The organism is Streptomyces sp. NPDC001709 (assembly GCF_053596375.1).
The window spans coordinates 114,687-172,357 of record NZ_JBSFGB010000012.1 but is presented as its reverse complement, the minus strand read 5'-3'; the positions used below and the strand labels follow the sequence as shown (position 1 = coordinate 172,357).

The following is a 57,671-nucleotide window of genomic DNA, read 5'->3' as shown; positions in this document are numbered from 1 at the left end:
CACATACACTCCGGGGTCATCCACGGGTGCCGTTTCGCCGTCGGCCAGGGCGCCCCCCTCGCCCTCCCACCCCTCCGTGCTCCCTGGGTCCGACACCCCGGCGGGAGCAGGTGCCGACCATTCCGGCGTGCGCACCCCGAGTGTCCCCGGCTCCGCTTTGTGCTGCACCGTGGAAAGGAGCGACGGTTCCTGATGAGTACCCGAGCGCCCGACCTTGACCGGCGCCGACCACAGCAACGCCCGCTTGGCCGTCACCCGGCGCCCGGACACCCACGCTGCCGAGTGGTCCTCACTCCACACGCCGTCAACCCACACTGCGAGCAGCTCGTACGGCAGCGGCTTACCCTTCTTGACCGCCGCCCCCGCCACCCGGACCGCGACCGTGTCCCCGTCGCGCTGCATTGCCACGGTCCACCCGTTGGCCATGGACACTTCCGCGAGGCTTACGGCAGCCATGGGCAGCCACACCCCGGGGGCCGCCTCGGTCTCCGCCACGACGTCCCCCACCGTGTCCCACGTTGCCAGGGTCTCGGCATCCAACGGCGTTCCGGTCTCAGGGACTTTCGGAGCCTTCCAGGGTTTGGCGTCCAACCCCTTGGACGCGTTCACGATGGCGCGCCGCAGGTCCGTATCCGGGCCGTGGCCACCCATGCGGTTACGGCCGGGAACGTCTTTTGCCGTCAGGGCGCGCCGCTCATCCCGCGCGGCCACAGCGTCCCCGAGCACATCGACGAATGCCGCATACCCCGTGATTTGATCCGCCGGCACTCCCCCCGGAATCCGCGCTACGTCCTGCGACGCGTCCCACGGCAGGGTGAACACCATCGCCGCCTCGCCGTCCTCGGACAGCCACGCGCCACGACCGGCCTGGACCTCCCCCGCATGCAACCGCGCCAGATGCGCACCTGCTGCCGCTACGCGTTCCCCCGCCAGCCCCTGCTCCGTCACGATCGCGGACTCTTCCTGCTCCAGAGCACGCACCGCATCCCGCGCGTTCCGCGCCGCACGGTCGGCAGCAAGCGCCACGTCGTACGCGTGCGTACGCCAGTCACCCGCGTGCTCTGCGCTGAGCCACACATGATCCCCGAGCACACCCGCGCTACGGCGGGCCTCCCGCTCCAGCTCCCGCATGTCCGCGGACCAGGCGGCACGCTCCTGTGCGATGAACTCCGCCGACTCGACACGCTCCCGCGCCGCCGCAAGCTCCCCCCGCACCGTGTGCAACCGCACGTCACGCGACAGGCGCACCGTTCCCTCATACGGGCCACGGAACGCAACGGGGAACACGCCGCCCCCCTTACCGTGGCAGATCAGCAGCGGCCGGCCCGCGCCCTCCAGCACGCCGCCCTCGGACTCCCACGCATCCACCCCGCCCGGATCCGACACAACGTCAGCCGCGTACGCGACTGGCGCGCCTTGCTCCACCCGAACCGCGCCGAGCATCCCCGACTCGCCCAAGTGGCTGTGGGAGTCCTCACCCGCCCGCGGAACGACCTCCCGAGCTATCGTTTCCCCGCGCGCCGCAGCCCGCGCCGCCTGGGGAGCGTCGCCCTGGTCTGCCTCGGGGGCCGCCGTCACGAGTTCCGCCGTACGCACCACCTTGCGGAACTCCGGCCACATCAAGGGCCGGTCCATGCGTGTGCTACCGACCCGCTTGACCGCCCGGTGAAACTTCGGCCTGCCCGTCCACATGCCTGTGTAGACCACCGTCACCGGTCCACCTGCTGGCACCGCCACCTCGCCCGACAGCGACAGGGCCCACCCAAGCCCTTCACGGCCCGTCATGGAACGGCCGACCTTGACCGACCAGCCACGCCCGGCGGCCTCACGAGCGAGCGTGACCAGGTCGACCGGAGCGGACGACTCCGGGGCGTCCCGGTGCCACTCGATCTCCGACAGAGTCCTGTTCACCAGCGCCGTACCGCGTGCCACGGCGTCCGCGTCGATGTCAGACGCTGCCGTGGACGCGGCTGGAGCAACCGGCGCCGCTGCGTCCGCTGCAGCGTCACGCTGTGGCACCGCAACGGCCGGCCGCACCTGGTCAGCGTCCGCCGACGCCCTCAGGGTGTGCTCGCGTGTCTCCTCCGACCGGTGCGCGTCGTACGCCTCGAGCGCTTCACGCGCCGACACGAGCGCGGGCAGCACCTCACGACGGATCATGTCCGCGGCGCCCGGGGTGCCTTCCGCCTTGGCTGCGCGGGCCATGAGTGTCTTCACTTCACGCGTCGCCGACTCGGCCACCTCGTGCGCGAGCGCGGCACCGTGAGGCACGTGCTCACGCTCCATGCGGTCCACCGACCAGAGCCGAGAGATCTCCTCACGGTGGGCCCGGCACTCGGCCATTACGGCCGCGTATGCCTCAGCTGCCGCCGATTCGGTCGCGGACCAGGTCCGCCACGCTGCCGCATAGTCCCCCAGCCACAGCACGCCACTGTCCGCCGCCCAGGCGCCGAACCGTTCAGCCTGCTGATCCGTTGCGCGCTCCCACTGGCGTGCGTATTCGGCAGCATCCGCCGCGTACTCTGCTCGTTGGGCTGCGTCCGCCGCTTCAAGTTCCGCTCGTTCCGCGGCTTCTCGGGCGGCAGTCTCCGCTGCCTCTGCCACGGGGTCCACTTGCCGGACCCGAGCTTGAGACAGGGTGCGCCGGTAGTCCTCCAGCGTCACGTAGCCGGTCAGGACCCGGCCGCCGAACTCCGCCCCGGAACGCTCGGTATCGAACGTCCAGCGCTTACGCCCGTCCTCCTGCGTCCACATCAGGGAAAGAACGGCAAGCGACTCCCCGCCTTGTCGGCTGTCGTGCGCCGTGCCAGATGCCTCGCACTCCCACACGCCGAGCGACGATTCACCGTCCGCAGCGTCGACGGTTCCGGCTCTCAGCGCAACGGCCCATCCCGCCGCCTCCGCCTCACGCGCGAACTTGACCATGGCGGGAGGAACACCCTTGCGCCCCACATTGGACGTGTCCCACTGACCGTAGGCACCCGCCCACCAGGACCGGTCAATTGCCGTGCACGCCGGAGGGGTTACCCGGGTGACGAAACCAGGTTCGGGCCGTTCCTCTGGTGTGCCGGCTGGTGGCACGAGGTGGCCCGCGCTCGTGTTCCTTTCTTCGGGGTCGGACTGCGTTGGGGATCTCACGTTGCACCGCCGCGCCTCTGTCCGGAGTTGATCAGCTCACGCGCACTGGAGGAACAAGTTGACCGGGACGAAAGTGTGAGCAGCGGCATGTCAGCTCCGGATTTCAGCGGCCGGGTGTTCGGCGTCCCGGGCCGGGCGTGCCTGGAGCCGGGGGTTCATGGCGCGGTGCCTGGGCAGTTGGGCGCCGCATGTCGGTGGCTGCGGCCTGCTCAGTGATCTGGTGGCTCCTTTCTCGCGACAGAAGCACCGCCGCGCTTCCCAGGAGTGCGTTGCGCAGTGCCTCCGCGGCACGGTCTTGTTCTCGAAGCAGACGGGGGTGCGCGCTGCTGCCATGAGCTCGTATGGCGGCTGCGGTCGTCTCGGCAAGGCGGTCGAGCACCGCGCTGGCGGAGTTCTGGCCAGGTGCCGCGGCGGGATTCAAGGCAGGCACGACCGCTTCGAGCACTGCGGAGCTGGCCGTCCCTCTCGACGGTCGGGTCGGGTCGACAGCGCGGCGCAGGACCTCTGCAGCCTCAGCGGCTCCTGTACTGGGGTTCGCCAGTGCGCATATCGTCAAGGCCGTGATGAGACGAGGGTTGGTCTCGGTGCTTCTCAGTGATTCCGTCGGATCGGCAACTGCGGCCGGAAAGAGCTGTTCGGTCAGTTCTCGCAGGAGGGCTGCCGCCTGGGCTGCAGCTTCGGTGTCGTGAGGGGCCGCGGCCTGCACGACTGCCCAGTCCGCGAGGAGATGCTCGTGGCCTCGGGCTACCGAGATGGCTGTGGGGACTGCCTTGGTCGCGGCAAGTGCCTGAAGCTCGCTTCTGAATGCCTGCGAGGCTTGCCAGTTGCCTGCGTGTGCCCGGGCCCTTCCGATGCTGGGAAGTAGGGCAGGTTGCGCAAGGCGCGTCCAGGCTCGGGCAGCTCGCTGCCAGTGTCCTTCATCGGGGAGTTCGCTGCCAGGAAGCCTGGCCAGGATCCAGTCCGCCTCGGCGATGAAGAGTGGATGGTCTGCTGGTGCCGGGCCGGTGTAGCCCCGGCCGGCGCACCCGGCGCAGTGTTCCGCGGACTGGTTGGTGGCGCCGTTCCCTGCCGATATGTTGCCATTACGTGCGGCTTGTCCACTGCCTTCGCAATCCGTACAGGGGACAATGCCGGCTTCTGTACGCGCCATGGCCAGTAGGCTGCGCGGATCCGCGAGCATTGTGAGGCTGGCCTCCGGCCCTGCAGATCTGATCTCGACCATGAGCGTTGGCGCAGGTAGGGACGGGCGGTCGGCAGCAAGCCACCACTGGGCGGCCTTGAGTGGTGACTGGGTCTCTTCGTTGTCGGGCAGGACGTAGACAATCGCGCCGTTGCCACTCATGCTCGATCCTCCATGGCCGCCTCGCCCTGCGGGGCTAGAGCCGCAGTCACACGCTGTCGCGTCCGGCCCGCGCACCAGGCCGTGCGGGAACCCGCATCGCTGGCATGCTGGTGCCATAGCCGTTCGAGGCGCGAGTAGTGCTCTTCGATCAGCGCGGTACGCATTTGCTCTCTGCTGATGGTCATCTCAGTGCTGGTCGGCGGGTGGTGCGCTTCCCTGTTCGTGGCGGCGGCCCACGTAGCGCGTTCCAGTTCTGTCAGCCGTCGGCGTGCCAGCACCTTCAGTCGGTCTTCAGCCTTCGGGTCTTGTGCGCAGCGCGCTCTGCTCACGCGGCTGGCCGCTGCCGCCAACTCCAGAGCCCGGGCGTTGAGGATGTCCAGGGTGCAGTCAGCGCTATCCCGTTCGAAGCTCGTCAGGACATTCTCAAGCTCGGTGAGCGTGCCCCTCAGGCGGGAGGTGTCAAGCCCAGCATGCTGGGCGAGGGCGGTAGCTGGCGCGGCCCACACCGGCTTGCCAGTCGTGCTGTCTTCGACGGGCGTGAAGCCTGGGCTGCTGACCGCAGCTGGTTTCGCAGCAAGCTGGCCCAGGTAGGCGGACGCAGCGCGGCGCAGGCCTGGGAGTGCACTGTGATGCATTGCGGCGAGGGTGACTGTGGCCAGGTCGATGAGGTCCTGTCCAGTCCACGGATGTCCCGCGTGATGGACCGCCTCGGCGAGGTCGTCCAGCTCCCTGGTCGCACTCAGGGACGCCGGTCCGTACCGTTCATACAGAAGGTCCTGCACGGCGGGGTGAATCGGCAGACCGGTCATGTGATGCCATCGGCGTGCCGATTCCTGCCAATCTCCCGCGTCGAAGTCTCGCCAGTCCGGTCCACAGGATTCCAACCACGAAGCGGCCACGACCACGTACTGCCGTGCGTCCCCATCGGCAGTGCCAGCGTCCGGGTCGCCGAGGTCGAGGTCTTCCTCGGGAAAAGCATGCAATCCGTACGACGTCTCCGGCCGCGCGTCCGGGGTGCCTGGGAGTGGTTCGTCCCACCCTGGCAAGAGCCCTGGCGCCAGGGCTCCATCCAGAAGGAGTCGGGTTGCGGCCTCAAGCGCCCATTCCCGGCAGCGCCTGGCGCCTCGGAGGCGGGAGGCTGAAGTACCACGGCGCAGTGATGTTGGTGCCACGCGCCTTCCCCCCTTCGGCGCCCGCAGGGGCGCAGGACTCATCCCAGGTACGGGTGCTGCGAAGTGGCAGCCCCCTCTCTGACTGTCCCGGGGTCTTCGAGGAGGGGACGCTTGCGTCCCGTTGGGCGGGCGGCTCTCTTTCGCGCTCCCGTCTGACGGAGTCATGTCGAGCAGCAATCCCGCAGGGCGGGCTGAACCAACGCCCCGACCAGGAGCTGATCTCCTGCTCCCACTGCACCCCGCCGGATCGCTCCTACGCCACATCAACGCCTATGGGAGCTGGGCCGGGAGGCTCGTGATCAGCCCACTGCTGCACACATTGCTACTGTCAGGTCCTAATAAGAGGGATTGATCAGCGGAAACAGCGCGGATCATGGCTTACGCGCGATGCCTCCGTAGACGTCCGTCGGCTCGGGGGAAGCGCCGAACTCGGGGCGCCACAGCGGACAAGAGACGATACCGGGTTCCAGGATTTCGAGTCCTTCGTAGTAGGCAGCGATCTGAGTGGGGCTGCGCAGGACGTATGGGGTGGCACCGGTGTTGTCGTAACCCTGCTGGGCTTCCTTGAGCCTGGTGCTGCTGTCGATGCCGTCGTAGTGCACGAAGTAGCTGCCGGGGCACAGCGCCGTCTGCAGGTGGTGGACGGTCGCCTTCGCTTCCTTGTAGTCCTCGATGTGGCCGAGTACGCCCATGAGCAGCAGTGCGACCGGCTTGGTGAAGTCGAGGATCTGGCCGGCGGCTTCGAGGATCTTCTCCGGTTCGCGCAGGTCCGCGTCAACGTAGTCGACGACGCCTTCGCTCGTGCCGTACAGCAGGGCCCTGGCGTGTACGAGGACGAGCGGGTCGTTGTCGACGTACACGATCCTGGCGTCGGGGGCGATGCGCTGGGCGACTTCGTGGGTGTTCTCGTACGTCGGCAGTCCGGTGCCGATGTCGAGGAACTGTCGGACGCCCAGCTCGCGCGAGGCGTAGGTCACCGCGCGGATCAGAAACTCGCGGGATTCGCGGGCCATCGTCGCGGCCTGCGGGGCGATCTTGAGATATTCCTCGCCGGCCAACCGGTCAGGTTCGTAATGGTCCTTGCCTCCCATCAAGTAGTTCCATACACGTGCCGAATTGGGGACCGAGGTGTCGATCTGGCTGCGCAAAGGTGTGCCTCCTGAAGGTCGTATCATCGGCGGCCTGCCGATTGACGTCGTGAGCGGTCGGGGGCGGGGCCTACTAACGGAGGCCCCGCGTCTGTCGGCGTGCTGAGTGCGGCACACAGGGATACGGGGTCGGTGAGGAGTCGTCCGGCCGGCTTGCGGGTGATCCACCGCAGCTGGCGGTCGTTGGTGCGTGCGCTGCGCGGCGGTACCCAAACGGCGGGGCCGCTGACGTAGGCGACATACGACGGCCACGGACCGTTGGAGCCCGGCGGGACGAAGAACATCCACCAGTCACCATTGGCAGCCACCGCACCACGACGCACGCCGAATTCGCACAGCTGGTCCAGGGCCACAGAAGCGTACGGCTGGGGTGCCCGTACGGCGTCGAAGCCGCCCCCGGTGTCGACGAGCTGGGCTGTAGAGCTACGCCAGGCCGAGCCCAGCAGCAAGTACGCCTCCCGGTCAGGATCATCGCCCGGCAGAGTAGGGATGACCCAGGCCGGGGTCGCTGGCCGACCGGAGGAGCCGGACGCCCATCTCACGGGGTGCTCAGAATGTCGTCGACCATGTCGAGGTCGGACCATGCAAAGAGCAGGGCGTGGTCGGTCCGGCGCCGGACATCGGCGGTGTCGATGACCTCGACCTTGACGAGCGCCGAGGCCACGTCGGGAGTGCCGAGGAGCCAGTCGATGCGCTGTGGGGGCCCCTGGTCGGTGCGGTGGAGACTGGCGGTGGGCTTCAGGGCCTGGGGCTGTGGCGGGGTAAGGGTGGTCGCCGCATGGTCGGCGAGGTCGATGAAGACCGGCTGGCGGCCGTGGGTGAGGATCTCCATGGGGCGGGTGTCGCTCACTCGCTGACCATCACGTTCACTGGTGCGTTGCTGGACGTGGACGGGGTCGTCGCCCGTGTCCCAGTCCAAGCTGGCTACATCGCCGGGCACGTAGCTGTTGCCGTCGAACCAGAGCAGGACTCTGTTGCCGCCATCGGCGGGGCTGGTGGCCCGGCGGGCTTCGGTGGCGCGCATATCGAAGTCGAAGTGGCAGAGATGCTGCGACCCGGGGTGCAGGGTCCTGGGCTTGCTCGGGCGGCGGACCTGCACGTGGCAAAGCTGCTTCAAAGGCAGGTCGTGGTTGGTATGGCCGGCGATCTCGAAACGGCGCGGGTTGACCATCACTCCCGTGGGATTGCGGCTGCGCCCCTTGTGCTCGTCCGCCATGCAGGGGAAGAGACGGCCCACGGCGGTCGCCTCGGCGAACACGACGCGGTGTCCATCGGCTGCCGCGCCGGTCAGCTCCTGGCGGAAGACGAGATCGGGCGTGTACGCCTGGAGGATCTGTGACGGGCTGGGCGGCCGGTCATCACCGCCTACGAGCCGGCGGCCGTTCTTCTGGATGTTCCGGGAAGCGGCACAGAGCGTTTTCCGCATCACGCGCCCTCCTGCTCCGCAGCATCCCCTAGCAGGGTGCGGGCCGAGGAATGGACAATGGTCCCGCCCTGTCGGATACCAGTGAGGATGCCCCGCGCCCTCAGGGGCCTGAGCGCGGACTTCAACGTGCCCTCGGTGATGCCGAACTCCTCGGTGAGCGCCTTCGCGCCGGGGAACTTGCTGCCTTCCGGATAGATGCCGTCCTTGATCCGGGACGTGATCACATCGCGGATGCGCGGGGACTGAGATCCGGGCAGGGTCCAGGTCTGTATCCGCCCCGATCGCGTGCGCACCCGCAGAGTGGGCCCAGTCGGCGGGGCTTGAGGATCCGTGACCACACTGCCAAGCGCGGAGACGCCGAGGGTGAGTCCTGCCTGCGTCAGCCGGGCCAGAGCACGCTGCACGGAGTCATCCCGGACACGGAATTGAACGCACAGCTGTTTTCGTGAGGGCAGCACGTCGCCGACTCGGTAGGTGCCATCGGCGATACTATTTCGCAGGGCCTTTTCTACCCGGTGTGCCTCGCTTGTCTCGTCCAGGCCTTCTGCGAGGTCCAGAAGGCGTTGCACGAGCGCCTGGGAGCAGCCCAGAAAGAAGGCGATGCCCCGTTTGGAACCGCCGGCGCGGTGGGCACCGGCTACCGCGGTTGCGTACCGCGCACGGTCAGCGGGTGTCAGCCGTACGCCCGGTGTGTAGACCGGCAACTCCTGCAGGTGCTGTCGCCAGGACAAACCGTTGCTCGCGTGCGTGCCTTGGCACGCTGCGCCACGGGAAGCGGGCCTCGTCAGATCGGCGGGCTCGGTTCCGCTGCTGGTCACGTTCTTCTCCATCGTCGGTTGTTGCTGTGGTCCGGGGCAACGCGGCCAAGCTCGGCTTTCACGCAGGCATGCCGCCATTCCGCTGTGTCCTTGCGGCGCCACACGTGTTGGGCTGGCGAAGTCGCGTTGCCGTACGAGGGTGCGCAGAAGCGGAGTCACGGAAAGCGCGGCTCAGTAGAGGACGTCAGGCGGGCAGGCGCTTGATCCAGCGGGCGGGATGACGCATCTCGTCGAAGGTGGGAAGCAAACCGGCCACGCTCCATACGTGGTTGAAGCGGTCCGGGCCGACAGCGGCCATGGCCTGGTCGACGAGAGCGGTGGCGCGGGCCTGATGCCTGGTCAGTCCGACCTCAGCCAGGCCGATCACCATCTCCAGGCAGTTTCCTTGCCTGCGGCGCCGGTTGCGGTCGACAGCCTTGCTGAGTATGAGCGGCGTCGCCTGGCGGCTCGTCCATTCCGCGTGGCCGTGGCTGAGGAGGGTGGCGACATCCCGGCTGGCCCGGACCAGCGGCCAGACCGGGGCCGGCACGATGGATCCTTCGCAGGCCGCGACCTGCGCCTGCTGGGCGAGTGCGCGGACCAGTAGTTCACACAGCTGATCGCTGCCGTCCAGGCGAAGGCGGTCCAGAGCCTCGGGAACGATCAGTGTTGACGGCCTGCCAGCGCTGTTCGCGATGAGGGTGTATTCCTCACTCATCCCGACTTTGATCGCCGCGTAACGCGCAGACACCGGCAGCGAGGCCACCATCCTCCGCTGCCACGCGGTGAGGTCCAGCCCCGCGGTGTCACGCTCAGCCTGGCGGCGTGTGAACGCGCTCCAAGCTATTGCGAGCCCTTCCACGTCCACGAGCTCGACGGTGACGCGGTCCGGCATGGCCAGGCCGGTGACCTTCTCCACCGCCGGCATCGCCTGTGTGAGGAGGTTGTGGATTCGCTCGCCCAGTTCCTCGCTGCGCGCGGTTTCGTGCTGAACGTACACGTTGATCACGACGGGTCTTTCGGCTGGGGGTTGGATGAGGGACAGGACGTAGGAATCAGGCGGCTAGTGAGCGAGCCACGTGTTTGGCCGCCGGGTTCGGTGATCCGGGCGTGGCGGCAGCCCCGCCCCGCGGCCGTCTACACGGCGGCCGCCAGGAGTTCGTTCAAGTCGACGCTGGTGACGCCTCGAAGTTCCACGACCTCTCGGGCGGCGAGGATCCACCGGAGGCGCTGGTCGTCGGTGTAAGGCACCTTGACGAGCTTCTGGTGACACTTCTTCGACATGGGCAGAGGCTTGATCGTGTTGGGGTCGTAGGCGATTCCCGCGACGCCCCAGGGCGATGCGTACTTCACCAGCGCGGCTGAGTAACCCCTGCGCAGAGGCGGGCAGTACTGGATCGCTTCCTTAGCGCAAAACGCGTGAATTGGCGGTGACGTGGTCGTCTCCCCTTCACGGACGGGGTTGCCCGGGCCACCGCGGACCACGAACAGGTGTCGTTCGTCGACCGGGTTGTATGTCGGGCCGCCGCAGACCTGACAGAGCATGCGGATCACCGCCTGTAGCTGGCGACGTGCATGGACCCTCTCGAAGACCGGCTCGCCCTTCCCACGCGCGAGGGACACCCGCAGCCGCAGAACGCCCATGTGACGGTCGACGTCCGGGTCCTCGTCGGCGTAGCGCAAACCCTCGCCGCCCCGCCCGCAGCCCCGCACGAGAGGTTCCAACTGCGCCTTCTCGTACGACCAGGAGGTGATGAACGGGACCGGGATGCCTTCCCACTCGTACTGCCGGGTCATGGCGCCCCCGTGCGCTCGCGGAGGTACGCTTCGATGGCTGAGTTGCTGTACCCGTAGAACCGGCCGAGGGCAGCGTCGTCGCCAGCGTGCGGGGGCTCGTCGCCCCATCGCAGGACGTGGCAGGTGTCCACCCTAGGCGAAAGGATCATCCGCAGATCCCAGAAGCCGGGTCGTCCGAGCAACAGGCGCCGGATGGACTCGCCGATCTCGGCGTGCTGGACGGATAAGTAGCCGCCCCGGCGAGGGCCGCCCACGGCGACGGCCAGGAGCGGAGCCCGGTGGACGCAGACCGCGACGCTGTAGGCAAGCACCGCTGTATCGGCGAGCAGGTTCCGGACGTACTCGTAATCGTAGGCCTCGGTCGGCGGCCGGAGCTCGACCGTCAACGGTTTGGCGGCTGGAGCGGCCGCGTCGGTTGCGTCCCGGGCTGCGCTGGCCGGGGTGATCACGCAGCCACCTCGGTGGGAGTGGGCCGATGAGGGGCAACGACGCGCCCGTCCGGCAGGAGTTCGCCGCCGTCGTCGAAGCGAACGATGCCGTTGCACAGAAGCACCCAGCCCTGCGCGTCGACGCGCTCGGTTACCGCAGCAGCGTCACCGTCGGGTGCGGACGCGGGGGGACAGGGTGGGTTGTGCGGACACATGGGGGCTTCCTCTCGGCGGTGCTCGTGTCGGTGGGTTTGCGTTTGATGGGCCCTGCCGCCGGGAGGGGGGAGTCAGGAATTGCTCCCGGCAGCAGGGGGCGGGACCCGCGCGCGGCAGCGGGAGGAGGACTGCGCCGCCGCGCGCGGGAGTCATGCATGGGTGGGGTCGGGGCGCAAGCGGGCGGGGTCCGCCCGTCGGAGGAGTTGGGACCACTGGGGGGTGCTCTCCCCGAGGGCTCTCTGGCCGAGGCGTATCCGCTGGAACTCGCCGGTGCCAGCGGGAGGGTAGGTGTGCTGGATGTCCCTCCACAGGCGTTGCAGCGGGTAGTCCGAGTCCAGCCCCCGGGCGCCGTGCAGTTCCATGGCGTCCTGGCCTGAGCGGGCCGCCAACTCGTGACCCATGTACTTGGCGTTCACGAGGTCTGGATCGCAGGGCAGGCCTTGATCGAGATGGCTCACCGCCTGGTAGGCGATGCTGTGGGCGGTCCTGAACCGGGCTTCCATCTCTCCGAGGCGGTCCCGCAGGACCGGCAGGTCGAACAGGGCGCCGCCGTAGCGCGGGCGTTCCTTCAGGTAGTGGGTGGTGAGCTGTAGCACCGCTTCGTGAAGGCCAAGGCTGACGGCGGTCAGGTTGGGCAGCCCGCACAAGATGCTGCTGCTCTTGGCCACGGCCATGCCCTGTCCGACCTCGCCGAGCCGATGAGTGTCGGGGACCCGGACACGGGCCAGGTCGAGACAGCCGTGGGTGAAGCCGTGCAAGCCGAGGCCGGGCCGGTGGGGCTTGACGGTCAGTCCCTTGCGGTCGTGCTCGACGAGGAACGCTGTCAGGGATTCCGTCGGCCTTTCAGTGCCCTCGACTGCGGTGCGGGCGATGACAACATGCAGGTGAGCGAGGTGGCTGTTACCGATGTGCACCTTCCTTCCGGTGATCACCCATTCGTCGCCGTCGCGCTCGGCGACGGTTTCCATGCCGCCGATGTGGCCGCCCGTCTCCGGCTCGGTCACTGCGATCGACAGCAGCGCCGAGCCCGCTGCGGCCTGCGGCAGCCAGTACGCCTTTTGCTCGTCGTTGGCCCAGTTCTCAAGAGCGGCCACCGGTATCAGGCCAGCCTGCAGGATTGCGCCTACGGCTCCGGACACCTTCGACATGCGGTGGATCAGGATCGTCTTGGCGACGTGGCCGGCCGCCAGCCCACCGAAGGACTCCGGGATGGTCACGCCGAACCAGCCGCGCGCGGCAAGCAGTTGCGGGATGTCGCGCTCAACCTGGTGAGGCTTGTTCTCCATGCGCGCCGCGAGGGGGGCGATCTCCTCGGCGGCGAAGGCGTCGGCTTCTCGCCACAGCAGATCCTGCCCGGGGGTGAGATTCGGGGTGAGCGTGGTAGGCATGGTCGGTCCCTCTCCTGGTCGCAAGTTGGGTGCGGCCGGATCCGCGTATGGGTGACCCGGGCGAAGGCGGCGGATGATCAGGGCTGCGGTGCGGCGGCGGTGATGGCTTTCATGACCGTGCCGCCCGTGCCCTTGACGATGTCCCTGAGGCGGCGGGCATCACTGAGGAGCCGCGGCTCGGGGTCGATGATGCACACAGTGCCCAGCACGATTCCGGTCTCTTCGTGGATCAAGGGGGCGCCGAAGTATGCGTGAATGCCGACGGCATCGACAACGGGGTTGCCGTAGAAGCGGGGGGACGCGCGGACGTCGTGGAGCGGCAGCGACTTCTTGCGCCGAACCACATCGGGGCACCAGCCGTCGCGTCGACTCATGGTGCGGCCGATGATGGGGTGGCCGCTGTCCTCCGCCGGGTTGTGAAGACCGATGAAGGTCTGCTCCTCCAGGAAGAGGTTGACCATCCCGTAGAGGAAGCCAGAGGCCTCCGCCATCTGGGTGGCGAAGTTGTCGTAGAACGCATGCGCGTGAGTGGGAACGCCCAGGCGCCGGATCAGGGCCTGGCGGGCCTCTTCCTCCGCTTGGACTTCGCTGCCCGTCCGGGTCGCGCTGGGGGGCGGGACGATCAGGCCGCGCTCACTCCGCGTGGGGAGGCCGGCGTTGGGGCCGGTGAACGGAGGCACGTGGATGTGGGAACTCTGCGTCATCAGGCGTCCTGTAGAGCGGTGTCGGTGGGGTGGGCGGGGCCGGTCGCGGCACTGGTCAGGGCATGCCGGACAAGGGTGAGTAGTGCCTTGGCGACGGAGGAGGTCACCCGCGCGTCGCAGGCCACCAACGGGATGTCGTTCGCCACGCCGAGGGCCTGGCGCACGTCGTCTTCGGGGTAGCGGTAGGCACCCTCGAATTCGTTGACGGCGACGATGAACGGCAGGCCTATCTGCTCGAAGAACTCGACTGCGGCGAAGCTGCTGTCCAAACGGCGGGTGTCGGCCAGGACGACGGCGCCGACCGCCCCGCGGGACAGGTCGTGCCAGAGATCCACGAACCGGTCCTGGCCTGGAGTGCCGAACAGGAACAGCTCCAGCGGTAGGGGCACGTCGGGTGGATCGAAGCTCTTACGGCCGAAATCGAAGGCCACCGTGGTCGTGTCCTTCGCTTCCACCCCCGCCCGGTTGTCGGTGCGGGCACTCGCTTCGGTCAGGTACTCCTCGGTGTTCAGCGGCTCGATCTCGCTGATAGCGCCGATGCACGTGGTTTTGCCGACCCCGAACCCTCCCGCGACCAGGATCTTCAGGGCTACAGGCCCGCCGACTTCGTTCAGCCGGGCGCCCGCGCCAGCGGGCACCATCGGCTCAGCCGGCCTTGGGGTAGGGGGGTTCATCGGACAACTTGGCGAGGCCAACACTCAGTGCCTCCAGCAATTGTCGGGTCGGGCGCGGCCCGAGCGGGGACTTATCAGCGGGCTCGGTGTAGCCAGTCGTCACGGGCACTACCAGGGCGCCCGTGTCCAGCAGGTCCGAGAGCAGGACTCTCACGGTGGCCACAGGCCGCCGGATCGTGCCGGCCAGCTCGGTGACCGAGCGCCGTCGTTGCTGACACAGGGCCAGGATCTGCCGGCACTCCTCGGGCAGTCCTGGGCCGGGTCTGCCGGAGCCGGGCTCCAGCTCCGTCTCCAGGCTCAGCGGGTAGCGGGGACGGGTGCGCCCTCCGGTCAGCGTGTAGTTCCGCACGAACGTGGAAGTGTCCGTGTCGGTCCTGGCTGCTAACGCGGTGTGCCGCCTGTCCGGGCTCATCAGACGTCCTGGCGGACCGGGGTGACCATGAACGGCGCGAACTTGTTCACGAGGTTCTGCATCTCGTACCCCACGGTGCTGACTTCGGCGTCCGGCTCGGTGATCACGCCGAGCACGGTCTCCACCGTGCCACCGACGCTGCCGGGATGGTTCTTGAAGACCGCGCTCGTGCCCGCGAACTGCAGGAAGAAAAAGCAGTCCGCTCGGTCGATGATCATCTGCGACGGCGGCAGTTTTTCGCCGCGCGGCCCCTTGATGTTCTGCGCCAGCGAGGCCAGGCCGCAGAAGGCGGCGGCCCACGGGTCCGCCCAGTCCGGGTGGATGTCGCTGTCCAGCAGCTTGATGCCGTCTCGCGATACCAGCAGGGCGTGCGTCACACCCGGGATCTGGGAAACGAACTGCTTCAGCAGCCAAGCCATCTTCTTCTGGTGGTCGTTCATGTCGACCGGAGTAGCTGCCGCACTGTCGTCGCCGTTGTGGGGGCTCAGGTCTGGAGTGGTCACGGTGAATTCGCTCCATGCGGAATGAGTGGCCTCCCTGCGAGGGCAGGCCGCGGGGGTTGGGGTTACGGGTGCCCTGCCGGGGGTTCGCCCGTACCGGATGGCTGCGGCGGCGCTTCGGCTGGGGCGTCTTCCTGGGGCTGCGCAGCCTTCTGGCCGTCGAAGAACGCGGCGGCGAGGTTCGCTCTGGCTGCTCTCGTGGGCGGCCCCGGCCGGTGCGCGGGGTCGGTGATGCGCAGTTGTCCGGGTACGCGTTGCGGCAGCGGCGGTGGAAGTGCGGGATGCCCGGGACTGGCCGGGGCGGGTGCCTCGCGTGCCTCGATGGGTGCGGGCTGTGTTCGCTCTCCCGCCTCCCAAGACGTCGGAGGAGAGGACGGAGCGGCGGGCGACGACCGGCCTGGAGCCGCGGTTGTCGTTGACCTGCGGGCGTGGCGGACCTCTTCAGCCTCGACCGGGACGAGGTGCTTGGCCGGTACGACCACGAGGGCCGTGGTGCCGCCCGTCGCGTTTTCCGACAGCTTGATCGACATGCCGTGACGGCGGGCGATCTTCGCGGCCACGAGGAGGCCAATCTTCGCCTCGCGCAGCTGGGTGCTGACGTCGACCTTTTCCGGCGCCGCCAGGAGCTGGTTCAGCTTCTCCCGGTCCTGCCAGTCCAACGGCATCGCGCGGTCTTCGACCTCGATCGCCAAGCCTGTCGACACCGGCTGTGCCCGTACGTGCACCTTTGTGTTCGGGTCGGAGAATGTGCAGGAGTTCTCGATCAGCTCGGCCACCAGGTGGGACAGATCGGGCCCCACATGTCCGGGGAGAGCAAGCGCGGCTCCGACTGTGCTCGCCGCCACGGCGACCCGCGAGTAGTGCTCGACCTCTGAGACGGCGCCGCGCAGTACTGTCACCACGGGCACTGGGCGGCGTTCGCTGCGCAGTGAGTCGCCGCCCAGCACCGCCTTGCTCTCCACCAAGCGGCGCATCCGTGTCACGAGATGGTCGATTTCATAGGCCTTGGCCAGCAGCTCCGGGTCGTCGGTCAGGCTCTCGAGCTCGTCCAGTGCCTCCAAAGCCCGCTTGATGAAGGCGTGTTCACGCCGCGACAGATGGTGGAGAAGCCCCACCAGTACAGCCAGCTGCGATTCGTCGTGCACGCGGAGGAGCGCCTGTACGGCCTGGACTTGCACCTCTGTCAGCAGTCCTTCGAGTACCGCCACCGGTCCTTGGCCGTCGACCGGAGGGAGACTGTCGGGAACCGGTGGCCTTCCGCCTCGGCACAGCTCGTCGGCCGTCCACAGCAGGGCCTTCTCCACGGCATTCGCTGCGTCCGTGATCCGTTGCAGTCCCGCCACCTCTGCTTGCTGTATGGCGGCGAGCTCCGCTTCCCGTGCTTTCCGCAGAGAGGCGGCAGTCGCCTGGGCACGGAGGGCAGCGAGGAGTGCTGCCGCACCGATTCCGAACGCCAGACCGAGCAGGAGGTGAGCCACCGACAGGTCCGCCACCTGCCAGGTAAGGACGGCAACGCACAGCATGGCTGCCAGGAAGATCAGGGGCACTGCTATGGCTGCCCGCACCTGTTCGAGGAAGTAGCGCTCCGCTTGCGTGCGGCGTCGACGGCCGCGGCGGTGCGAAACCGACGGGGAGGTCATGCGGCCTCCCCCGGCGTCGCCGGGAGCAGCACCTGCACGGTCTTGCCCACCGTTTCGCCCTGCTCGTCCAGCAGGGGGTAGTGGGTCATCCGGCCTTGGTAGTGGCTTACCCACCAAAGGCCACGCCCGATGGGAGCGCCCTCCACGGCCTTGTCGAAGCCAGGGAAGTCCGGGGCTCCGTCGTCGACCTCGATGAGGAGTTGGCTATTGGGGAGGATGATGAGCCTCAGCGGGGTCCCGTCGCAGTCCAGGGGCGCCGCGTGTGCCGCGGCGTTGGTCGTGAGGACGTCCGCTACGCGGCCGGCCGCGTCCTCGTCGCCGACCCAGCCGATTTTGCGGAGCCGGCCGAGTACGAGATTCCGCGCGGTCTCTCCCGATAACGGCCAGGTCAAAGCGGCGCTCAGCTTGAACGGCGCATCGTCCGGTACGGGGACAGGGGCACCGGGGACAGCCACTTGTGCGCCGCCACGATGTTGGGCTCCGGTTTCCGAAGGCTGTTGCCTCAATGCTGAGTCGGTCGGGCGCACGACGGTGACGGTGCGCTGCGTCGGCGGCTTCACTGGGGAACTCCCGGGTTCGAGGTGTACGCGGCGTCGGCTGGCGATATTGGTGTCCGGCCGCTGAAGTTCACAGTCGTGCGCTGCTGGGCTGGGCTGGCACCCGCAGGGCCTCCGTCAGGGGAAGTAGCAGGTCCTTGCCGTGGATCAGGGGCAGCGGCTGATGCGTCTGCTCGTGCCACGGCGGTTGGTCCCATCGGATGCCATGGGAAGGCGGCAAGGCAACCCACTGCTCGGGGCCGGACCGGACGTCAACGGTTGAGGAGTTTGCGTCCTCGGGCAGTGCGTACCGGCCGGTGGCCGGCAAAACGAGTAGCACGGCGTTGTCCTCGCCTTGCAGAAGGCATGGCACGGCCTTGCCGTAGCGGTCGAGCCACATGACCACGGAGAGACCGCTCCACTTGGGTAGCACAATGGCGTCGAAGGCGACGGTGGGGGCGATCAGCGCGGCTCCGGGCGACGCATTGAGCTCGGCGGTCAGCCCGTCCTCGGGGCTGGGCGTCAGCGGTCCGGGCAGCGGGTGCGCCCCGGAACCGGGACAGGCGTCGGGCTCACCGCAAGTACAGCCGCCCCTGGGCCGGTGCCTGTGCCCAGGGGCAATCGGCCACCCGAGAATGTTGGTGTATGCAGCACTGCAGGCGGCGGCATCTTGAGTGCTGATGGGCTGCGGCGACATGGCGATCCCCTTGCGGATGTGTCGTCAGCGACGACACATCACGATGGACCAGGAAACCGCCCACGACCCGGAAGAATTTTCCGGGTACTTTTTCAACTCCCCGTTCCGAAGCGGAGTTTGGGGCTAGTGCACCAGTTCCATGCTGCGGACCAGGGACGATAGAACACCTGCCTGCGACGGAACGCCAACGCCAGCCAGGTCCTTCACCAGGGCCCGAGCCATTGGATCGGAGTGAACGTAGTAGGGAGCCTCTACCGCCGCTTGCTTCAGCGTCGTCACAGCGGAGGGCAGCCGGTTCATGCGCCGCAGCGCGCGCGCCTTGTCGATCTGATAGTGGATCTTTCGTTCCTTGCTGGGGACGTCGTCCACGGAGACGTCGCGTACCTTGGACAGTCCCGTGTCAGGCTGGTTTATCTCGACGCCGACCTCGGCGGCATGCACCGCGACAGTGCCCCTGCCGAATACGGTGTGAGCGTCGAGGTCGTACCACTCCGGACCAAGGCGGTCGGCATCTTCCAGGGCCGTATCAACCCGTGCCCAGGCATCTTCGGCTCTGGAACCGCGGGCGTGAGCGATCGCGCAGCGCAGGTGCAGTGCGCCCCGCAGCGAAAGAACTTCGTTCGCCGGCCGGCGAGCCGAGGCGAGCGGTTCCAGGTCGCGTAGCGCAGCCTCTGCGACGGCCACTGTCTCGGGGAGCGACGCCTGATGCAGCAGAGCGCCGCAGCGGTCCCAAGCGACCTGCGCCTTCACCAGCGGATCATCGAGTTGGGTCGCGGCGTTGGCGGCTACCTCGGCGGACGACCATGCGAAGTCGGGGTAGCCGAGCTGGTTCAACACCATCCGCGCCGTGCGGGCGGCATCGACCAGGAGCCGCAGGGCTTCCTCCCGGTTGCTGCCCTCGCAGACGAGCAGGGCGGTGTTCAGGTCCTCGATCAGGCCGGGGAGCAGCATGGCGACCTTCGGTAGGTCCGCATTCTGCCTGGCCGCGTTGGCCTGGCGGGACCTCGTCCGCATCTCCGCCAGCGAGACGGGAATCCCCTGCGGGCGCAGCCCTGGATGACCGGACAGGATGAGGCCGGATCGGCGCATGCTGGTCCGCATGGCCGGAATGTAGGAGTGAGCCAGGTTTCCACCGTTCTGCTGCAGCCGGTACGGCTGACCGAGCAGCCACACCACGTCGACGTCGCAGTTCTCTGCGATGTCGGTGATCAGCGAATAGCGGTCGAGCGGGATCCGCCCGGTTTCCACCCGCCCCAGCCAGTCCCCAGTGCGGCCGAGAAGCCCGGCTAGCTCCTCTAGGGTGAGGCCCTTCGCGTTGCGGGCGACCCTTACGCGAGCACCGATGTGAGTGTCCATGTCTTGGGGCATACTGAAGCTCCGTTCTGCGTCGACAACAGAACGGTACCCGGGGCGCCGCCCTGGTGAATGCGCTCAGCGGCCTTCGTCTTTGGCGAAGGCCGCTGTCGTGTTCCGCGAGGTTGCTTTACCCAGGCTGTCCAGCCGTGACGGTTGATGCAGTGTGGGGAGCGTTGTTGTTCTCGGGGTGCGCCACGACTATCGAGACACGACTCGGTCTACCACGGGCAAACCTACATCGCGAAGGATGAACGCATGTGCGGCGGCTCCGCCTCAACGGGGCTGAGACGGGGCCGCCGCGCTTGCTGTGGTTGAGTGCGGGTCAGATGTCGTTGGCTCCAGCGCGGACGTCGTTGACGAACGCGGCGTAGTGGGCAGGGGAGAAGAGGAGAACGGGACCCTCGGCGTTCTTCGAATCCCGTAGGGCGATCCGGCCGGTCCTTGCCCGGTCGTCTGCGACCTCGACACATGTGGACTGGTCGGAGCCGCTGTAAGACGACTTGAACCAGGCGGCTCCTGGCAGGTCGGCAGCGCGGACCACGGCCTTAGTCATGGGGGGGTTCCCTTCAGGTACTTCTTGATCACATCGCGTGATTCGTCGGCGGGCAAGGCCGCTTCGCAGACTGCGTCGAACACCTCTGTGAAGGCGGCCACATCCTCCGGCACCTCCATGAAGACCCCGCCCCGAGTGTGGTCGACCATAGCCACTGAGGGCCAGGGATGCCGGAAGTCCATGATCGTCACATTGCTGGTCAGGCCTGAGTGCAAGGGAGCATCCAGCGGCATGATGCGAAGGGTGATGTTCGGGCGCTCCGACATGTCCAGGAGGCTGAGGAGCTGGTCCCGCATCAGATCGGAGGCGGAGCCCGCGCGGGGGTACAGGGCGGACTCGTCGATCACCGTGCGCAGCTCGGTGGGGCCCGCCGGCCTGGTCAGGATCTCCTTGCGGGCCTGACGTACCTGCACGAGCGCGGTTGCGGTCCTCTGCGTTGCGGCGCGCGGGGAACTGGAAATGAGCGCGTGCGCGTAGGCAGGGGTCTGGAGCAGCGCCGGGATCAGCTGCGGGAAGTATGCGCGGAGCAGTACGGCCTGGGCCTCCAGAGCGATGATGTCCGCGTATGTCTGCGGCAGGACATCGGCGTAGGCCGTCCACCATGCATGGTGCCCGGAGCCCGGCGCGACGCGGGTTAGCTCAGCGATGATCGGCTCATCGTTGACGCCGTACTTCCGAAGGAGGATTGAGACCTCGTCAGGCTTGATCTTGTATTGGCCGGTCTCCACGCGGCTGAGTCGAGTGTTCTCCCAGTTGAGGAACTTCGCAGCCGTGACCAGGTTGTGTCCTGCCTGCTGCCGGTACTGGCGGAGCAAGCCCCCAAGTCGCCGTCTGAGAATCGGCGGTGGCGTCTGTGCTGTGGCCATGTGCGAAGTCTGTCACAACGTTGCGGATTCGTAGAGGGGGTAGCGCCGTGAACTCGTGTTCCCTTACTGCGGATTCGGTCCGCAATGTTGCGGAGAGCCCGCAGATTGGAGCATGGTAGGCGCAAGGCCGCTGAGTGCTCATCAAGTTACGGTCTGTTGATCACGTGCGGTCGCGTGCTGGTGCGTCTCTCTCCCCCGTGGGAGATGCGCCAGCACGCCACACTCACTGTCCGCGAGCAGAGGCGCCGCGATGACCCCACACTCCCCCCAGGAGCAGCACAGCACGACGAGCAACACCAGGAGCATCAGCACGCGGGGATGCGCCCGTAGGCGTCCGATAGGGCCGCCAGCCCATGCTGTCGCCACGCGGACCTGCGAGCCGTCCGACGGGCCGGCCGGGAGGCTGCAGTTGTACCCCGAGCCCGGAGGTGTGGCGTGACGATGCCTGCCGTACAACCGGCCGCCACCGGCCACCCCGGCTACGACGTCACGATGAGCGCTGTCCCGGAGTCCGCGGAGGAGGCGCGGCGGCTCACCCGTCAAGCGATGACCCTCTGGCGTCTGGCGGGGCAGGCGGAGACGGCGGCGCTGCTGATCTCCGAACTCGTCACCAACGCCATCACGCACACCTCCAGCGACAGCGTCCGCATCATAGTGGCGCGGCCTGCTCCCACCCGGGTACGTCTGGAGGTCGTCGATAAAGCACCTTCCCGACTGCCCGTACGGCGTGTTGTTGACGCGGAGGCTGTGTCCGGCCGCGGGTTACATCTGCTGGAGGCTCTCGCTGACCGCTGGGGGTACGACCTGCTCAGCTCGAATGCGAGACGCGGCCCGTCAGAGAAGAGCTGCTGGGCTGAGTTGTGTGTAGACGAGGCGCGGTGAGCGCTTGCTGGGTGGCCCCGGCACGCGAGGCCAGCAGAGGCACGGAGTTGGTCCGGGGACGGCTGATGCTGGCGGCGGTGCCCACCTTGGCGCTGCCCGCCGCCACTGGGCTGGACGGCCAGACCGCCGTCGAAGAGCCGGACCAACCGCCGACAAATGGTCTCGACAGGGCAACTTCGCTTACGGATAGGGTCGGCCCGCGTCCGGCTCCGTGAATGCCTCGTTCTCAGCCCTTTGCTCTGTGGCGGCGAGTCAGCGAGCTGTCCCCATAGGCAGCCCGTCGCCATATCACCGCCCGGCGGTGCCTGGCTCGCCGGGGGGATACCCCGATCCCCAGGGCACACGCTCGCGCCGGCCACCTCCTCGCGATGCCCGTCCACCTCGTGGCAGCAGTCCATTACAGCTACTGGCACTGGCGGAATGCGTCGTGCTCGTCCGCCTCCACAGCCCTGCGCAGCACGGCGCAGAACCGCCGGTCGCCACCTTCTGTGACGACGGAAGCGTCCAGATAGCCGAGCAGCCATGACCTTCTCTACCCGAAAGGAACATCCGATGATGCCGGTCGACGATGACGTGCTCCGGGGTGCCCACAGCAGCGCAGCGGCCATGGCGACGGCGTCCACTCGCTCCCAGATCCGGTCGGCCCTCTTTCGTGCCCACCACATGCCACAGCGCCGTCATCCCACCGAGGCGCAGCTCGAAGGAGGCCGTAAGCGCCTCCGGGGCATCGTGGAGCCCTTGCTCCCACTGGCCAAGGGCCACCTCGACCGGGCCGAAGGGTCGCGGTCGGACTGCGCGCGCTGGAAAGCCCTCATAGCCGGCGTACAGCCCCTTGTTACCGCGACCGGGACGTCACTGAATCTCACGGCCTTGAGTAGCAACGCTGTCGATCTCCTACAGGCCCTCCTTGCCGCCGAGGTGGAAGGACCGGATGTCAAGGAGATCGCCGACCATGTACGGACGATGATCCGGGAGGGCGTATACCTGCCCGGCACGAAGCTGGGAGTAGGCAGGATCGCCGCAGACCTCGGTTGTTCCCGCTCCGCAGAAGATAGGGCCGAACTCGCGTTCCAGGATCTTCAGGCCGAAGGGCTGCTCACTCGCCGCGGCAGCATGTGGTGGGTCACGGAGCCCACCGATCAGCCCACCCAGATCGCCGGGATGATCCGCACCTTCATCCGGACCGGCGTCTACCCGCCAGGCAGTCCCCTTCCCATAACCGGGGTTTTGGCGCGGGAGTTCACTACCTCCACGGCGTACCTGGTTAAGGCGTGGCGCATCCTGCGCAACGAGGGAACGGTGATCAGCCGGAACGGATTCCGCCCCGTGGTCTCCCCGGTGCCGCCATTCCCTTTCGACACACCGGACGATCTCGGCACTCTGGCAACCCGATTGCGCTCATTGGCCGTGGACGACGCGGATCACAGTCCCCATGTCATCGAGGAAACTTGCGCTCGGGCACGGACCTGGTGGAGGACCCGGACCTCTCCTCCCCTGGCGACCCTGGAGCATACCCACGCCTACCTGATCTCCGCCGTCCTGCACCTGTTTCGGACCAACCCGGATATGCCGGAGGCGCACACCCGGCTGCGACGTACAGCAGCCCTGGCTTTTGACCCGCACCGCATCACGTCCAGCCCGCTGTGGCGCACTGCCTGCATCGCAGTGGTCGTCGGCGAATTCCTGGGCCGGGCTCCGGCGTGAACGCGCGACCGACGGCGACCGTGCCCGGCAGGACCAACAAGGGCCAGGTGCTTGAGCCGGGGCAGACTCAACCGAAAGGCACCCCAGCGATGAGCGAAAGTTCCCGCCTGTTCCTCCCCGCTGTTCTCGGGATGCCCAAGATCGCTGGGGAGGTCGTTGCGATGTCTGATCCGCGGGTCGTGGCCATGCGGGTCGCCGATTGTGCAGAGCCGCTAGTGTCCCTGCGGGACGATGACCGATTTTTGATCGACGAGCGTAAGGCCACCGCCACGGAGACATTTGCGATGATCCGCTCAGGCTTGGTGGACCAGCTGTGGATCGCTGAGGAGTACCTGCGCGAGCGCGGCCGCAGACTGCGGATCGTCGAGTGCTACCGGCCACCGGCCCAGCAGAGCCGGTCCTTTGAGGAGGAGCTGAGGCGGCTGGCTGCTGAACATCCGGACTTGTCCTCGGAGCAACTCATCGACTTGGCCGGCCGGTACGTGTCTCCGCCGTGGGTCGCCCCGCACAGCTGCGGCGGCGCGGTCGACGTCACCCTCGCCTCCTTCAGCGGAACCGAGCTGGACATCGGCTACCGGATTAGTGCCACCTCCAAGGAACCCTTCAACATGTCATTCCTGCATGCGCATGACCTTCCCGAGCATGCTCGCGCTAACAGAAGGCTGCTGCTTGCGGCGATGACCCACGCAGGTTGGGTGCCCCACTGGTACGAGAGCTGGCACTTCGAGATCGGCACGAGGTTCGCTGCTCTGATGACCGACCTGGACGAGGCCGTCTACGGGGTGATATCCGATCCTTATGCGGAATATCTCTGATTTCTCCGACTGAACATGATGCGCGATCTTTAGGAATACCGGGGATGTCGACGAGGAGCTCCTGGAACTGGTCACGATGGTGATCGTGGCCTGCGATGCTGGCCGGCAGTTCAGACTGCGTCCGTACGACCGGGCCCGATGCACCCTGGTTTACCTGCGCAAGCACGACACCGTCGAACAGATCGCCGCGGGCTTCGGGATCAGCACAGCCACCGTCTGGCGCTACGTGAACCACACGATCGGGCAACTCGCGGTTCACACAGTTTTTGGCAGAGGCGCTCACCAGACACCACGCGGACGGTTACGTGCTACCGGACGGCACTGTCGCCGAGACCGACCGGGTGCGGGCACCGGGCCATACCTCCGGCAAGGCTAGCCACGAGGGCGTAAACCGCAGGTCATCACAGCGGAAGACGGGAAACGATCTCGCCGCTCCCCCGGCGGCACCCCACGATCTGACGGCCGCCCGCGAGCACGCCATTGTCAACACCTGCGCGCCCCTGGGCCTCAAGCTCCTCGCCGACAAGGGCTACGTCCGGGCTGGCGGCACCGTGATCACCCCGGTCAAGCGCCGCCCGAAGGCGGAACTCCCTGACAAGCACAAGGCATCGAACAAGGTCCACGCTGCACTGCGCGCTCCAGTCGAGCGGACCATCTCCCGGATCAAGCACTGGCGGATCTTCCGTCATGCAGGTACCAGTCCGAACATACTCACGTCAGCTGCTGCCGCGGTCTTCACCTCATGGTCTACACGTGAAAAAGGCTCCGTGGTGTAAGACCCGCTTACTCATGGTTGCCAAGTCTGTCATCGGCGACCGCATCTCCCTACAGGAACAATCAAAGTGCGCCTCGCATCCACTGATCATGCTCCGCCGTGAGAAGCTGCTCATCAACGTGCCCTTGGCGCAGCGACTCGACCCACGCCGCGACGAGTCCGCCGAAAGCATCGACGTTCTCGAGACTCATCTTTTCGTCTACGGTGAATAGTGAAATCAGCTCGGCAGCGGCTGCATCTCGGCGAGAGCACTGCGGACATAACAGGGCCTCGCGAACGCCTGGGACATCAACACCGATCTGGTTTTTCCAGGAGTGCTTGTAGCGGACGAGAAGAAGTCCAGGAGTACCGCATGCCAGGCAATGTGACACATCCGCGATCTTGACGAGTAGTTCGTCATCACTGGTGAAGGTCGGAGCCATAGCAGTCCGGTGTGCGTCGGTCATGCCACACCTTGCCAAGCATCCGGTCCGAATGCGCCCTTGATGTCGGATGCCAGCGAGGAAGCGTCGACTTGTGCTGCCAAGGCGTAGACGGTCGTCTTCTGCGGTCCACGCACACTCAGGTGGACGGGGCTGTCACCAGGGTGGGCATGCAGGATGCGCTTCAGGTCCGCGACCGCCTGGTCGGAAACACGATGAAGGGGCAGCGCTAGGCGTACGGGGGGCTTGCCGCCGTGTTCGGCACTAGATACGTCCAAGACCGAGAGCTCCCTACCGAAGATGTTCAGGGTGCCGTCGCGGTCCTCGATCTTTCCCTTGACTGAAATGACGTTGTCTTCAGTCAAGGCGTGAGCCACGAGTTGGTAGACGGCGGGGAAGAAGAGAACTTCGATGGACCCCGTGGGGTCTGCGAGGTTGGCGATGGCCCAGTTGTTGCCCGACTTGGTCATCTTCCGCTGAACTCCGGTGATCAGACCGGCAAGCTGAACGTCTCCTTGGGTCCGTCCGGACGCCAAGAGTTCAGCGATCGTGGTGTCCCTGGCGCCAGAGAGGATGTGTTCGGCGCCATCTAGGGGATGCGCCGACACATACAGGCCCAGCATGTCCCGCTCCGTAGCGAGGAGCTGCCGGCGCGGCCATTCCTGTTCGTCGACAGGGAAGTCGAGTCCGAACCCGGCCCCGGCGTCTTCGGCTTCACCGTCTCCCAGCCCGGCGAACAAATCGTCCTGCCCGTAGGAGGCCGCCTTCTTGACGGGCACGACGGCGTCGATAGCGTCCTCGTGAATCGCGCACAGGCCGCGCCGGGAGTGGCCGAGGGAGTCGAAGGCGCCGGCCTTGATCAGCGACTCGATGGCGCGCTTGTTCAGGGCGGGGAGGTCACACTTGTCGAGCATGTCAGCGAAGGAGGTGAACTTACCTTTCGAACGGCGGGCCGCGACGATCGCCTCGATCACCGCGTCGCCGACGTTGCGAACGGCCCGCATGCCGAACCGCACGTCGTCTCCGATGGCGGTGAACTCGGCGGTCGACTCGTTGACGTCCGGCTGCAGAACCCGGACGCCGTTCGCACGTGCGTCGGCCAAGTAGACGGCTGCCTTGTCCTTGTCGTCTCCGACGGAAGTCAGGAGTGCGGCCATGTACTCGGCGGGATAGTTGGCCTTGAGGTACGCCGTCCAGTAGGAGACCAGACCGTAGCCTGCAGTGTGGGACTTGTTGAAGGCGTACCCGGAGAACGGCAGCATGACGTCCCAGATGGCTTTGATCGCCTCTTCTGAGTAGCCATTGCTCTTCATGCCGCCCGCGAACTTGTCCCACTCGGCGGCCAGGACCTCAGGCTTCTTCTTACCCATGGCCCGGCGCAGCATGTCGGCGCCGCCAAGGGTGTACCCGGCGAGTTGCCGGGCGATGGCCATGATTTGCTCTTGGTAGACGAGCAGGTGGTGGGTAGAGCCCAGGATCGGGTCGAGGGCATCCTTCAGTTCCGGGTGGATTGGAGCCGGTTCCTGCTTGCCACTCTGCCGTAGTGCGTAGTTGGTGTGGGCGTTGGCGGCCATCGGGCCAGGCCGGTAGAGCGCGAGCGCTACGGCGATGTCCTCGAATCGGGTGGGCTGCATCAGCTTCAGCAGGGCGCGCATGCCGCCACCGTCGAGCTGGAACACGCCGAACGTGTTGCCGTCGGACAAGAGCTGGTAGGTCTTGGTGTCGTCCAAGGGGATGACGACTGTCTCTGGGTCGCCGTCCATCGGATCCACTGTCGCCAGCTTGATTCCGCGGTTTTCCCGGATGTTCTGGATCGCCTGATCGATGACACCGAGGTTCCGCAGCCCCAGGAAGTCCATCTTGACCAGCCCCATGGCTTCGCAACTGGGGTAGTCGAACCCTGTGATCTTCACGCCGTCCGAGGCGCGCATATGTAGGGGGATGCGATCCGTCAGGCGGGTCTTGGAGAGGATCACCGCGGCGGCGTGCACGCCAGTGCCGCGCATCAGGCCTTCGACACCCTTGGCGGTGTCCATGACCTTCTTCACATCGGGTTCGTTCTCGTACAGCGCCCGGATCTCACCGGCCTCGCCGTACCGGGGGTGCTCGGGGTCCCAGATGCCCGACAGGGGGATGGTCTTGCCCTGCTGGTCCGGGGGCAGAGCCTTCACAATCCGCTCGCCATGGGAGAACGGGTAGCCGAGGATGCGCGAGGAATCCTTGATCGCGTTCTTCGCCTTGATCCGACCGAAGGTGTTGACCATGGCGGTGTACTCGTCACCGTACTTCTCGGTGACGTACCGGACCATCCGGTCGCGTTGGCGGTCGTCGAAGTCGAGGTCGACGTCCGGCGGGTTGATTCGCTCAGGGTTGAGGAACCGCTCGAACAGAAGGCCGTGTTCAAGCGGACACAGTTCAGTGATCCGAGTGGCGTAGGCGACGATGGATCCGGTTGCCGAGCCACGGCCCGGTCCAACCGGAATTCCATTGTCGCGCGCGTACCGGCAGATGTCCGCGACGACGAGGAAGTACGAGGAGAATCCCATCGGACCGATGATCTTCATCTCGGTCTCGAAGCGTTCCATCACATGGTCCGGGATTGGGTCTCCGTAGCGCATGGCAAGCCCTTTGAGGACGTCCTTGCGCAGGTACTCCTCCTGCGTCATCCCTTCCGGGACATCAGGAAACTGCGGCATCTCATCGACGTTGTCGAATACTTCGTCGTATGAGCCGATTCGCTCGGCGATCAGCAAGGTGTTATCGCAGGCTTCCGGCAGTTCCGAGAACAGCTCACGCATCTCGGCCGCAGTCTTGAGGTAGTAGCCGGTTCCTTGGAATTTGAATCGGTTGGGGTCGTCCTTGTTTTTGCCCACTCCAATGCACAGGAGGTTGTCGTGAGCCTCTGCGTCGGACGGATGGACGTAATGTGCGTCATTGGTTGCCAGCAAGGGAAGGTTCAGTTCCTTTGCAAGGCGAAGCAGTCCGTCTCGCACCTCGCGTTCGATGGCCAGCCCATGGTCCATCAACTCGAGGAAGTAGTTGTCCTTGCCGAAGATTTCCTGGTACGCACCGGCGGTCTCGCGCGCTTCCTCGTACTGCCCCAGGCGTAGACGAGTCTGGATGGCGCCTGAGGGGCATCCAGTGGTAGCGATGATCCCTTGGGGGTGCTCGCTGATCAACTCCATGTCCATACGCGGCTTGCCGGCCGGGAACTGGCCCGTGTAGGAGGCCTCCGTGGAGAGATAGAAAAGGTTTCGAAGGCCCTGGACGTTTTCCGCCCACATGGTCATGTGAGTGAATCGGCCACCGCCCGAGACATCCTTCGAACCCTCGCCGTCATCACTCATCGCACGCCGGCCGCCAGGTCCCCAGAATTCCTGCTTCTTATGCCTGCGAGACGAAGGGGCAACGTATGCCTCGATGCCAATAATGGGCTTTACGTCGCCAAATCCTTTAGCCACTGACTGGAACTCGTAAGCCCCGAACATGTTGCCGTGATCGCTCATGGCGATTGCTGGCATCCCTTGGCGCGCCACTTCCTCGAACATGGGCTTCATTCGCTGCGCTCCGTCGAGCATCGAGTACTCGGTGTGATTGTGCAGGTGAACGAAGCTGCTACTCACGGTGCGGTGGCTCCCTTGCGCATTGACTGGTCCGAGCAAGGGTCCCAAGCCTAGCGGGATTTGGCGATCCGTCAGGATGCGACGCACACATCCACAGGCTCCGAAGCCGCCACATCTGTTGATGTGGTGATCATGCAAATTCCGGCAGAGCCGCTCCGGCCTGGGAGGATGCTGGCGTCGCCATTCCATCGGTGACCCGACGGCCGCTTGGATGCCGAGTCACTACCTCTCACATTGCGCCTTAATTCCGATTTGCTAGACAATGTGACGATCTACATGTTCCGTCACAGTCCCACGTCTAGGAAGGCAGCCGTGCCCCGTTCCACCGTCGGCTTGTCCGCGCCACCGACGCCACGATGGGACCTGCCGCACCATGCAGGCGCAGTTCGTCGTTTGCGGCTGGCAGTGGCGCAGAGCATCGTCCCGGAGGACCCAGCCGACCCTGCGCTTCTTCGGGCGAGCGGGGCTCGGATCCGCGCGCAGATGCGGGAGGCCGCCGCTGCCGGGGCCAGGCTGGTCCAATTCCCCGAGGGGGCGATCGTCTACCCCGACCCAGACGCCATGCCGGCGGGGGTAGGGGGGACGGTGAGCTGGACGGAGACGGCCTGGGATGTCATCGGCGAAGAGGAGGAGGCGATCCGGCTGCTGTCCAGAGAGCTCGGTGTATGGGTCGTCTTCGGCACCATCCGTTCTCTGGCTCCAGCGGTGCTCCCGCGAAACTCTCTGTTGGTCGTATCCGATCAGGGAGAGATCACGGCCAGGTACGACAAGCGGATCCTCTCGCACACCGAAGCCACCCGCCTGTACTCCCCCGGTAGCGAGCCGGTGGTATTCGAGCTCGACGGGCTGAGGGTCGGCTGCGCGCTGTGCATCGAGGCGAACTTTCCCGAGCTGTTCGCCCAGTACGAGGCCCTCGATGTGGACGTGGTCCTGCTGTCTGTGATGGTGGACGACGCAGCGCGCGCCGTCGTCGCTCAGGCATACGGAACGCTCTTCAATTACTGGGTCGGCTACTCGGTTCCCGCTCAGTTCGGCTCCACGGCCCCTGCTGGGATCATTGGCCCGGGTGGCCGGTGGCTCGTTCGCTGCCCGGCAGAGGACCGTCCGGCGCTGGCCGTCATGGATCTGGACCTGGACGCTGCAGACCGGGACATTGCCATTGGTCTACGGCTGGCCCGGCCTTGGCGGCGGCTGGCCCGAGCTCAGAGCCGCAGGGCCGGGCTGATCGACTGACGGCCGTGGGACCGCCCCATCGCTGATTTGCGTGAGGCTGTGCGCAGCCGCCTGCGGCTACAGGCAGGGGCTGCGGACGGGCTCGGGTGTCCCGGTCGTGTACTGCCGCAGGCTCTCCTCTGCGCGCTGAAGCAGCGGGGCAGCGGATGCGCCGTCGAGGGTGCACAGCATCAGGTCTACCTGGTCGTCGTCGCGAAGGACCGCGGTGATCTGCCGGGGCCAGTGAAACCGGTCGCGGGACTGCAGGACTGTCACCCTGCTTCCGCTGCCTGCGGTACGCGGGGCGGTGGTGAAGTTGAAAGAGACCGCCGAGCCGTGGTCCCACTGCCGCCAGGTCGAGGCGGCTGCGTGAATGTCAGCGAGCGGGGCCGCCTCGCTGGCGTAGACCCGCTGCTCGAGGCGGGCCGGACCGTCGTCGAGCAGGACCGGCACGGCGGTGAAGTACCAGAGCATGCCCCAGGCGTCCTCGGCGTGGGCGATGTGGGGGTCTCGCCCGTTAGCGACGAGGTAGAGCGTCGTGTCCTCCTCGGCAGCGACGGCCTGTCCGGTCAGCGCGGCCAGACAGGCCCGCAGGTTGGTGCCCTGCGCGGCGGCGCGGGCGCGGCACGCACGTACGGTCGGCGCGGGCACCACGAGGCGGTGTTCGTCAGGCAGTTTCGGAGTCCAGGCGAGCTGCTGAAGTCGGTGCCCGGCCGCGCCGGCGGCTGTCGCGCGGCCCAGATGCCGGAGGAGAGGGGCGGAAGTCGGGTCGGGCGGGACGGGGCTGCCGTCTGCCAGCAGTGCGAGCTGGTGGAGGAAGCGCCGGTTGCTATGCCCGTCCATCAGCGCGTGATGAGTCTCCATGCCCAGGAACAGGCCATCGACACCGGTGAAGGCGGTCAGCGCAGCGAGCTGAGCTCCGTGGGCGGCTTGCTGAACATCGAGGTGAGCGGGCGCCGCCATCCACGCGCGGGCATCCTTCTCATCGCCAGGTTCTATCCGCAGATGCGGCCCTGCACCCGCTATCCATCGCTGGGTAAGCGTGCCGGTGCTCGTCTCGGTGCGGAACCGGCGGTGGAAGACGTCCAGACCATCCAGCCAGTGTTCGAGCCGCTGGAGGAATCGCTCCCGCTCGCTGGCAGGTACAGCGAGGTGGAGCAGCTGTCGCGGTAGGTAGATCCCCGCCTTCTGACCGCAGGCGCCGAAGTGAAGCATCATCTGCTGCATGGCGCCCGTGGGAGCTCGCAGCAATCGCTGCTGCCGCGCGGTCGGGCGCGTGGGCCTCAGGGCATCTGGCGTGCTGAGTGCCGCGCTGACGGCCGCGAGGATGCTGGCGGCCTGCTGAGGGGAAGTGGTGTCCTCGTATCTCAGCGTTGCGGCGGTTCCCTCCGTGCCAGCACGGAAGGTCAGTGCGAGGGGGTATGGGGTGAGCAGCGCCGGGTTGGCGGGGGCAAGCGCCTGGATTCGGCGCTCCAGTGCGTCCGGCGCTGCGCCGGCGTCCTGGACGTCGACGGCGATGTGACCGACCGCTGATCCGAAGTGGGCCCGGCCTCTCCAGCGTAGGGCGCCGTAGCCGGCGCCCTGATCCGGGACGTCGGCAAGCTCCAGCGCCAGGTGCTCGATCGCCTCGGCCGTGGGCAGGCAGGGCGCGAGGACGGGATGATGGAGACCGAACCAGCCGACGGCGTCGCTCAGATCAAGCTCTGGATGGCTGCGCCCGTTGCGTTCCAGGTCGATGACGGTGGGCTGTCCCCCGTTGTGGTGCCCCAGCGCCTGCCCGATCGCGGCGAGGAGATACGCGGCCGGGCTGTGTTGCCAGCGCCGGGTGAGCTCGCTCAGGGGCGGCAACGTGATGCTGGTCTGCCGCAGCCGGGAGACGAGCGGGGTCTGGGGCGCGGTGATCCCCCCGGCCAATACCGCGCGCCATAGCCCGGCCTCGGCGTCGAAGTGACGGGCGGCGGTCTGCTGCTCGGTCAGCTCGGCGAGTTGCTGGTAAGCGTGGTCCTCGGAAAGGCTGGCACCGTCCAGGGTGAGGGCCAGCCGTCGGCCGATCACGGCCCAGGACCAGGGGTCGACGGCAAGGTGGTGACCGAAGAGGATGAGACGTCCCGATCCGTCGTCCCGCTGGACTGCGACCGCGGCGAGCATGCGTCCGGTGACCGGGTCCACAGCGCGCTGGGCCCTGGCCAGCGTCTGTCGCAGGTCCCGATCGGGGGCGCCCTCGGCCACAGCGGCGACGAGCGGCTGGTACGGAGACGCCACGGTGAGGAACTGCTCGCACCAGTCGGTGCGGCAGCGCAGCGCCGGAGTGCTCTCGACGAGGTGTTCCAGCGCGGAGGCGAGTTGCGCAACGGGGGGCATGCGGTCGAAGGTGATGCTGTGGCGGAGGGTCCATCGCCGCCAGGCGGGGATCTTTAGCTGGTGCATCCACCGACCGGTAGGGGTGAGTGGAAACCGCGTGCTCGCGTGCCGGGCGGTGCTTTGGGCGCGGTCGCGAGCGAGCCGGTGTTCGAGGTCGCGGTAGTAGGGGGCCTCGTACACGTCGGCGGAGGTGAGCTGGAGTCCGGCCTGGCGTAGTCGGGTCAGCAGGTGCAGGACGGTGAGGGAGTCTCCCCCGTCGTGGAAGAAGTGGTTGTCTGGGGTCGGCGTGGTGCCCAGCAGTTCACTCCAGAGCCGGCCGAGCACCGTGTCCTCGGCTCCGAGTCGGGCGGACGAGGGCGTAGGCGGTGTGGCGAGGTCGGCGAGGGCGTCGTCGTCGGGCTTTCCGGTGGGGCGGGTGGGGATCCGGTCGACCTGGTGGACCTGGTGGGGCCAGTGGGTCGGCGGGAGCGTCTGCCGGAGCCGGGCAATCAGTTGCTGGGCGTCGGGGCAGCCCTCCACGAAGAGCAGCAGCCGCACGGCGTCGTCGTGGCGGTGTGTCAGGGCACGTGCGGCTGTGCATAGGCCGGTTCGGGTGGCCTGGTTCTCAAGGGCGTCCAGTTCCACTCGGTGGCCGCGGATCTTGACCTGACGGTCGGTGCGGCCGAGGTGGACCAGTCCGGCGGCGGTGTGTATGGCGCGGTCGCCGGTGAAGTACCAGCGGCCGGCGGCGTCCGGCAGTGGGTGAAAGGCATCGGCGGTCAGGTCGGGCTGGTTCAGGTAGCCCTCGGCGAGGCCGATGCCGGTCAGCGCCAGCTCGCCGGGGGTTCCGGGAGGGACAGTGGCTGCCCGGTCGATGACAATTCGGGCGGCCAGACCGCGGATGGGCCTGCCGATGGGCACTGGGTCGCCGGCTCCAGGGGTGGACTCATGAACGGTCGCGGTGACGGTCGCTTCGGTGGGCCCGTAGATGTTGAACGTGCGGGCCGGGGCGAACCGCTCGAGGTCGGTGCTGCGGCAGCCGTCCCCGGCGGAGGCGATCACCCTCAGATCGGGCAGGTGAACGTCGCCATCGAGGCTTCGGAGTAGGCCAGCCGGGAGGAAGGCGTGGGTGATGCGATGGTGTCGCAACTGTTCGGTCAGCGGCATGGTTCCGAGGGGATGGCCCTGGATCAGGGTCGCTCCCAGGACCAGCGCCGTCGTCACGTGGCAGATCCAGGGGTCGACGGTCGGCGGGGCGACCAGCAGCACGCGGCTGGTGGCGTCGAGGCCGAACCGGTCCTGTTCTCCGTGAATGAGGTTGGTGAGCGCGGCAAGGCCGACTGCGACGCCTTTCGGGCGGCCGGTGGACCCGGAGGTGTGGATCACGTAGGCGGGCGGGTCCGGCAGGCCGTCCTGGCCCGCGGTGGGACGAAGCAATGCGGGGTGGACGCCAGCGGGGTCCAAACGCAGCGCGGCGGGCCGGTCGAGTGGAGTGTCGCCGACTTGGGGGATGTAGGTGCAGCCCAGTTGCAGGCAGGCCAGCCAGGCCGCGGCGCGGTCGGCGAGGCGGATACCGCCGACGAGGACCTCGCTTCCCTTCCTCGCGCCCGCATGCTGCAGCGCCTCGGCGGTGGCGGTGGTCAGTCTGAGCAGTTGCGGGCCGGTGCAGGCGGTGTCCGTGTCCAGGATTACGGTCCGGTCGGTCCGGCTCAGTTGCCGGACAGCAGCCTCGTGTAGCGGTGGGCCGGTGTAGCGGGGTGCCGGGGTGGCGAGGTCCTGGACGCTGGCGCGGTCGCTCGGGCTGAGCAGTTGGTCGGAGCAGAGCGGGGTGTCCGGCTGTTCGGCGAGTGTGTGGAGGAACTGGCGGAAAGTGTCGGCCCACCGGTCGAGGTCGGCGGCGAGCGGGTCGGTGGCGCGGCCGGTCAGCTCGACGGTTGTGGATCCGTCGTCCAGCGTGCGCACGACGGTGCTGAGCTCCGCGCCTTGGGGCGTGCTGTCGGCCGTGATCGGGGAGAGGGTGATGCCGGGCAGGGACGGGTCACCGGGTGGGGCGACCGCCTGCATGACGAACGCGGTGGCGCCGGGGGCGGCCAGAGTGGGGGCTCCGGCGTCGTGCAACTGGTCGGGAGTCACCATGACGTGGTCGCGTGCCTCCAGGATGGCGCGGTGCGTCAGCCGGATGTATTCCGGCAGTTGGGCGTGCCAGGGCATGGCCAGCCGGAGCGGGAGCAGGTGAGCGAACTGGCCGACGGTGTCGAGGTGCTCGTCGGTGCGGGTGTCGACGGCCACGTGGACGCTCAGGTCGCCGGTTCCCTGGAGACGGGCCGTAGTGTGGGCGTGGGCTGCCAGCAGGACAGCGGGCACGGTGGCGCGCGATGCTCGGGCGGCGTGGCCGAGGGCGTCTGTCTGAGCAGGTGCCAGGTGCAGACGGAGCCGTGGCACGGTCTGCACCGGCTCCGGATCGGGCAAGAGCCGGGCTGGCGGAGCAGCGGTGAAGTTTGCGTACCGGCGGCGCCAGTAGGTGCCGGCCGCTTCGTTGGGTGCGTGGGCGGCGAGGGCCTGGGCGAAGGAACCGGGAAGGTCGTACTGGTCGCCGCGGTAGATTGCGGCCACGGTGTTGAACAGCAGCTTCATGGAGCGGCCGTCCACCAAGGCGTGGTCGATGATTTCGGTGACCACCCAGGTGTGTTCAGCGACGCGGTGCACAGTGATGTGGCCGATCAGGCCGTGAGCGAGGTCGTAGCGGCGGCCGAGTTCTTGGTGGAAGTCGTCGAGGATGGCTTTCATCGTCGGTTTGACGGGCTGACCGTTCCGCCGCTGGTCGAGGAGCCGTACGTCGATGCGGGCCTGGGAGCCGGTCTGCCAGGTGTCTCGGTCGGACAGGTGCAGTCGCAACGCGTCGTGTTCTTGGGCGGCGGCGCGGTAGGCATCGGCGAGGCGGTCCTGGTCGAGGGGCCCGTCCAGGCGGAAGATCCGACCCGAGTTCGCCGTAGGGTTGCCGAGCCGCCGGGCCGCGAGCAAAGACATCTGCGCGGGGTGGGCCACGAGCTCAGACACCGGATTCCTTCCGGCCCGCGATCAACGCGGACAGTTGCGTGACGGTGGGGTGGTCGTGGAGGTCGACGGCGCCCAGGCGCAGGCCGTGACGGCGCTGGATCGCGCCGGAGAGCCTGACCACGCCGAGGCTGGTCAGGCCCTGTTCGAACAAGTTGGCGTCTGTGTCGACGGGCTGGTCGGTGATGGCCGCGCAAGCGTCCAGCAGCCACGCGAGGTCGTCTGCGGGCGGGTCCTGCCGCGTGTCGGTCCGGTCCATGGGCGTGCTCTCATCCCTTCGCGGTCAGACGGTTCAGGTGGCCGATGGTGCGTTCCAGCAGGTCACTGGCCTGCATTTGGGTGAGGGTGGCGGGTGTCCAGGACGCCCGCAGGCGTCCTGGGCCGGTGGCCGAGGAGGACAGTTGCAGGCTCAGCGGGTATTTCGGTCCTGCATTCGGTGCGGCGAAGCTGCTCCAGGTCACCGGGCCCAGTCGGCGGGCGGTGGCTGGTTGCTCGATGGCCAGGGAGATCTGCGGCCGTCCGAGGGAGCGGCTGAGCAGTCCCGATCGGGCGTGGGCGTGCCGGGAGGCGAAGTCGAGGGCCTGTTGACAGTGCTGAACGAGGCGGTCGCCGGTGGGCTCGACACTAATGGGCAGGAGGGCGGAGGCGACGAAGCAGCCGACAATGCCGGCCTCGGCGGCTGTCCGTCGCAGGCTCATCGGCATGTGGAGCACGATGCGTCCGTGCCCGGTTTGCTCGGCCACGGCCTGGGCGACGGCTGCTACGTAGACCGCGGCTGAGCCGACGCTCAGGCGCGCAGACACCTTGGCGGTGTCCACTGGGCCGAGAGCGCGAGCTTGTTGGCCATAGGAGTCTGGAGCCTGAGGCCGTTCGAGGTACTCGGGGTAGGGGCGGGTTTCGTGCGCTTGGCAGCGCTGCGCGACGGCTTCGGCGGCCGTGCGAGCGCTGGTGGCCGCCGCGGGACTGGTGCTGTCCTCGGCCCATCTGCTGTAGCGCAGGTCGGGGCTGGTGGGCGCCGATGCTGTCGGGGTGCTGGCGCGGCGCACGATCTCGGTCCACAGCAGTTGAAGTGCGTGCTCGTCGGTGTACAGGTGGTGCGTCGTCAGGGCACAGACGGTACTGGGGCCGGCGGGGGTGTGAGGGAGGCGGAAGAGATGGAATCTGAGGCGGGGGCCGCTGCCCCAGAGGTCGTAGGCGGCGGCCCGCTGGGTGGCCATCCAGGCTTCGACCGTTCCGATGGCGTCGGCAGGGGCAAGAGAGCGCAGGTCGGTCTCTTCGGCAGGTACCAGCGCCGGGCCCAGCCCGGCCCTGGCGCTGATTCGGTAGCGGTCGTCGAGGTCGAGGATCCAGTGCAGGGCGTCGTGCCGGGCGGCGGTGTCAATCGCGGCTTGCCGCAGCGACCTCGTTGGGACACCGTCGACGGTGATCGCGTTGACCATGGTGTAGGCGGCGGGGTCCGGATTGCTGGTGCCGGCTTCGAGGATGGCCTCCTGCGGAGCGGAGAGGGTGCGTGCCTGTGTCACCTGGATCCTCGATCCCGCGCTGGTAGGCCGGTGGATTGCGCCGGTAGATGCCAGGGGTGCCGCGAGCCGCGCCCCGGGGCCGCCGGCGGGATCACCGCTTGTTGGCCCAGTAGCCGGTCATCAGGGTCTTGCGCAGGACGCCGTCCTGGCTGCCGGCGACACCGTGGAGCGAGACGGGCGAGTTGGGCATGATGAACGCCCGGTTCGGGGCGAACTGCACCTGGTGGGCCGTGCGGTGCGCGGCGTTGGGGCTGAAGTTCAGGAAGTCGTGTTCCCCGGCGCGGCACTCGTACAGTGCGGTCCCGTAGCGGTCGACGCTGGTCTGGTCGGTGTCGCCCTCGAGCTGGAGGTAGACCACGATCGTCAGGAGCTTCGGTGCGGCGTCCAGGTGCGCGCCGAGCGCCTCGGTGGCGCCGGTGTCCTGGTTGGCGTAGAGCTTGAAGTTGGGCTGGTCCCGGTCCCGGAGCCGGTCCAGGCCCAGGTGTTCCTCCAGGGGGCCCGCGAATCGCTCGAACAGCGACCGGACGAACTCGGGGTGACGCAGCGCCAGGCGGGTCCGGTTCCACGTCCCGGTGGCCATCGGCGCGTCGCTGCCCGCGAAGTTCTCGATGATGCGTTCCTTGCGGTTGCCGAGGTAGCCCTTGGGCTGGCCTTCCACGAACCGGGCGACCGGGTCGAAGCCGGACTGGGAGGGCCAATTCGCCAGGACACTGCGGTAGAGGTCCTCGGGCAGGAAGTCGTCGACGGTGGCGAACGGGAACGGGTCGTCGTGCAAGGTCAGGCGGTCCAGGGCGGAGAGGAGCTCGGCGGCACCGGCGGGGATGTCAGCGCCGATGACCCGCTGGTAGCCGTCCAGGTAGCGGGTCAGGCGCGGGTGGGCGGTGGTGGTCTGTCCGGTGGCGGTCACGGTGTTCCCTTTCGTCAGCGCTGGCCCGGCGTCGCCGGCGCGGTGTGGTCGTCGATGAGGGCTGCGAGGGTTCGCAGGGTGGGGGCCTGGTAGAGGTCGCGGGGATGGATCTGCGCGGCGAAGGTCTCCCTGATGGCTGCGACCAGGAGCGCCGCGAGCAGGGAGCTTCCGCCGATGTTGAAGAAGTGGCTGTCGGCGCTGATGCCGTCGGTGCCTAGCAGTTCGGTCCACACCTCCGCCAGGCGCTGCTCGGTGGGGGTGAGCTCGTCCGATGCCACCTGGCTGGCGGGCTGTCGGCTGTGGGGGAGGGCGGAGCTCGGGAGCTGGTTGAGGGGGGTGTCCGGTTCGCCGATCACCGCGGTGAGGACGGCCTGGAAATGGTCGAGGAGGTGGTGGGCGGTGGCGGCGGTGAGCTGATCGGCTCGGTAGGTGGCCCGGCACGCGATCATCTGGTTGCTGGGCCACAGGTGCAGCTCAAACGGGTACCTGGTGTCGGCGCGGTCGATGGGCCAGGGCGCCGCGCTGAGGGCGTGGAGGCTGAGGTCGGCGGCGGGGAGATTGTCGTAGGCGAAGGAGAGGTGCGTCAGCGGGCCGATGCGGCCGGCGTGGTCGGCGGCGAGTTGCGCGGCGATCTCGGCGATGGGTGCGTCCGCGTGGTCGAGCGCGTCGATGACCTCTTCGCGGACCTGCCTGATGAGTGCGGTGAAGGTGATGGTGGGGTCGATGCGGCTGCGGATCGGCAGGACGTTGACGAAGAATCCGATGAGGTTCTCGAAGTCGGCTGTGGGACGGTCGCCTCGCGGCGTGTTGACGATCAGATCCCGGCGGCCCAGCGCGGTGCACATGGCAGCGGCGAACGCCGCGTGCAGCACGATGAACTCGGTGGAGCCGGTGCGTTGGGCGAGCTCGAGAAGCTGACTGTGGGACACGCCGACGGACGGGATCTGGATCTCTCGGGCGCTGCCCGGCGGATCGTCGGTCTCCTCGGCCGCCAGTAACGGGGGCTGGTCTGCGACGCCGCGCAGCTGCTCGCGCCAGTACGCCAGATCCGTGGCGATGCGCGGCCGGTCCCGGGTCTCTGTGACGTAGTCGCCGAAGTCCACAGACAGTTTCGGTATGTCCGCGGTGGCACCGGTGATGTGGGCGGTGTAGAGGGCGGACAGTTCCCGGGCGAAGACGGACTTCGACCAGCCGTCGCACACCAGGTGGCTCATCAGCCAGAACAGCACGTGCTCGTCAGCGCTCAGGCGCAGCAGCATGACCTTGAATCCGGGCTCGCCGGCGACGTCGAAGGGGCGCGCGGCCTCGGCTTCGATGATGCTGTGGGCCGCAGCCGGCCTCTCGGCGGCCGGGACAGGCTCGAGGTCGACCACGGGCAGCGGCACCGGGCTCGCCGGGTGGACCAGCTGTGCGGGCAGCTGGTCCGGTTCGGGCGACGACGGCCCGATGGCGGGAAAGGTGGTGCGCAGCACGTCGTGCCGCTCGGCGATGCAGTCCAGGGCCCGCCGGAGAGCGGGTATGTCGAGGGCTCCGGTCAGGTGTACGGCGGTCGGCACGTTGAGGGCGACTGGTCCGCTCGCGGCGGTCTGCAGCAGCATGCCTTGCTGGCCGGCGGTGAGAGGGCGGCACCTGGCATACGGCGGGTTGGTGGCTAAGGCCGTCATGGGGCGGTGTCCTCCTGGGAACGGGTGAGCGCGGCGCAGAACGCGTCGAGGACGGGGTGGTCGAACAGGGCGCGCACGCTCAGCTGCGGGTGCCCGCTGCGGCGCAGTCGGCTGACGACACGAGCCGCAGACAGAGAGGTGCCGCCGCTGAGGAAGAAGTGCTGCCCCGAGGTAACCGGGCGGCCGAGGATCTCGGACCACAGGGCCGCGACCGCCTGGAACTGCGGGTCGTCGGCATTGTGGTGACCGGCCGCGCTCTGTCCGGCAGCGGGAGAAGCGGCGAGTAGGCGTGCCACCGCTCGGCGGTCGGGCTTTCCGCTGGGGGTGCGCGGCATCCGGGCCAGCCCAGTGACGGCGGCTGGGCGATGGGTGGGCGGCAGGCGGCTGTCCACCCAGGCGACCAGGTCGCGCTCGTCGATGAGGACGGTCTCGCGGAGCGTTCCCGGGGCAGCGGCCAGTGAGGCGGGGCTCTCGGCGTAGTCGGGGCGCCGGGCGTACAGGTAGTGCAGACCGGCGCCCCGTGACATGGGATCGGCTTCGGTGACCGTGCGGAAGCCGCGGGTCTGGAGCTGGTGTACGAGTTCGGCGAGCCGGCCGTCGATGTCGTGGACCTCTGCGACGATTTGGTGAATGCGCGGCCAGTGGCGCTCGTCGATGCCGGCGAGGACGTTGGCCTCGGCCTTCTGCACGTCGATCTTCAGCACGTCGACGTCGCTCACCCCGGCCATGTCGAGCACGTCGGACAGGCGCAGGACCCGGCAGGGGAACAGGCGGCCGCGCAGCTTCCCCTCGATGATTTCGGCGGCTTGCTCGCGCCACGCCTCGGCGTCGTCCACCGCGCCCGTCTCGATTTCGCGGCGGGCGATGGCGTGCAAGGTGGCGGCCTCGGCACCGGGGTCGGGGTGGAGGGTGGACAACCCGGTCGCCCCCGGGTACCAGGTGATCTCGGCGGTCCCGGTGCGGCTGCCGAGGGCAGCGTCGTGGAGCTGCACGGTTGCGGCCGCGTTCAGCTGCAGGTTGGCGGCGCACAGCTGGTAGGTGGGCGGGCACGGTTCGAAGGCGAGGACCCGGGCGGCACGCTGAGCCACGGACAGGGAGAACAGCCCGATGTTCGCCCCGGCATCGACGACGGTGGCGCCGCTCGGCACGACGATGCCGTGCCGCTCATACACGCGGTGTTGGTAGATCTCCTGGTACATGTGCGTGGTTTCGGGCGGGTTGGCCTCGAGGACGCGCAGTTGCGCTTCGAGGTGGCGCGGCGGGTAGGCAGTGCCGTCGATCAGGAGTCCGGGGCGCATCTGGACGGCGGCGTGGATGCGCGGGTCCTGGTCGGGGGCGGTGAGCGGGACTGCGACGGCCTCCAGGACGGCCGGATGGGTGCGCAGAGCTGTCTCGACCGCGTTCAGGTCGACCAGTTGCCCTGCCACCTTGACCTGTCGGTCGGCGCGGCCGGTCAGCACGATGCGGCCGGCGTCGTCGACGCGAGCGAGGTCGCCGGTGAGATGCCAGCGGCGGCCCTTCCGGGTCATGAACCGGGCGTCCTGCTCGCCTTGTTGATAGCGGTAGCCGCGGGCCAGTCCGGGGCCGGACACGGCCAACACCTCGCTCTGTTCGTCGCCGGGCTCCTCCTGCTGGGGGTGGAGCGCGACGTGGGTGCCGGGCAGCGGGTCGCCGATTGGAAGGTAGCCGTCTCCGGGCAGGACCGAGGCGGTCACCAGATGCGCTGCGACGATACCGGCGGTCTCGGTCAGCCCGTACATCGCGAAGAACCGGGAATCGGGCAGAAGCGTGGTCCAGCGCCGGGCGAGGGCGGCGGAGATGGGTTCGCTGGCGGCCATGATCCGGCGCAGGCGGGTCGCGGCGAGCGCGGCCGGCGGCTGGGTGTCGGCCAGCAGGGCCAGAAGAGACGGCACAGTGTCGAGGCTGGTGACCTGTTCGGTGGCGATGAGCGTGAGCAGGGCATCGGGGTCGTGGCGGTGCGTCTCGTCGGCGACGACGACGCTCGCGCCGTGGAGCAGGGGCAGGAACAGTTGCCGGACTGAGGAGGAGAAGCTGAGGGGTGCCAGGAGCAGGCAGTGGTCCTCGGGGGTGATCTCGGTGAGCTGGTTCAGGGCCGCGAGGTTGTGCAGGACCGCTTGGTGCGGGACCTCCACCAGTTTCGAGGCCGCGGCCGTGCCGGACGTCGGCATGACGTAGGCGATGCCGTCGGTGATCGGGGCCTCGTCGGGCGCGAACGGGACGAGGGTGGCGTCGTGGAGGAGGAGGTGCGGCTTGGCCCGGCCTGTGATCTGCTCCGGGTCGTGCGCGGGGTCGAGCGGGAGGTAGGCGCACCCGCAGGCCATGACGGCCAGCAGATCTAGGAGCGCGGGCACGGACCGTGAGACGTCCACGCCGACCAGGGCGCCGGGGGCCAATCCCTGCTGGCGCAGCGTATCGGCGTGTTCGCGGATGCGGTCGGTCATCTGGCGGTAGGTCAGCTGGTCGCCGGGCAGCCCCAGCGCGGAGGCCTCGGGCTGGGCGCGGGCGACGGTCTGTAGCGCGGCGATCAGGTCGGTGGGGGCGCGGTCAGGCATGGAACGTCACCGCCTTGACATCGGTGACGGTGACCGGCCCGCCCATCGCGACCAAGATGGTGCGCTCGCCGTGGAAGGCTCGGCGGCCGTGGGCGGTCAGCATGTTGTCCAGCAGCAGGACGTCGCCGAGCTGCCAGTCGAACTGGTGGGCCTCCTCGCGCAGGGCGGTGCGGGTCAGGGTGAGCAGTTCGGCGGGGATCTCCGCGTCGGCGCCGGTGCGCGCGTGCATCGGCATCTGGTCGCCGAACAGGTCCCGCCACAGCTCCTCGCGGTCGGGCCCGCCGTGGGAGGCGTGCCACAGGTGCATCTGGTTGAACCACACCGGCTCGCCGGTGACTGGGTGGTGGATCGCGGTCGGCATGCTCTGGGCGGTGCGCAGGGTGTCGTCGGGCAGCCAGGCGTGGTCGATGCCGTGCTCAACGCAGTAGCGGCTGACCTCGTCTTTGTCGTCGGAGCCGAACGACTGCCGCCAGCTGATGCCGGGCCCGTCTGCGCCTGTCTGGTGCCGGATGTAGGTGACCTGGTCGGGGATCTCGCCCGCGGAGGCGGTGACGCGGGCGAAGACGGTGCGGCCGTCGACGAGCGGGGTCTGTCCGCCCTGGCCGAGGGCCGGCGGCTGCGCGCAGTAGAACGCGATCCGGGTCGGCCACAACGGGCTGTAGGCGAGCTCGTGGTGCGGCGGAATGTCCTGGGTGCTGTCCCATTCGGTGCTGGTGTAGACGCCGTCGGTGACGTGCGTGCGCGGGGAGGCACCGTGGACGTAGGGCAGGAGGTCGCCGAGGAAGGGGCGGACGGCGTGCCTGAACTCCTGCGGGCCGCTCACGGTGAACCCGCGCAGCAGGACCGCGCCGGTGGCGGCGAGCGCCTGCTCTACCTGGTCCGCGTGCTGGCGGGTCCAGGTGGCGAGCGGGACGGATGTCGATGCGGTGAGGGTGCACGGGATGGTCATGCAAGGCTCCCCGGGTGTGAGGTGAGCGCGAGCGCTGTGTCCTGGAGCATCTGTGCGCCCAACACCAGGTCATCGGGGCTGGTGTCCTCGTGCGGGACATGGCTGACGCCACCGATGCTGGGCACGAAGATCATCGCGGCAGGGGTGACGGCCGCCATCATCTGAGCGTCGTGCCCGGCTCCGCTGGTGAGGTGCAGCGTCGGCACCGCGCGCCGGGCGGCCGCCGCGGCGATCGACCGGCGCAGGGCGACGTCGGTGAGCACTGGCTTTGAGGATGCGGCTCGGGTACACGAGGCCTTCACCGTGCGGCGCTGCGCGATGCTCTCGATTCGGCGCACGGCCTCATCGGCCGCCTGGTGCAGCTGCGCTTCATCGGCATCGCGCACATCGACGGTCAGGCGCACGAGGCCCGCGATGGTGTTCGGCGAGTTGGGCGCGGCCTCGAGCCGGCCGACTGTGGCCACCTGGCACCAGCTGGCGGCGGGCAGACCTTCGACAGCGAGGACGATCTCCGCGGCGGCGGCGAGCGCATCGGAGCGGCCGGGCATCGGGGTGGTGCCGGCGTGGGCGGCCGCGCCCATGAGCTCGACTTCGAGCTGGATACGTCCCACGATGGCGTCGACGATGCCGATGGGGATGCGTTCGCGTTCCAGGACCGGGCCCTGCTCGATGTGCAGTTCGAGGTAGGCCAGGAGCTGATGGGGGTCCAGGCGGGCCTGGTCGATGGCGTCGAGGTTGCCGCCGGCCCGGGTGACCGCGTCCCCCAGGAGGGTGCCGTCGTAGGCGGTGGGCGCTGCGGCGGGCGTTGGCAGCTGCCCACTGGCGGCCAGCGATCCCCAGAACGGCTGTGGGTGCAGCGCCCCTTCCTCGTTGGCGAAGGCGACCGCGGTGACCGGGTGCGCGAGGTCGAGGGAGGTGAGGTTCTCGACGGCTTCCAGGGCGGAGACCACCCCGTAGACCCCGTCCAGCGGACCCGCGTTGACGACGGTGTCCAGGTGCGAGCCCAGAACCAGCGTGGTCGTGCCGGGGCGCGGGCGCGCCCCGAGCCACAGATTCCCGGCAGCATCCACGGCGGTGGGGAGACCGGAGTTCTCGGTTTCTCGGACCATGTAGCGGCGTGCTTCGAGGTCCGCAGGGCTGAAGCCGGGGCGGGTCACACCGCCACTCTCGGACCGGCCGATCTGGGCGAGCTCCGTGAGGCGGCGCAGGAGCCGATCCCGGTTCACGGGCTGGGCGGGCATCAGTTCGCCTCTCCTTCCGGTGCTGTCGGCGCGGCCGCGTGGTGTAGCTGGTGGGCCTGGGCTGCGTGAACGCACAGCAACCCCAGACGCGGCGACAGGTCGACGGCATTCAGAGCGACCCAGGTGGGCAGGGAGAGGGTGCGGGCGAGCACGAGGGCGGCACCGGTCGTCCAGGCCAGCGTGCTGGGCAACTCGCTCGCGGCGTCGGCGGTCGGCTTCAGGCCCAGGGCATCGGTCACCTGCCGTCCGATGGCGTTGTCCACAGACGCCTGTTCGGTGGCGTGGTGCCTGGCGCTTCCGGGTGCCGGGAGCGCGGAGCGGTCGACCTTGCCGTTGGCGTTGAGTGGGACGGCGGGGATGGGAATCAGGTGGGTGGGGACCAGGTGGTCGGGCAGCCGCGGGGCCAGGTGCTGGCGCATCTCGCCGCTGTCGACCGGCGCGGTGGCGACGTAGTAGCCGGCCAAGGCCAGGAGTTCGCGGCGGCTGCCGACCGCCGTGACGACGGCCTCGGTGACCTGCGGGTGGCTGGTAAGCGCGGCCTCTACCTCGGCGGGTTCGACGCGGTATCCGCGGATCTTCACCTGCTGGTCCCGGCGACCCAGGAACTCGATGCTCCCGCCGGGCTGCCAGCGGCCGATGTCGCCAGTGCGGTACATCCGGGCAGCCGGGTCTGCTGCGAACGGGTCGATCAGGAACCTCTCGGCGGTCAGCTCTGGCCGACCGCGGTAGCCGCGGACCACGCAGGCGCCCCCGATGTACAGCTCGCCGGGGACACCGACAGGTGCTGGCTGCTGGTCCTCGTCGAGGACGTACATGGTGGTGTTGGTGATCGGGCGGCCGATGGGGATGAGTTCCACGCCGAGATCGACGGTGTCGTCGATCCTGTGGACGCTGTTGCCGACGGACGCTTCGGTGGGCCCGTATTCGTTCAGGATCCGTGCGTGCCGGGTCGGTTCCCGGTCGCGCCAGTGCGCCAGGGTGCGGGTCGTGAACGCGTCCGCGCCCACCGCCAGCATGCCGGTCAGTGCCTTGGCCTGGTCCGCGGTGAGGAGCTCGGCCAGCGCGTCGAGCTGTCCGGGAGTCAGTTTCAAGAATGCGAACGGAGCGTTTTCCGCCAGCGCCTCGGTGATCTGGAAGAGGTCGGCTCTCTCCGGGATCATCAGAACGCGCTGCCCGGCGAGCAGTGGCGCGTACAGGTTCGGCACGACCATGTCGTAGGCGACGCTGGAGAACACCGCGCCGCCGCCGGTGCGCTCGCCGATGTACTGCTCGACGCACCAGTGCAGGTAGTTCACCAGGCCGCGGTGTGGCACCTCGACACCCTTGGGCAGACCGGTGGACCCAGAGGTGTAGATGACGTAGGCCAGGTCGTCACCGGTGACTTCCGGAAGCTCCGTCAGCGTGTCGGGCTCGGTGTCGCCACTGGCCATGCCTCGGATTTCCAAGGCTGTCCACGGGCCTTCCGGGGTGCTGGCGGCGTAGGTGGCGTCGCTGAGCACCAGGGTGACCTTCGCGTCATGCAGCATGTGCACGGTCCGGCTCCCCGGCGCGAGCGGATCCAGCGGGAGGTAGGCCGCGCCGGCCTTCATTACCGCGACGAAGGCCACCAGCAGGTCCGCGTTCCGGCGAGCCCGGACCGCGACGATCACCCCGGGGCCTATGCCGAGCCGGGCGAGCCGGCCCGCAACTCGGGTAGCGCGTTCGTCCAGGTCGCGGAACGTCAACTGCTGGTCCAGGTCTTGAACGGCGACGTGGTCGGGCGTCCGGCGGGCTTGGTCCTGTAAGAGCTGATGCAGCGGAGTCTGAAGGTCCCAGCCACACTGCGGCCCCTGCCAGGCGACCATCGTCAGGTTCTCGTGCGGCCGCGTCAGGACCCGTCGCTCCGCGGAGTGGGGCGGCAGTGCCAGGGCGTTTTGGTGAACCTCGTCCAGTGCCCGCATCTGCGCGGGGTTCAGGCGCGTGGAGACGAGCTGCAGCTCGGTGCTTCCGGTGCTGGGGCAGTGGATCAGGTGCAGCAGCACCGTTGCGTCCGCCGGGTGGGTGGTGGCCGGTCCGAGCGCGGTGCCTCCCAGCGGGATGAGCTCGCTGGTTTCGGGGTCGGCCAGGTCTGCGGCGGGCCCGTGTGCGTCGACGAGGACCTGGGTGTCCAGGACGTCCACCACGCCGAGCGTCCGAGCGATCTCGTAGAGGGTGGCCGAGGGCACCGCAGCGAGCAGGGCGCGGCCAGCACCGGGCTGCTCGCCGTCGGGGCGGCCAGTGCTCTCGGTCGGCGGCGCGGGGACGCTGGTCACGATCAGGCGGTGGCGGCTGCTCAGTTGGACGGCGACGGTCGGGGCCGGGCGGCCGGTGGCGATACGTACCGCTGCGAGGTGGGCGCTGATCAAGGAGTCCAGCGAGTGGCCGGTGTCGGCCGGCACCCGGACCTGGACTGGTTCACCCGGAGGGGATGCGGCTGTGTCGCTGCCGGGCAGAGTGGGCTCGGTGATCCAGAACCGGGGCTGCTGCGCCCCGTCCTGTACCTCCGCTACTGCTACAGGCGGCACGGCGGACGGCAGGGTCAGATCGGCTGTGTTCAGGTGGGGTACGGCGGCGGCCTGCTGGTGGTAGCGGTGCAGGACCGCGGCCAGCGCCTGGGTCTGCTGTCCCAGGGTCAGTGCGGCCGGGTTGTGGACCAGCAGGAGGGCGGCGACACCGGTGCCGGTGATCAGTCCGAGGCGTACGGCTGGCGACAGTGTCTCGGGGTCGGGGTCCAGCTGGGTGACCCCGCTCCCCCAGGCCGTGGCCAGCGCGCCGACGGTCTTCGTCAGGGATTCCGCTGGTGCATCGCCGAGGTCGTGGACGTTCAGGGGCGGCGGCTCGTCCATGAACCGCCACACAGGCGTGGTCTCGCACAGGGTCAGCGCCTTGCGCAGCCCGGGCATATCCGTGGCAGCGGCACGGTAGGCGGCTTCGAGGCGTCCGCGGTCGGGGACGAAGGCAAGCTGGAGGTGGACGACGGCGGCCCCGGCGCGGACCCCTACGCGTAGCAGCGTCAGCTCGTCCGCATCCAGGGTCCCGGCCGGGGCCGATGACGTTGCGGAGGTGGTCATGGTGCTCTCTTTCGGCAGTGTGTGAAGGCCGGTCAGCTGAGCAGGGTGACGGGCAGGTAGTCGTAGCCCCAGGTGCGCACAGAACGGGACCGTCGCCCGGGTCCGGCCGGGTCGAGCTGGGTCACGCGCTGCGCCATCGCGTCGAGCAGGCAGGTGAGGGTCAGCCGCGCAAGCCAGGCCCCGAGGCAGTGGTGTGAGCCCATCCCGAAAGACAGGTGGTGGTTGGGCTGGCGTCCGATGTCGACCTGGTCAGGGGCGGGAAAGACGCTGGGGTCGCGGTTGGCGATCGGGTGCCAGGCCGTGATGCGCTCCCCGGCTCGGATCGTGGTGCCGCCGATGGTGAGGTCCTCGGTTGCTGTCCGCATTACGTTCAGACTGGGCGCGCTGAGGCGCAGGATCTCCTCCACCGCGCCCGGTAACAGTTGCCGGTCGGTGCGCAGTCGCTGCCACTGCTCGGGCGCCGCGATGAAGGTGCTGGCCGCGCCCACCAAGGCCTGCCGTGTCGTCTCGTGCCCGCCGGCGAGCAGCAGGTGCGCGTTGTAGAGGATCTGCTCCAGGTCGAGATCCTCCCGCTTCTCGGCGCGCAGCCGGGCAAGTACTCCCTCGCCCGCGCCGGGACGGTGCAGGAGCTGCTGGAAGTAGAGGAATAGCTCAGTGTTGGCTTCAGCCACGTCCTGCTGGCTGGGTTCGGGCGCGGGAAGCGGGCCGGAGCTGGAGCCGAAGGCCACGGCGGTCCACTGGGAGACCTGCTCGCGGTCGGCGGCGGGGATCCCGAGGATCAGACCGGTCAGGGTCAGGGTCATCCGTGTGGCCACGGCCGAAGCGAAATCGACCTTCCCGACCTGGAGTACCTCGTCGACCACCCTGCGCGCCGTCTCGGCCAGCGGCTCCTCGACGAAGGAGAGGGCCTGGGGTGTCATGGCCCGGCTGAGCGCGGCCTTCATCCGGCTGTGTGTGCGGCGGTCGGACTGCACGAGCATCCGGCCGCGGGCTGGCTGGTCGGCCTCCTGTAGCTGTCCGACGTGGATGCCGTACTGGCTGGAAAGCTGGCGCCGACTCCGGTAGAGCTCGACGACGTCGACATACCGCGTCAGCGCCCAGAACCCGGTACCAGCCCCGGAGTTCCAGTAGACCGGGCAGCTGCGCTGCAATTCCCGCAGTTCCTCCAGACCTCCGGTGGTGGCGAACATATCCGGGTCGGCGAGGTCGATACCTGACACGTCAGCCCCCGTGGTGGGGGTCGTACTGCGCCATCGGCAGTTCCGGGGCCGTGTAGACGGGAATGGCGTCCCAGCCCAGTAGCGCCCGCCGGCGCAGGTCGAGCGCCATCGCGACCGCCCGGTCCGGCTGCCAGCCGAGGTGCTCGGCGACCTCTCGAAGGGGGCGCTCGCCAGTGGCCAGGTCGAGCAGGAGCGCCTCGTCCGGGTCGAGACCGGTGGTGCTGGCTCGCGGCGTGCGGACTGGTCGAAGATCGAGGCGATCGGGGCCGGGGATTTCGGTCGTGCCGATGAACAGCCGGTCGAGTTGGCTGCTGAACAGGCAGTCGATCGCCTCCGCGGGGTCCTCGACGATCGGCTTGCCCCGGACGTTGAAGCTGGTGTTCAGTACCATCGGGATATCGGTGAGCCGCTCGAACTCCTCGATGAGCGCCCGGAAACCGCCGGGCAAGTCAGCGGCCACGGTCTGCAGGCGGCAGGTGCCGTCGACGTGGGTGATCTCCCGCACCTGCGGCGCCTTGTCAGGCCGAACGGGGCAGACCAGGAGCATGAACGGGCTGTCGTGGCACGGCAGGTCGAACCACTGCGTCGCCTGCTCCTGGAGGACCGAGGCCGCGAACGGGCGGAAACCCTCACGGAACTTGACGCGGGCGTTCAGACAATCCTTCATCCCGGCGATCCCCGGGTGACACAGGATAGAGCGGGCTCCCAGCGCTCGCGGGCCGAGTTCGGCGCGGTCCTGGAACCAGCCGACGATCTCCCCGCGTGCGACGGCGGCGGCCGCTGCTTCGGCGGCGCTGCGCTCATCGGCGTGAGTCACCGGGTCCAGCCCGGCCTTCTGGGCGAGGGCCTGAATGGTGTCCTGCTCGCCGGTGACCTGAGATGGCCCGAGGTAGACGTGGGTCATCCGCGAGGCGAGTGCGGGGGCAGCGCGGCCGAGCAGGACACGGTCGGCGTACAGGGCAGCGCCGACGGCGTTGCCATCGTCAGTCGCAGCGGGGAACACGAACAGATCCTCAGGCTGCAGCTCCGCCGCGATACGCGTGTTCAGGGCACTGTTGAGGAAGCAGCCGCCGGCCAGCACAAGGCGGCGGGTGCCGGCCTCCTGCATCGTCCGGGCGGCCAGCGCCAGGCAGGCGGCCTCGAACTCCAGCTGGAGCTGAGCTGCCAGGTCGAAGTGCTGGTGGTCGAACCGGTCCCCGTTGTGCGAGGGGCGCAGCAGGTAGCCGTCGGTGGTGCGGGTAGCGAAGCCGAGGTCGGCGAGGTGAGCGGCGGCCCCGTCAAACCGGATTTGGTCCCCGTCGGTGTGGATGAAAAGCGGCTCTTTCGACAAGGGTTTGCCGTAGCTGGCCAGTCCCATCGTCTTGCCAGCGTCGTCGTAGGTGGAGCCAGGTTCGGCGAAGCCGAGAGCGAGCGTGACAGCCCGGTAAACCTCTCCGATGCCGGACAGATCGGAGGGGATCCACAGGTCTCCATCCCTGCGTCGTCCGGCGATCCTGCTGGAGGGGCGAACCGTTCGCCACAGCAGCCGGGGCTCCCCGGTCGGCTGGAAGAGGAAGGCGCTCTCCTGCTCGCGGGCCTCCTGACCGATGCGTGAACCGTAGGCGTCGATGACGAGCGCGGCGGCCGGACGGTCTGCGGTGCTGCAGTAGAAAGCGGCGCTGGCATGGGCGAGGTGGTGCCCGGGGTGGGGCAGGGCGAGCGCCGATGCCGGGTCCGTGAGCAGCCCAAGGCTTTCCAGCAGCCCGTTCTCCTCGCCCTGGCTGCGGGTCTCGGTGGAGGTCGCGATCCAGTGATCGACGTCCCGCCGACCGAGGTCCTGGTCAGCGAGGACAGCGTCGATCAGGCGGGCCATAGCGGCGGGGTAGGCGTGGTGGGCGACGACACCGCGCTTCACACCCGTGATGCGCTCCAGGGCTAAGGCCCCGCGAACTTGGCCGTCCACGATGAGCGCCGCGGCGCTGTCGTGGCTCATGTTCAAGCCGACGATGACGGTCATGAGGCTCCTCTTGGACAGGCGGAGAGCAGCAGGAGGCCACCGGTGCAAGTGAGACCTGAGTGACCGTCAATCTGGCTGCTACAAAGGCTCTTTGAGGGTGAGGGGCGCGTCTGCATAGGCGCTAGAGCTGGATGCTGTGCAACCTGTGCAACCAGCTGCGGCCCCTCCCCGGCGGCTGCCTAGGGCCGGGACGATCGAGCCACTTCCCGGAAGTGACCCGGAACGATTGGCCACGCAGTGTAAATTCTCCGTCACCCTCTGATGCACCATCGTGTTGAAGGGCTGCCCCATGGCTCGGTCAAAAGAGCTCTCACCCAATCACCAGCTCGGACAGCTGATAACCGAGACCGGTTGGGACAACGTCGGCGTGCTCGCCGACCGCGTGAACCGGCTACTCCGCCAGGCCGGCAGCCGCCGCGTGATCCACCGCACTACCCCGTACAAGTGGCTGCGTGGGCACGTCCCGAGCGGCCCCGTACCGGCTCTCGTTGTCCGAGCCTTATCGACCGCCCTGGGCAGGGACCTCACATTCGATGACGTCTGGGTCCACCGCGGCCCGACTACCGTCACCGAGGTGATCCGCGCACACGAAGGACTCGATCAACCGTGGGACATTACCGGCCTGTACAAGCTGCTGAAGGAACTGGACACAGTGCCGGCACGCCGTGTCGTGCTGGCCGCCACGGGAACCGTCCTGACAACGCTGGCCTGGCAATCCCTCGCCGCCCCGATTCCCCGTCTCATCGCCCCGCGCACGCCAACCACCGCGGTCCCGCCATCCGCACTGCGGATCGTGGACAGCCTGGTCGCCTCCGCACAGGCCGCTGACGACAGGGAAGGCAGCTCCGCCAGGCAGACCATCAGCATGTCCGTCCCGATCATCGTGAAGCTGCTCCAAGAAGGCGACTACTCCCCCGAAGCCGGTGCCCATCTGGCCCGATCTCTTGGCCAAATCTGCCAGACCCTGGCCTCCATGCATCATGACGAACTCGCTGCTGGCATTTCCCAGCGCCTCTACCTCATGGCTTTGCGAGCCGCCCATGCCTCAGGTGATCACGCCCTCGTAGCAAACATCCTCGCTCGCATGTCAGAACAAGCGGCTGACTACGGACAAGCCGCCGATGCCGTCCAGCTCGCTGTGACGGCCACTGAGGCAGCCACGCACACCACACCGAGCGTGCGAGCCCTCGTCGCCGCCCGCAAGGGCATCGCCCACGCCAGCGCTCGCGAACTAGACGCCTTCGAGGCATCGATTGACGACAGCAACCGCTTCTTCGAACAAGCAGCCCTTCAAGTCGGAGCCCCCTCCGAGGCCAGCCAAGCCGACCGGACCGAGCTCGACGCCATCGCTGGACGCGGCCTGGTCATTCTGGCCGCCAAACGCACCGCTGACCCGTTGATCGTGTTACCCCGGGCATCTGAGCTTTTACAGGCCAGGGCGCAGACGCCGCTGGGCGGCGACCATCAACGCTCAGCCCTACGTCACGGAGCCCTTTACAGCCTTGCTCAGGCTCAGCTCGGCAACCTCGACACCGCCGTCGATGCAGCCGAGACCGCCCTCACCCGGCTTCCGACCGTTGCCTCCACCCGCAGCGTGATGCTGCTACGCGATCTTGCCTTCGTCCTTGACCGGCACAGCGCCGCATACCCACGGGCCCGAACGATCGTTCAAGAAGTGCATGACCATTGCCAGCGCCTTCGTCTGCGCTGACACCGATCAGCGGTGTGACACGTCACTACGTCCCGGAATGACGAGCCCCGGCTCGCAGGGGCGGGAGGACGCCGCCCATCTAACCCGGGCCACCGTCGAGACGGCGTGCCACTGCGCCCATGCCGGCCGCGTTATCCACTGACTCACCGGACTTCCAGAGCCCGGTTTTCACACGCTTCCAGCATCGTCCGATGCGTACGACCGGCCGCGCATCAGTCGTCGCGCGCCATGCCGCCAGCCGCTCGGCCACGGGCCAGTCAGTGATGTGGAGATGCTGGGAGGACAAGAGGAGCGACCCCGCGCATCTGCCTTGGCCGTACGGCCCAGTTCACTCCCGAGGCGACTGTAAGTACGATCGCCAGGATAATGAGAATGAGCAGAGTGATCATGCGGGGAGGTCTCCTGCCTGAGTTGAACTCAGATTAGGTTCACACGCCCGCGAACTGGCCGTGCGACTGAGCGGTGTGAGGTTGCTGCGGCTGGCGGGGGGTCTGGCCAGGAGTCGGGTTGTAGCGGAGCGCCGACTGGGCCGCCTGGGTGTACTGCTGTGCTGCGATGCCGAGCATGGCGTCAGTCGACATCTGGGGCGTGTGGGCCGCCTTGACCACGACAGTGTTGGCCTGCTCGGTCGACCGCCGGAGAGTGACGGTGACCAGTTGCTGCGCCATCACCCGGGGATCCTGCGGGCCTCCATCCGTCGGATGAGTAACTCGGGCTGCTTCGGCATAGGCGGCGGAGGCAATCTGGACCATCACGTCGCCGTTCAGGGCTTGCGCGTTGCTGCCTGTCAGGTGCGCCTCCTGGACGAGCAGGAGGGGGTGCCAGGGCGTGGGGTGACGCTGCATAGCCTCGAACAGGGCTCGGTGCTCCGGCACGGTGAAGTCTTCACCGCGCAGGGCCCGGTACTGCTCGGTTCGCATGAAGTCCGGATTCTGGAGTGCCGCTTCTATGATCACGCGCTCGCGTGCAGGGGTGGCGTAGGCCGTCTCCGGCCGGCTCACTCGAATTCGCTCGGCTTGCATGGAGGTTGGTGGGGCGGCGCTGTTGACGCGCTCTCTCAGCCGCTGAATTGCGGCCACCGAGCGGGCGAGCGCGGCGAGGAGGCCTTGGGCTACGGGGCCTGCGGAGCGGATCTCAGCGTTGGTCTGTTCACCAAGTTGGGCGACGTAGTTTCGGATGTGGGGGTCCAGTACGAGTTCCCGAGCGTGCCGGCCGATTTGGTCGGGAGGGAGGTGTGCCAGGGAGGCGTTCTGGTCCTGCATCAGGAGAAGCTCGGCACGCTGCCGGAAGGTGGGATCGCTCAGCGCTTGTGCTGCGGAGGGGTCAGTGGGTGCTCGCTGCGCGAGAATGGCCTGCATGTTGTCGACCGTCAGGCGGGTCAGGGTGATGACCCTTGCGTCGCCAACGAGGTATGGATCGCGTGCGGCTTCGGAGTGGATGACGGCGTTGGGGCCGGTGACGAGGGCCTGCCAGGCCACGTTGAGGAACTCGTCGTCGAAGTCCTCGCCCTGAAGCCAGTACGGGGAGGCTGTCGGGTCCTGAGGCTGATAGCGGAAGGCCTCGGCGTTGCGCGGGTCATGGAGTACGGCGCCCACGATAGACAGTGCGCCCCATGCCTGGATGTCGGCTTGGACGTCTCCCGGGGAGGGCGGGGCCTGAGTCAGCGGCTCCTGGCGGGGGCTCGCGTTCCAGACCTCGACTGCGTGCTCGAAGGCGGTGGAGGGGTGACCGTGCTGTGGAGCTTGAAGGTGGTTGATGTACTCCCACAGCCCGCCTCGTCCCTCCCAGGCGCTCCGGTCTGTGATGAGCCTCTGGGCGGCTTGGTCGCCTTGTGCTGCCCGCGCCTGGTACAGGTTCCAGAGTCCGTGGTAGAGCTCTATTGCCGGCGGCTTGGCAAAGTATCCGTTGGGAGATTGCAGTTGTGCATTGCGGAGAACCTCGTACATGTCTCCGAGCAAGGGGGTGCGGAAGTCTGCTGGCTGTAGCCAGGGTTCACCCGGGGCTGCCGGGTTGGTCAATCCCCAGTGCACGAAGCTGGGGTCCTGCAGCAGCGCGTTGATCACCAGGGCTTCGTGCCGTGAGACGTCTGGGGCGGTCATCGCGACTCTCCGGCTGCTTGGTCCGCAGTGGTGTTCGGGGCTGGGTCGGGTCCGCTGTGGATCGGCGGCACCACTGTGGCGTGCGCGGCACGCCAGCGCTCGGCCTGGGCGTCTACGAGTGCGCTGCCAGCCTCATCCAGGGCGTACCACTGCCCTTCGTCTGTCCGCCACCAGCGATCCGCGTACCGGATGGGGGCGCCGGTGAAGTCAGCCAGGGCGTTCGCCTTGCCCTTCTCAATCAGTTCCTGCATGGCCACATCGGGGATGGGGGCGGCCACGATGCGCTGCAGAGCGGCGGCTTGGAGACGCTGTGCTGGTGTTGGCGGATTCGCAGTGTGGTCGGACACCATGCCCCCTGGTGATCGCGGAGTTGCCAGGTGCCACGCTGGGCGAGTCGGAGGCACTGGGACAAGGGCTATCCGGATCGAGGGTTTGCGCTTCCCGTGAGGCGGGATGGGTCTTGCTGCATGTCCCGTGGAGCGGGCACCCCGCCGACTCCGGGGGGGCACCGGCGTGGCCGCCGTTCTCGCCCACCGTCTATGTGAAGTGCTTCCCGTGTGGCGGGCTGCTTCTCCTGATGGCGTTGCGCAGGGCGGGACCAGCGGACCTTTTGTCCAGACAGGGGGAGACAACTCGGCGCGATGTTCTCAGGCTGGGTTGGAGACGTGCCGTGTGATCGGTGCGCGCCGCACGATGTCCCAAGGAGTGCCGACCTGATGAGCCAGCCCGATGCCGCCCCCGTCTCTCTGTCGCCGGACTACGCGGTGCTGGGGCTCTCCACCACTGATGAAGTGGAGGCGCAGTGGGTGACCCCGGATGCCGCAGATGCACTGAAACAGGTGCTGACCTGTGAGCGCACCGGTCTTCGAGGGCTCGTGCTGGAGTTGGACGAGGAGGGAGCCGTGCCTCTCGAGGTCCGCGAGGTCGCGGCGCGAGCGTTGGCGCAGTGGCCAAGTGGCGGCACCCGTCATGGTGCTACGGGTGAGCGGGATCCTCATGCGGAGGCTGGGCGATGGCTTGCAGACGTCGTGGGTACAACAGCAGCGCCGGTCCTGGAAGCATCAACTGCCCCGTGGGATAAGGCCGCGGCAAAGTGGGCCGCCTACTTCCCCAATTTGCCGTCTGCTGGGACAAGGACTGTCGCAGGGCTAATCGATGAGGCGGCCTGGGAGCAGTTCTGCAGCACAGGGGCGGAGCTCATCGACCTCCTGCGGCACATGGACACCTTCGGCTCGGATTCCAGTACAGGTCCGACGGATGGAGTGCGCCCCCTCTCGTACTACGTGCACGGGTTTCAGCGTCTCCGCGCGGCCTGCGACGCGGTTCCTGAGCTGAAGCAGGCGGCAGAGTTCTTCCTGTTGCAGGCAGTGCTCAGCAGTCAGGAAGCGGCTCAAGTCGCCGGTTTCGTCGGGGCCGCGAGCGAGGACATGTGTGCCTGGGCTCAGGACCGGTTCGGTGACGATGCAGAAGTCGTGGCGGCGGCACAGGCACGTGCAGCCCAATGGCGGGCGGGTCGACAGTTGAGTGCAGACGACCAGCGCCGGGCGGCCAAGTGGCAAGCCCAGCACCCGAGCGCGCGGCGAGAGCGGGACCTGCTCGACATCTGGTCTGCCCAGCGCGGCCCCGGGTGCTCTGTCGGCAGCGAGAGGTACGCAGCAGGACAGGTGGAGCGAGAGAGTGCGGAGGTGCAGCGACAGGCCAGATACGCGTTGTGGGCGTACCTCGCTGAGCACGAGGCCGAACTGACTGCGCCCGATCCTGTGCGGCGGGGGCCGGGCCGAGATCGATGGCTCCGACACCGTGGGGAGGCAGAGCGGCTGGCTCTTGCGGCCTACCTGTCCGTGGAGCATGCGGCCACTGATCTCGAGCTCGTCCTGACCCGGGTGGGAACAGCTCTGGAGTCGGGCGAGGAAGAGTTCGCTGAATTCGCCAGCGAATGGAGGGCCCTGCAGCAGGCGTGGGGGGCACTGCTCGGGCTGCTCCCTGGAGACCCATCTGAGTTGGCTCGGCCGAGCCTTGGCTGGGGGAAGTGGCAGCGGGCAGTTCCCAGGCTGTATCGCCTCACCGTGGATCGGGGCGAGCCGGAGGACGGCGTGACCCATGAGGCCTTGGCCGCCGCTCTTTGGTGGCTGCGCAGGGATCGACCAGGAAGTCGGGTCACGTTGTCATGCTCGGACGCCCTGGGTCACTGGCAGACGCTTGCCATACGCCTGCTACTGCGGCGTATTCGCTATGCGGCGCTGAGCACCCAGGAGCGTGCGGAGTTGGATGCCGCGCTCGCTGTCTGGCTCCTGAAAGAAGGAGAGAGTTCCGGGGACAAAACCGACTGGCATCATATGGGCCGGCGATGGGCCGATGTGCTGTCCGATGCCCCGCCGCGCATGTCCGTCCTCACCCGGGTTCGGGCCCTCGGCCACGGCAAGGCGCGGGATCTGGCCGCCCTCCAACAGGGTGCATCCCCGTCCGACGATGGTGAAGGAGACCTGTCCCATCCCGGCGAAAGCGCGTCTGGGGACGGCGGGGCGACCGCCTTCCTTGATCGGCCTTCCGGGGTCTCCCAGACAGTTCTGTTGGAATCCACGCAGGCCGGCGATGCGTGCTACCTCCACGCCGCACTACGCAAGAGTGGTCGCACCGTCGTCGCCGCGATCCGACCCTCCGGCGAAGGCGTGATACTCGCGGACAGCAATACCGTGGACACCTCCCGGCTCTTCGCTTCTGTGGTGGAGCAGGTTTCCGGAAGCCCCGAAGCTCAGCGAACCCAAGTAGAGCGGCAGGTCGTGGCTGACGAGATCGCAGCGTTTGCGCTGCGGGCGGGGCAGGCAGAGCAGGCCCCGTGGGTGTCCTACCTTCGCGACATCGAGGAGGAGTACCTGAGCGGCCAGGCCACCCTGGCTCAGTACACCGAGGCTGCGGAGCAGGCGTGGCACCAGCTCGCTCAGCTGATTCCAAGGGGGCAGCAGTCTGACGGGCGGGGTGCGCCCGACCGCTGGTACGAGGTGGGATCGTCCGCAGATCCGTCCGGGCCAGGAGAGGTTCACCTCGACCTGGCGGGCGCGCTGTGTGCTTGGGCCCAGCGTGA

Annotated in this window: 44 protein-coding genes (2 of these 44 cut by a window edge); 8 read left to right on the top strand and 36 right to left on the bottom strand. The window is 68.1% G+C overall.

Annotated elements, in window-relative coordinates:
* The 21 genes from ACWC0C_RS19700 to ACWC0C_RS19600 all read right to left on the bottom strand — a co-directional run.
* Window positions 1–2,925, bottom strand: the start of a protein-coding gene (locus ACWC0C_RS19700; protein ID WP_450865050.1) for a hypothetical protein. Its footprint begins 12,972 nt before the window's first position; only the first 2,925 of its 15,897 coding nucleotides appear in the window; it begins with the start codon at window positions 2,923–2,925; its stop codon lies off the left edge, out of view.
* Between the two features lie 316 nt (window positions 2,926–3,241).
* Entirely contained in the window at window positions 3,242–4,480 is a 1,239-nt protein-coding gene (locus ACWC0C_RS19695; protein WP_450865049.1) for a hypothetical protein, read from the bottom strand.
* A complete protein-coding gene (locus ACWC0C_RS19690; RefSeq protein WP_450865048.1) occupies window positions 4,477–5,289 on the bottom strand; it encodes a hypothetical protein in 813 nt (270 codons plus the stop codon). Before ACWC0C_RS19690 ends, ACWC0C_RS19695 begins: the two co-directional genes overlap by 4 nt.
* Before the next feature lie 734 nt (window positions 5,290–6,023).
* Window positions 6,024–6,827 carry an SAM-dependent methyltransferase gene (locus ACWC0C_RS19685; RefSeq protein WP_450865047.1) on the bottom strand — a complete coding sequence of 268 codons (804 nt, stop codon included), beginning with the start codon at window positions 6,825–6,827 and terminating at the stop codon, window positions 6,024–6,026.
* Between the two features lie 511 nt (window positions 6,828–7,338).
* Window positions 7,339–8,226, bottom strand: coding sequence for an endonuclease/exonuclease/phosphatase family protein (locus ACWC0C_RS19680; protein ID WP_450865046.1), 888 nt, complete (start codon window positions 8,224–8,226; stop codon window positions 7,339–7,341).
* Window positions 8,226–9,056 (bottom strand): GntR family transcriptional regulator, encoded by an 831-nt coding sequence (locus ACWC0C_RS19675; protein WP_450865045.1) that lies wholly within the window; start codon window positions 9,054–9,056, stop codon window positions 8,226–8,228. The genes ACWC0C_RS19680 and ACWC0C_RS19675 overlap by 1 nt, the downstream gene beginning before the upstream one ends.
* A 172-nt stretch (window positions 9,057–9,228) precedes the next feature.
* Window positions 9,229–10,032 carry a zinc-dependent metalloprotease gene (locus ACWC0C_RS19670; protein ID WP_450865044.1) on the bottom strand — a complete coding sequence of 268 codons (804 nt, stop codon included), beginning with the start codon at window positions 10,030–10,032 and terminating at the stop codon, window positions 9,229–9,231.
* A 128-nt stretch (window positions 10,033–10,160) separates the two neighbouring features.
* Window positions 10,161–10,820, bottom strand: coding sequence for a hypothetical protein (locus ACWC0C_RS19665; protein WP_450865043.1), 660 nt, complete (start codon window positions 10,818–10,820; stop codon window positions 10,161–10,163).
* Window positions 10,817–11,269 carry a DUF6302 family protein gene (locus ACWC0C_RS19660; RefSeq protein ID WP_450865042.1) on the bottom strand — a complete coding sequence of 151 codons (453 nt, stop codon included), beginning with the start codon at window positions 11,267–11,269 and terminating at the stop codon, window positions 10,817–10,819. Before ACWC0C_RS19660 ends, ACWC0C_RS19665 begins: the two co-directional genes overlap by 4 nt.
* A complete protein-coding gene (locus ACWC0C_RS19655) occupies window positions 11,266–11,463 on the bottom strand; it encodes a DUF5999 family protein (RefSeq protein WP_450865041.1) in 198 nt (65 codons plus the stop codon). The genes ACWC0C_RS19660 and ACWC0C_RS19655 overlap by 4 nt, the downstream gene beginning before the upstream one ends.
* Window positions 11,464–11,613: 150 nt before the next feature.
* On the bottom strand, window positions 11,614–12,852 hold the full coding sequence (locus ACWC0C_RS19650; RefSeq protein ID WP_450865040.1) for an acyl-CoA dehydrogenase family protein: 1,239 nt from the start codon (window positions 12,850–12,852) through the stop codon (window positions 11,614–11,616).
* Window positions 12,853–12,929: 77 nt separating this feature from the next.
* Window positions 12,930–13,556 carry a GAF domain-containing protein gene (locus ACWC0C_RS19645; protein WP_450865039.1) on the bottom strand — a complete coding sequence of 209 codons (627 nt, stop codon included), beginning with the start codon at window positions 13,554–13,556 and terminating at the stop codon, window positions 12,930–12,932.
* A complete protein-coding gene (locus ACWC0C_RS19640; RefSeq protein ID WP_450865038.1) occupies window positions 13,556–14,197 on the bottom strand; it encodes a GTP-binding protein in 642 nt (213 codons plus the stop codon). Before ACWC0C_RS19640 ends, ACWC0C_RS19645 begins: the two co-directional genes overlap by 1 nt.
* A 4-nt stretch (window positions 14,198–14,201) precedes the next feature.
* A complete protein-coding gene (locus ACWC0C_RS19635) occupies window positions 14,202–14,642 on the bottom strand; it encodes a DUF742 domain-containing protein (RefSeq protein ID WP_450865037.1) in 441 nt (146 codons plus the stop codon).
* A complete protein-coding gene (locus ACWC0C_RS19630) occupies window positions 14,642–15,145 on the bottom strand; it encodes a roadblock/LC7 domain-containing protein (protein WP_450865036.1) in 504 nt (167 codons plus the stop codon). Before ACWC0C_RS19630 ends, ACWC0C_RS19635 begins: the two co-directional genes overlap by 1 nt.
* Window positions 15,146–15,207: 62 nt before the next feature.
* Window positions 15,208–16,782 (bottom strand): ATP-binding protein, encoded by a 1,575-nt coding sequence (locus ACWC0C_RS19625; protein ID WP_450865035.1) that lies wholly within the window; start codon window positions 16,780–16,782, stop codon window positions 15,208–15,210.
* Window positions 16,779–17,174, bottom strand: coding sequence for a hypothetical protein (locus tag ACWC0C_RS19620; RefSeq protein ID WP_450865034.1), 396 nt, complete (start codon window positions 17,172–17,174; stop codon window positions 16,779–16,781). Before ACWC0C_RS19620 ends, ACWC0C_RS19625 begins: the two co-directional genes overlap by 4 nt.
* A 235-nt stretch (window positions 17,175–17,409) precedes the next feature.
* Window positions 17,410–18,015: a hypothetical protein gene (locus tag ACWC0C_RS19615; protein ID WP_450865033.1), complete on the bottom strand. Its 606-nt coding sequence runs from the start codon at window positions 18,013–18,015 to the stop codon at window positions 17,410–17,412.
* Between the two features lie 123 nt (window positions 18,016–18,138).
* Window positions 18,139–19,371 (bottom strand): helix-turn-helix domain-containing protein, encoded by a 1,233-nt coding sequence (locus tag ACWC0C_RS19610; protein ID WP_450865032.1) that lies wholly within the window; start codon window positions 19,369–19,371, stop codon window positions 18,139–18,141.
* Window positions 19,372–19,693: 322 nt separating this feature from the next.
* Window positions 19,694–19,924, bottom strand: a complete 231-nt coding sequence (locus tag ACWC0C_RS19605; protein WP_450865031.1) for a DUF397 domain-containing protein — start codon at window positions 19,922–19,924, stop codon at window positions 19,694–19,696.
* Complete coding sequence (locus tag ACWC0C_RS19600) at window positions 19,921–20,790, bottom strand: helix-turn-helix domain-containing protein (RefSeq protein WP_450865030.1); 870 nt, start codon at window positions 20,788–20,790, stop codon at window positions 19,921–19,923. The genes ACWC0C_RS19605 and ACWC0C_RS19600 overlap by 4 nt, the downstream gene beginning before the upstream one ends.
* Window positions 20,791–21,231: 441 nt before the next feature.
* Here ACWC0C_RS19600 and ACWC0C_RS19595 point away from each other — a divergent pair, with 441 nt between their 5' ends.
* From ACWC0C_RS19595 to ACWC0C_RS19575, 5 genes are all read left to right on the top strand, one after another.
* Window positions 21,232–21,672, top strand: a complete 441-nt coding sequence (locus tag ACWC0C_RS19595; RefSeq protein WP_450865029.1) for an ATP-binding protein — start codon at window positions 21,232–21,234, stop codon at window positions 21,670–21,672.
* 552 nt (window positions 21,673–22,224) lie between these two features.
* Window positions 22,225–23,376: a GntR family transcriptional regulator gene (locus ACWC0C_RS19590; protein ID WP_450865028.1), complete on the top strand. Its 1,152-nt coding sequence runs from the start codon at window positions 22,225–22,227 to the stop codon at window positions 23,374–23,376.
* Window positions 23,373–24,191 carry a M15 family metallopeptidase gene (locus ACWC0C_RS19585; RefSeq protein ID WP_450865027.1) on the top strand — a complete coding sequence of 273 codons (819 nt, stop codon included), beginning with the start codon at window positions 23,373–23,375 and terminating at the stop codon, window positions 24,189–24,191. Before ACWC0C_RS19590 ends, ACWC0C_RS19585 begins: the two co-directional genes overlap by 4 nt.
* A gap of 76 nt (window positions 24,192–24,267) precedes the next feature.
* Window positions 24,268–24,567, top strand: a complete 300-nt coding sequence (locus ACWC0C_RS19580; RefSeq protein ID WP_450865026.1) for a helix-turn-helix domain-containing protein — start codon at window positions 24,268–24,270, stop codon at window positions 24,565–24,567.
* The gene (locus ACWC0C_RS19575; RefSeq protein WP_450865025.1) at window positions 24,458–24,967 is read left to right on the top strand and encodes a transposase family protein; all 510 of its coding nucleotides are present in this window, start codon (window positions 24,458–24,460) and stop codon (window positions 24,965–24,967) included. Before ACWC0C_RS19580 ends, ACWC0C_RS19575 begins: the two co-directional genes overlap by 110 nt.
* A 61-nt stretch (window positions 24,968–25,028) precedes the next feature.
* Here ACWC0C_RS19575 and ACWC0C_RS19570 read toward each other — a convergent pair whose 3' ends face one another.
* Together ACWC0C_RS19570 and dnaE are read right to left on the bottom strand one after the other, a co-directional pair.
* Window positions 25,029–25,412, bottom strand: coding sequence for a DUF6300 family protein (locus ACWC0C_RS19570; protein ID WP_450865024.1), 384 nt, complete (start codon window positions 25,410–25,412; stop codon window positions 25,029–25,031).
* Window positions 25,409–29,011 (bottom strand): DNA polymerase III subunit alpha, encoded by a 3,603-nt coding sequence (gene dnaE / locus ACWC0C_RS19565; protein WP_450865023.1) that lies wholly within the window; start codon window positions 29,009–29,011, stop codon window positions 25,409–25,411. Before dnaE ends, ACWC0C_RS19570 begins: the two co-directional genes overlap by 4 nt.
* Before the next feature lie 276 nt (window positions 29,012–29,287).
* On the opposite strand from dnaE, the gene ACWC0C_RS19560 reads away from it, so the two are divergent.
* Window positions 29,288–30,244 carry a carbon-nitrogen hydrolase family protein gene (locus tag ACWC0C_RS19560; protein ID WP_450865106.1) on the top strand — a complete coding sequence of 319 codons (957 nt, stop codon included), beginning with the start codon at window positions 29,288–29,290 and terminating at the stop codon, window positions 30,242–30,244.
* Window positions 30,245–30,301: 57 nt separating this feature from the next.
* Here the strand turns inward: ACWC0C_RS19560 and ACWC0C_RS19555 are convergent, their stop codons facing one another.
* The 11 genes from ACWC0C_RS19555 to ACWC0C_RS19505 all read right to left on the bottom strand — a co-directional run bounded on the left by ACWC0C_RS19555 (window position 30,302) and on the right by ACWC0C_RS19505 (window position 50,779).
* A complete protein-coding gene (locus ACWC0C_RS19555) occupies window positions 30,302–35,620 on the bottom strand; it encodes a condensation domain-containing protein (RefSeq protein ID WP_450865022.1) in 5,319 nt (1,772 codons plus the stop codon).
* Complete coding sequence (locus tag ACWC0C_RS19550) at window positions 35,613–35,876, bottom strand: acyl carrier protein (RefSeq protein ID WP_450865021.1); 264 nt, start codon at window positions 35,874–35,876, stop codon at window positions 35,613–35,615. Before ACWC0C_RS19550 ends, ACWC0C_RS19555 begins: the two co-directional genes overlap by 8 nt.
* Window positions 35,877–35,886: 10 nt before the next feature.
* On the bottom strand, window positions 35,887–37,140 hold the full coding sequence (locus ACWC0C_RS19545; protein ID WP_450865020.1) for a condensation domain-containing protein: 1,254 nt from the start codon (window positions 37,138–37,140) through the stop codon (window positions 35,887–35,889).
* A 91-nt stretch (window positions 37,141–37,231) separates the two neighbouring features.
* A complete protein-coding gene (locus ACWC0C_RS19540) occupies window positions 37,232–38,047 on the bottom strand; it encodes a hypothetical protein (RefSeq protein WP_450865019.1) in 816 nt (271 codons plus the stop codon).
* A 14-nt stretch (window positions 38,048–38,061) separates the two neighbouring features.
* The gene (locus tag ACWC0C_RS19535) at window positions 38,062–39,711 is read right to left on the bottom strand and encodes a condensation domain-containing protein (protein ID WP_450865018.1); all 1,650 of its coding nucleotides are present in this window, start codon (window positions 39,709–39,711) and stop codon (window positions 38,062–38,064) included.
* On the bottom strand, window positions 39,708–42,284 hold the full coding sequence (locus tag ACWC0C_RS19530; protein WP_450865017.1) for an FkbM family methyltransferase: 2,577 nt from the start codon (window positions 42,282–42,284) through the stop codon (window positions 39,708–39,710). Before ACWC0C_RS19530 ends, ACWC0C_RS19535 begins: the two co-directional genes overlap by 4 nt.
* On the bottom strand, window positions 42,277–43,233 hold the full coding sequence (locus tag ACWC0C_RS19525; RefSeq protein WP_450865016.1) for a TauD/TfdA family dioxygenase: 957 nt from the start codon (window positions 43,231–43,233) through the stop codon (window positions 42,277–42,279). Before ACWC0C_RS19525 ends, ACWC0C_RS19530 begins: the two co-directional genes overlap by 8 nt.
* Window positions 43,230–44,474: a hydantoinase/carbamoylase family amidase gene (locus ACWC0C_RS19520; protein WP_450865015.1), complete on the bottom strand. Its 1,245-nt coding sequence runs from the start codon at window positions 44,472–44,474 to the stop codon at window positions 43,230–43,232. Before ACWC0C_RS19520 ends, ACWC0C_RS19525 begins: the two co-directional genes overlap by 4 nt.
* Complete coding sequence (locus ACWC0C_RS19515) at window positions 44,474–47,563, bottom strand: amino acid adenylation domain-containing protein (RefSeq protein ID WP_450865014.1); 3,090 nt, start codon at window positions 47,561–47,563, stop codon at window positions 44,474–44,476. Before ACWC0C_RS19515 ends, ACWC0C_RS19520 begins: the two co-directional genes overlap by 1 nt.
* A 32-nt stretch (window positions 47,564–47,595) precedes the next feature.
* A complete protein-coding gene (locus ACWC0C_RS19510) occupies window positions 47,596–48,783 on the bottom strand; it encodes a cytochrome P450 (protein WP_450865013.1) in 1,188 nt (395 codons plus the stop codon).
* Window position 48,784: 1 nt separating this feature from the next.
* Window positions 48,785–50,779, bottom strand: coding sequence for a carbamoyltransferase C-terminal domain-containing protein (locus ACWC0C_RS19505; RefSeq protein ID WP_450865012.1), 1,995 nt, complete (start codon window positions 50,777–50,779; stop codon window positions 48,785–48,787).
* A 289-nt stretch (window positions 50,780–51,068) separates the two neighbouring features.
* Between ACWC0C_RS19505 and ACWC0C_RS19500 the strand changes: the two genes are divergently transcribed.
* A complete protein-coding gene (locus tag ACWC0C_RS19500; RefSeq protein WP_450865011.1) occupies window positions 51,069–52,490 on the top strand; it encodes a hypothetical protein in 1,422 nt (473 codons plus the stop codon).
* Window positions 52,491–52,918: 428 nt separating this feature from the next.
* Here the strand turns inward: ACWC0C_RS19500 and ACWC0C_RS19495 are convergent, their stop codons facing one another.
* Together ACWC0C_RS19495 and ACWC0C_RS19490 are read right to left on the bottom strand one after the other, a co-directional pair.
* The gene (locus ACWC0C_RS19495; protein ID WP_450865010.1) at window positions 52,919–54,589 is read right to left on the bottom strand and encodes a hypothetical protein; all 1,671 of its coding nucleotides are present in this window, start codon (window positions 54,587–54,589) and stop codon (window positions 52,919–52,921) included.
* Window positions 54,586–54,867: a hypothetical protein gene (locus ACWC0C_RS19490; protein ID WP_450865009.1), complete on the bottom strand. Its 282-nt coding sequence runs from the start codon at window positions 54,865–54,867 to the stop codon at window positions 54,586–54,588. Before ACWC0C_RS19490 ends, ACWC0C_RS19495 begins: the two co-directional genes overlap by 4 nt.
* A 438-nt stretch (window positions 54,868–55,305) precedes the next feature.
* On the opposite strand from ACWC0C_RS19490, the gene ACWC0C_RS19485 reads away from it, so the two are divergent.
* Window positions 55,306–57,671, top strand: the 5' portion of a protein-coding gene (locus ACWC0C_RS19485) for a hypothetical protein (protein ID WP_450865008.1). It continues 994 nt past the right edge of the window; only the first 2,366 of its 3,360 coding nucleotides appear in the window; it begins with the start codon at window positions 55,306–55,308; its stop codon lies off the right edge, out of view.

Excerpts from the sequence above, each read along its gene's own strand:
- ACWC0C_RS19695 (WP_450865049.1), bottom strand. The coding sequence starts at position 4,480 with ATGAGTGGCAACGGCGCGATTGTCTACGTCCTGCCCGACAACGAAGAG.
- ACWC0C_RS19690 (WP_450865048.1), bottom strand. The coding sequence starts at position 5,289 with ATGACCGGTCTGCCGATTCACCCCGCCGTGCAGGACCTTCTGTATGAA.
- ACWC0C_RS19685 (WP_450865047.1), bottom strand. The coding sequence starts at position 6,827 with ATGATACGACCTTCAGGAGGCACACCTTTGCGCAGCCAGATCGACACC.
- ACWC0C_RS19680 (WP_450865046.1), bottom strand. The coding sequence starts at position 8,226 with ATGCGGAAAACGCTCTGTGCCGCTTCCCGGAACATCCAGAAGAACGGC.
- ACWC0C_RS19675 (WP_450865045.1), bottom strand. The coding sequence starts at position 9,056 with ATGGAGAAGAACGTGACCAGCAGCGGAACCGAGCCCGCCGATCTGACG.
- ACWC0C_RS19665 (WP_450865043.1), bottom strand. The coding sequence starts at position 10,820 with ATGACCCGGCAGTACGAGTGGGAAGGCATCCCGGTCCCGTTCATCACC.
- ACWC0C_RS19655 (WP_450865041.1), bottom strand. The coding sequence starts at position 11,463 with ATGTGTCCGCACAACCCACCCTGTCCCCCCGCGTCCGCACCCGACGGT.
- ACWC0C_RS19650 (WP_450865040.1), bottom strand. The coding sequence starts at position 12,852 with ATGCCTACCACGCTCACCCCGAATCTCACCCCCGGGCAGGATCTGCTG.
- ACWC0C_RS19645 (WP_450865039.1), bottom strand. The coding sequence starts at position 13,556 with ATGACGCAGAGTTCCCACATCCACGTGCCTCCGTTCACCGGCCCCAAC.
- ACWC0C_RS19640 (WP_450865038.1), bottom strand. The coding sequence starts at position 14,197 with ATGGTGCCCGCTGGCGCGGGCGCCCGGCTGAACGAAGTCGGCGGGCCT.
- ACWC0C_RS19635 (WP_450865037.1), bottom strand. The coding sequence starts at position 14,642 with ATGAGCCCGGACAGGCGGCACACCGCGTTAGCAGCCAGGACCGACACG.
- ACWC0C_RS19625 (WP_450865035.1), bottom strand. The coding sequence starts at position 16,782 with ATGACCTCCCCGTCGGTTTCGCACCGCCGCGGCCGTCGACGCCGCACG.
- ACWC0C_RS19615 (WP_450865033.1), bottom strand. The coding sequence starts at position 18,015 with ATGTCGCCGCAGCCCATCAGCACTCAAGATGCCGCCGCCTGCAGTGCT.
- ACWC0C_RS19610 (WP_450865032.1), bottom strand. The coding sequence starts at position 19,371 with ATGGACACTCACATCGGTGCTCGCGTAAGGGTCGCCCGCAACGCGAAG.
- ACWC0C_RS19605 (WP_450865031.1), bottom strand. The coding sequence starts at position 19,924 with ATGACTAAGGCCGTGGTCCGCGCTGCCGACCTGCCAGGAGCCGCCTGG.
- ACWC0C_RS19600 (WP_450865030.1), bottom strand. The coding sequence starts at position 20,790 with ATGGCCACAGCACAGACGCCACCGCCGATTCTCAGACGGCGACTTGGG.
- ACWC0C_RS19595 (WP_450865029.1), top strand. The coding sequence starts at position 21,232 with ATGCCTGCCGTACAACCGGCCGCCACCGGCCACCCCGGCTACGACGTC.
- ACWC0C_RS19590 (WP_450865028.1), top strand. The coding sequence starts at position 22,225 with ATGATGCCGGTCGACGATGACGTGCTCCGGGGTGCCCACAGCAGCGCA.
- ACWC0C_RS19580 (WP_450865026.1), top strand. The coding sequence starts at position 24,268 with ATGGTGATCGTGGCCTGCGATGCTGGCCGGCAGTTCAGACTGCGTCCG.
- ACWC0C_RS19570 (WP_450865024.1), bottom strand. The coding sequence starts at position 25,412 with ATGACCGACGCACACCGGACTGCTATGGCTCCGACCTTCACCAGTGAT.
- ACWC0C_RS19560 (WP_450865106.1), top strand. The coding sequence starts at position 29,288 with ATGTTCCGTCACAGTCCCACGTCTAGGAAGGCAGCCGTGCCCCGTTCC.
- ACWC0C_RS19550 (WP_450865021.1), bottom strand. The coding sequence starts at position 35,876 with ATGGACCGGACCGACACGCGGCAGGACCCGCCCGCAGACGACCTCGCG.
- ACWC0C_RS19535 (WP_450865018.1), bottom strand. The coding sequence starts at position 39,711 with ATGACGGCCTTAGCCACCAACCCGCCGTATGCCAGGTGCCGCCCTCTC.
- ACWC0C_RS19530 (WP_450865017.1), bottom strand. The coding sequence starts at position 42,284 with ATGCCTGACCGCGCCCCCACCGACCTGATCGCCGCGCTACAGACCGTC.
- ACWC0C_RS19525 (WP_450865016.1), bottom strand. The coding sequence starts at position 43,233 with ATGACCATCCCGTGCACCCTCACCGCATCGACATCCGTCCCGCTCGCC.
- ACWC0C_RS19520 (WP_450865015.1), bottom strand. The coding sequence starts at position 44,474 with ATGCCCGCCCAGCCCGTGAACCGGGATCGGCTCCTGCGCCGCCTCACG.
- ACWC0C_RS19515 (WP_450865014.1), bottom strand. The coding sequence starts at position 47,563 with ATGACCACCTCCGCAACGTCATCGGCCCCGGCCGGGACCCTGGATGCG.
- ACWC0C_RS19505 (WP_450865012.1), bottom strand. The coding sequence starts at position 50,779 with ATGACCGTCATCGTCGGCTTGAACATGAGCCACGACAGCGCCGCGGCG.
- ACWC0C_RS19500 (WP_450865011.1), top strand. The coding sequence starts at position 51,069 with ATGGCTCGGTCAAAAGAGCTCTCACCCAATCACCAGCTCGGACAGCTG.
- ACWC0C_RS19495 (WP_450865010.1), bottom strand. The coding sequence starts at position 54,589 with ATGACCGCCCCAGACGTCTCACGGCACGAAGCCCTGGTGATCAACGCG.